We start from the raw sequence: 52,226 nt of genomic DNA on the forward strand, positions 1-52,226 counted from the left end.
CGGGCGACGCTTCGGTTTATCCTTCTCATCGACGTCTGGCAGCTTCATCCGCGCCGTCATCGCGGCGGCGGCGATCTCGCTGGTCTCGAGGGCGAGGTGGAGTTGTTCTGCCGTCTCAGATGACGCGCCGAACCGGTGCGCACGGTGCCCGGCCAGTTGGTGCCGGAGCTTCTCGATCAGGATCGCCTGGGCCTTCACCTCCGCCAGGAGCCGCGCGGTGAAGCTGCGCAGCTCCTCGGGATCTTCCGGCAGGATGGCGGGCTCGTCGAGCATGAGACGAGCTTAACGGGCTGGATTCCGGCTGGGAATCCTCAACGATTAGGGCCAGTCGCTTATCCGGCCGCCAAGGGCTGCCAGGTCCGCTGCGGGGTCCGCCAGTCGATCCCTTCCAGCAGCATCGCCAGCTGCGCGGCCGATAGCGCGATCTTGCCCTCGGTGGTGGAAGGCCAGACGAACCGGCCCCGCTCCAGCCGCTTCATGAACATGCAGGCGCCCTGGCCATCCCACCAGATCACCTTGACCAGATCGCCGCGCCGGCCCCGGAACACAAACAGATGCCCACCGAACGGATCCTGCTTCAGCACCGCCTCGGCCTGTGCCGCCAAGGCCGCAAAGCCCTTGCGCATGTCCGTGACCCCGGCCGCGAGCCACACCCGCGTGTTGGTCGGCACCGGGATCACGCCGTCAGCCCCCGGATCAGCCGCGCCAGAGCCTCGGGATCGTAGCGCCCCGTGACCCGCATCCGCTGCCCGCCGGCGAGTTCGATCTCGATCCGGCCCACCTCGGCGACAGGCGCATCAGGGACAGCCGGGGCTGCCCTGGTATCCTGCACGATCTCGACCGGCAGAAACTTCGCACCCTCGCGAGAGCACGCCTCAGCCTCGGGCGCAAAACGAGGATCGCGCAGCCATTTGAAGATCAGGTTCGCGTTGACCGCGTAACGCCGCGCGACCTGAGCAACCGAAACGCCCGGTGCAGTCGTCTGAAAGCAGATCGTCCGCTTCTCCTCGTCCGTCCAGAGCCGCTTCGTCCGACGCGCCACGCAAGCACCATAGTGTCCACCATCCATAGTGGACACTATCGATCACTCTCTTACCGTGGCAGAGCAGTCACGCCGGACGGATACATCGGTGATGATCTCATAGTCAGACATAAGCACGTGCTTAGGGATATCCCTAAGCCTCCATGGTCATGCCCGAGTGTCCGGTCGAAAAAGGGGCCAGTTCACCCTCGCAACTTTCGCTCTGTGCTGTTTGCACGGCCGGGGCGCGGTGAGCATGATTTCGGGGACGTGGCCGAAGGCCGGATCGACATTCCCGATGCCTTGAACCTGATCGAGCGTGCGGGGTCCAAGGCTGAGATTGTCGGCCTGACGATTGGAGAGTGTCAGGTCTTCTGTGTATGGCTGATTGGGTNCTTCATCAGGTTGATGACGCCAAGATCGGAATGGACATAGGCTCCCTCCATGTCGCACAGAGATCCGACTCTCGCGCCAGTCCCGAGCGCCAAGATCAGAAGATCGCGAATATGTTGGCGCTCGGCCGCATCAATCAGCTTGGCGATTTCGTCGAAGGAAAGATAGCGTCCCTTCTTCGGCCGATCTGCCGGAGCTGTCACTCCGGAAATCCGCGGCATTTCGGGCGGCGCAATGTCCGTAAGACCCATCTGCCGGGCAAGGGAGCAGACTTCAATCACCGGTCGGACGATGTCCACGATCGTGTTGGGGTGGAGCTTGCGATGATCGTCGGCGGTCGCAGCGGCGCGAGCCTTTCCCTTCATTCGGCTATACTCAGCCTTTTGCAGAAGACGCACGAACCGGCGCACTGCCATCGGCATATTCGACATCGAATCGTGCCAGATGTTGGGGCGGTAATAGATGTCGAGGCGGTTCTTCAGCAATCCGAAACGCTCTTTCGAGAGAGTTCCCTCCTTCTCTCGCTCATACGAAAGCCAGACTTCGCGGAACTCTGGATCCTTGGTGATGCGGCGCTTAGGTGCGATAAGCTCCAAGGGCTCAGCAATGGTACGAATGACAGTCTTCGCCTCGGAACGGGCAGCCTTCGGCGTCTCGGCTGCAAGTCGTTTGGAGCGAGTGCGCTGTGCGGGGCGGTCCCACCAACGCAGGTACAGTTTCCCCCTATCTTCACAAATAGAGAAGCGGCCGATACTATCGATCTTTTTCATTTAGTTACCTCAGACGCGTTAGACAACGTCAGCCAATGCGTTGTAATTGCAGTCAGAGTGGATTCCTGCGGCTCGATAGCCAAAGCGGGCTGTCAGCTGTTGCCCTGCCTTCACTTCGCAGCGCGCGAGATAATCCAGCAGATGCTGCTCCCAATACTGGATAGTGGGCGTCTTCATAAAGCCGATCTCCCCTGCCTTGCGGAGTTCGGCCAGTTTACGGCTGGACATATTCAGAATGGCCGCTGCTTCCTTTTCAGACCATAATGCAAACTTGCTGTTTCCCCGCTGTTGCACAGCCGATGGCAGTGAGCACATGAGATTCAGATCGCGCCTTTCGACATCGCCGACCTCCCGATTGTAGAGCGTCGGACCGGTGTCGGGGGTGACTCCGCATTTTTCAGTTTTGTCGATCCCCTGCGGGGCGTGGAAGGTATTGGTCATGTGGCTCATCGGGCCACTCCTTTTCTTGGCACCACGATCGATGTGGCACCGGGGAGATGAGACGCGTGCCAGCGCAGCTTTCGAAATTTCTCGATGGGGTTCACCCATCCGCTCGGACGTGTTGATGCCCTTGCAGGCGGGCCCCTGCTTGCCGCAAGCCCGTGGCGGGCACCCGTCTGCGTCGGCGATGCTCCACCGCGACCTGAGCCAGGCGCCCTCCCCTCCGCCGTTGCCAGCAGATGCCGTGCTGCGGTTGACGCTTCGTCAGTCTCGCCCCGGCTGATCCGCCACGGCGGTCCTCGGCGATCCCGTTGCCGAGCAGCCCAACCAGTTTATGGAGGGTCACCATCGCGGATCGCGGCAGGAGGCCGATCACAGGGGTGCCGCCGTTGCGCAGATTGAACCCGGCATCCGTCGCCGGCACCGTCACGCGGCGCATCAGCACGAAGCGACTGCGGCGACGCAGGCCGGCAGCCTCCCATTCGCTGCGATCGGACAGATCGAGGTCGAGGCCGCGGTTCGACCGGCTACCGGCGCTGGTGCCATAGGCGATCGTGATGAAGCGCTCACCCTCCCGCAGCGTCGTTGCGATGACGAGGCACGGGCGGGTCTTGGCCCTGCCCTCGCCTTCCCCGAGCGGGAAGCGGAACGAAAGGACGGTGCCAGGACGCAGCGAGGCGGCCCAGCCGATGGGATCGGTGGTCATAGATAACTCTTCGATGATGTTGGATGAAGTGCCGGCGCGGCATCGCGCGCCGGCATGGCCTGGTCAGGCGATGCCGCGGCACCGGCCGATATGCCGCTCGGCAGCAAGCAGGTCCGCCACGCGCTCAGATGCCGTGATGCATTCGATGAGCGCTTCCAGCGCCGGGCCGATCGCGGTCGCCGTGTCGGCATCCGCGCGGCCCTTCAGGGCGAGGACGAGGCTGTGCAGGCTGTCGCGGGCGTCTTTCGTGAGCGCCGAGCCCTCCTCGGCAATCTTCCGCAGGTCGGCGATTTCTCGGCGCAACGCGTAGGCAATGTCACCGTCGAGCGCCCCACACCGGGCGAGCGCGTGGCGCGCCGCCGCAATGGCATTCGCGCCGATATCTTCGAGCCGCTCGAAATCGGTGGCCGGCTTCTGCTCGATGAACAACTGGTGGCGGGAAGGGGCGATCATTGCCGACCCTCCTGCGCGCGTTGCGGCTGCGCCGCCGGTGGAGACAGCCGCCAGCCGGTGCGGCGGTCGCCAGTCCGTGCCGCCCGCCGCTCCGCCCGCCGCCACGCGGCGATGTCACGGAGGGCGTGGATCCTGGCGCGTTGCGTGTGCAATCGCTCCAACGCGCGTTCGCAGAGATGGCCCACAACCGGCGGTTCCTGCGTCGCCGTGAGCGCCGGATGGGACGGCGCGATGGAGAACCTGCGCTCCAGATCAAAGCGCACGGGTCGCAGGAGGCCAGACTGGCGCACCTCATCGAGACGGGTGAGGCGCAGCGTACCCGGACGCACCGGTTGGGCATGGTCATCGACGCCCGGTGCGATGGTCAGCACCTGCCAACCGGCAACGGTCTCGACATCGACGATCAGCGCGACTGCCTGGGTATCGCCGGTCAGCGTCCAGCGGATGATGTCGCCGACGGCGATCGTGTTGCGCCAGCCCTGCGGCACCGGCCGCGCGCTGGTCGTCTCTGGGGTCTGGTGGAGCATATCGTCCTCTTGTGCTCAGGGAACGACACCCACCAACGCTCACATCCCAACCTCACCAAGTCGGCCCTGCGCTGGCGGCGTGTCGCCAGACACACGCCGACAACGCGGGGACGGGAACTGGCTGAGGGATAACAATCCTTAGCTGCCTTGGCATTCCCTGCTAAGTTCCCTCCTTGGAGTGTGAGCCAAAGAGGGCACGAGGGCACCTTGAGCATTGTTGCGTTTGGGCCTTAGGGTATGACGCGGGGTTGAGACCCTCTGAGGTGAGGGCGCCAGAACACTTGCCGGATTCCTGAAGCACACATGCCTAACGTCAGTCATTACTTTGCGGACGGCCACACACGCGTCGAGATTGATACCACAATCCTTACCGCAGCAGGCCAACTCAACCTGTGCCTGCTTCAGCTGCCGTCGTCACAGGCCGCCGTTGAAGGCGACGCCAGTCGGCCGATGGCGGTCAAGGCACTACGCGATCTCATCGTTGGTGGTCCGGCCCATCCGCAGCCTGTTTTGCGGCAGTTGATCCCAAGCGGCGAACCGGTGCTCATCGTGGCGCCAGAGTATGCGTTCGGTTCTCCCGACTGGCCGGCAGTCGATGACTTGGTGCGTGGCGCGAACCGGCCTCTCGTGCTGCTTGCCGGTTTCGGGGCGACGCGGGCCCAAGCCGTGCTCGACTGGCAGGCCGCAGCGGTGCCAAGCGGTACGGTGCGTCATCTGAGCTGGCGCGAAGACACTAACCCGGTAAGCCCTGTGATGCGGATCAACGGCGGCTGGTGCTGGATCCACGATCCGGGAGGCACCACCCATTGCATCGTCTACCTAAAGAACTTCCTCCAACAGGGAATCGAGGCCGTCCAGCTCCCTGATCTCCAACAAGGTGAGATCATCCTGCATCTGCGGTACGATGATCTCGATTTGTTCCCGCTAATTTGCGCCGATCTCATCCAGCCAGCCGCGCAGCGCCCCGGCTCACCGCAAGCGCGTGTCCAGGCGATTCTTGCCGACATCGCGGTCGAACGGCCTGCGCTGGTGGTGGGATCACTCCTTCAACCTGGCTTCAACGCCAATTGGGGGATCGCCATCGACGCACTGCTCAACACCGTTCTCGTCGGGCGTCCCGGCGCGGTCGCCCTCTGCAACATTGCCCATGACCAGCCCCGACCCGAGGAAGAGCAGGATAAGTGGCGCAGTCTAACCGGCGTATTCGCGCCTTTCCGGTCGCTCCCCAAGGGACAGGATGATCTGCCGGTGGCACGCGCCCTTAATGCCCAAGGGATCGCCGGCGCCGTCGTCCGCCATACCCACGGCTGCGCGACGGCCGGCGCGGTTGGCTGGTCGCCTTACGACCCCGTTAACGGCACGCAGGTCTGGCGCGGCAATATGTACTGTCGGATCACCGAAGAGGGGCTTGCGTCTCCGATCGCGCCCGCGCCCGCGGCGGAGGCATGTGAAATTTCTCGATTCTTTCGGCGCCATCCGCCCGGCGCGGGAATGGCGCCGCGGCTCGCTGAGGGAATCGCGCTGATCAACGGTCAACTCGACAGCAGGGCGCCGCCATTGCCTGCCACGATCCTCCGCGCCACACTGGATGGAGTCATCATCGACGGTTCCCGCAATCCCGACGCGCTGGCGGAGGCCGAAGTGACGACCGCTTTAAAAGCCGGGCTACACGCACTGGCGACCGTCCGGTCGATCGACGGCGTTTCTTGGCAGACCGGCGCCGGACTGACCGGGCAACTCCAAATCGAGGCGCAGCGTTGTCACCTGCTCATCTGGCGCTCGCCAAACGAGTCGCCTAAATCGATGCAGCGGCATCTCGCCAGCTGGCGGCTGCGCGGAGGTGCACACCCCGATCTTGTCGTGTTCGGCGGGACGCCGGTGGGTGCGCTTGCCGACGGCGAGATTGGTCAGGATCGCCGCGACGACATCAGCCTCGCGCCGCCTGCCGATGCGGCGCTCGCGGCCGGCGGATCGCTCGCCGCGTCGGCCGGGGACATTACCGAGGCGCAGTCGCTCCGCCGAGTTGTAGGGCTCAGCCTATCGCATGTCACGTCGGTCTATGCCGATTATGAGGAAGCCGAGGACGACACGCGGGTAGCGGCGTTGTTCGAGCGCATTGGCAGTTTCCTTGAGGAGAGGAATGGGCAATGACTAAACCGACCGGCGGGGCAGAATTGGCCACAGCCTATGCGGCGCTCGATCCGCTTTGCGCCAAGGTGGGCCTCGTGCGCGCCACACTGTTGCCCCAGATCGACGGCGCTGCAGCTGCTCCCGATGGCATCGCGCTCTGGTCCTCGCCTTACGCCCAGTTGCTGCTTTGGCCCTGTTCGGCAAACGACGCGGCGACATTCGAAACGGCGGCCCATACCGCGCAGCGTTGGTTCGACGAAGTGCTGATCGCCGGCGAGCGCCAAGCGGGCGGACGTCCTATCGACGGATATCTCGTGCTCGCCCTCCCGATGATGCCCGAAGAGGAGGCACGTGAGGATGTACGCCGACTTGAGCTCTCAGCGCAGGTCTGCCGTAAACACCTGATCTGGCCTTCTACCCCTGACGACCCCGACCATGCCACCGTACCTTGGCGTCGCGTTGCCGATATCACTGTCGTTGGGCTCCCTGAAGCCGAGCTCTTGCCCGGTGCCGAATTGCAATGGCCCGCGATCGACGCTGAGGCGAAAGCGCTTTGGGAAGAGCTCGATGCCATCGGCGTGTCCGCGGTCCTCCTGAACGACGGGGCAGCGTGATGCGCGGCGTCCGCTTGAGATCGCTCGGCATTTCCGGTTTCCGCGGGATCAGCGATCCGGTCAGATTCGACCTTAGTGCACCTCTGACGCTCGTCTTCGCGCCCAACGGTACTGGCAAGACGACGATGTGCGAGGCCGCCGAATGGCTGCTCACCAGCCAAGTCGAGCGATTAAAGGCTGGCAAGGACTTCAACGCGCATGTTCTGCGATCGAAGTTTGCCGTCGTGGACCAAGCGCCATCGGTCGAGGCCGACCTGTTCGTGGCGGGGGCCCCGCGCTTCCTCGCGCGCCATGCCGAAGGCGCGCATTCTCACGCGCTCTCGGGTACCATGCGCATCAACGCGACACGGGTGGGCCCACACGAACTGCTCACGCTGCTCGCGCCGGCCGCCGCCGCCGACGAGGCGCATCATTTAACCGCTATCAATCTGCGCCAGCGCTGGCTCAAGGGCACGCGCTTCCTCAGCGCAGAGGCCCTTGCTGCGCTGGTCGACACCGACGAGGAGACCATCGAACGGCGCACCCAGGTCTTCGCCGACTTGCTTGGCATCCGCCATCTCCTCGACGCCGAGCGTCAGTGCGAGAAATATGCCAGCGAACTCAGCTCTCGGCTGCGCCCGCTGGCCCAGTTGAACGAACAGCAGCTCGCAGAAATTCGCGACCTGGAGTTGGCTTTGGAGGGCGCTGTCATGGATGAGAGCGCGCGAACCGTCTCTGCACGGTCTGAAGCCGCCGCCGCTGCGATGCTGCTCGAGCTTGGCCGTGACGGTTTGGACGATGGCGCTTCTCTCGACGATTGGCTTGAAGCGCTGACTGCGACCTATCGGCGCCAGCGCCATGCCCACGACCTGCGCAGCGCGGCGATGCAGCGCGTCGAAGCGCAATGGAGCGCACGGGGGTCGCTCAAGGCGACGGTCGAGGAGAACACTGTACTCGAATCCCGGCTTGCCGCCGAACTCGCCCATATCGAAGAGCGAGGTCGCGCGGCTGCTGCCGCACTCACCGAACGTACATCCGAGCGCGAGGTCGCCGACGAGGCCGCGCGCGCCTTGGCGAGTGCCAAAGACCGGCTTGGCAATCTCAGCTCCTCCCTTCTTGCGGCTCTTCTCGACGCCGGCCTGCTGACCGGTACCCCCCAATCACTCGCCTCTCTTTCGAATCATCTCGTCGAAGCCCGCTGGACCGAGGCCGCGCGCAGGGATCGCCGCCGCCAACTCGCCTCGCTCAAGACTTCACTCGAGCAGTCGGCGGGTGCCATTGAGCGCCTCCGTTTAATTGATGCCGAAATCGACCGGCGGGCGCCCGAGCGCGTCTCTGAGGAAGCAATGGCCATCCTGCGGCGCGGCGCGGCCGATGCTGACGCCGAGGCGCGCGCAGCTCGGACTACGCTTGATGCGTCAGCTGAACCAGTTGCGCGGCTGCAAGCCGCCGCTCGCGACTTTCTGTCGCACGACCATGGCGGCACCAGCCGATGCCCGACCTGCGCGCATGATTGGGACAATCCCGCCGCGCTGAGCGCCGCGATAGAGAATACGTTGGTCGCGGGACCGGCGATCCTTGAGACCATGCGCCGCGTAGCGGATTTCGCATCCGAGACGGCTCAAGCGGCTCGCACCCGTCTCGACGCAGCCATGTCCGTCGCGGCGACCATCGCCGCGCTGGAGAAGGAGCGCGCCGCGCTTGCTGCTTCGGCTGAGGAGCGAGCCCGCGACGCCGCTTGGCTCGGCCTTTCCACTGATCGTACGTTGGAGGAGATCGCGGCAGCAGACGCCCGGCTCAACGTCGCCGATGCCCTCGCGGCGCTGATCGCTGCACGCAATGCACTATCTCCGACCCTGCCTAACAGCCGGGCGCCGCTTCTCCCACCGGAAACCATGGTATCGGGATTACTCGACCAGCTTGCGACCACTTTCGGGATCCGCGAACAGAACATCCACCTCCAGCTTGCTGAGTTGTCTAAAGCGATCGAGACTGCCATCGCAGACCGTGACCAGTTGCGCGCCAGCCATGCGGGCACCCAGCAACGCCTTCGCGAATGCCGCGCGACATTGCGGGATAGGGCCGCGGAGCTCGCGGGCCTGCACACAGCTTGGGACGCAGCGGCACCCGACGCTGAATGGTCCGACAGTGCGCTTGCCACGCTCAAGACGGAGCTCGCCAACGACATCCAGCGCCTCCAATCAGCGGACGCACACATCGAAGCGTCGCGTGCTGCATGGGCTTCCGAGGCAAGACGCGAGCGTCTCGATACCCTGCGAAGTGCCATCTCGCCGTCGCTTGAGCGCCAGAGGCGCATGGCCGCGCGCATCGCCGCCGCCAATCGCGCGCGTGCGATCTTTCAGAAAGCCTATGCGACTACCAGTCGCAAGCAGGCCCAAGACTTGAGCCGGGTAGTAAATCCGCTGTTCGCGCGGATGCATGCTAATCGTGTGTTCGACCGCATCAACCTCGGCGAGGATAGCGACTTCCTGCACTGGCTCGCCGATGCTGGCGGCGAGCAGCTCGATCCAGGTAAAGATTTCAGCCAAGGTCAGCGGCAGGATCTCGCACTCGCGCTGTTCCTTGCACGCGCCCGAAGCTTGGGCGGGACCTTCTTCCTTGACGAACCCGTCATCCATCTCGACGATCTTAACCGCGTCGGGTTGCTCGACATCCTGCGCGCGACGATCCTTGAAAACAGCAAGTCGCTCAATCTGGTCATTACGACTTCGAGCCGAGCGCTCGCGCGCCACCTCATCGAGAAGTTTGCCGCCATTGGTCAGATCGAGACGCCCTCAGGTCTATCGGATCCGTTGCGCGTTATCGAGCTCGACGGCAATGGCCGTAGCGGCGTCTCGCTAAGCACAATCTATCCTCTTGGCTGACGGTGGACTGTGGAGCGGTTTCCCAACACGACTGCTTCCAGCGTGCCGGATCTCCTGCCCTTGAACTGGTCTCGACGTCCCCCAAGGATAGCCGAATGAGCCGCTGGTCGGGCGGATATTTCGATCCAGAGGATACCCACATCGAAGAGATCGTTGAACGCTTCGACCATCTCGCGGAGAAATTGGCTCCGCCGCCAAGCAAACCCAACGCCTCCAAACCCACGACCTAAGAGCGCCCGTCTGCGGCCGACGCCGGATGGTTATATAGAACGCGCGCTTGGCCACGAGGTTCGGCCATGGCGTGGCATCGGTCGCACGCCGATCCGTATGGGCCGCAGCGTGCCAACTATTCCGTGACCGCAGGAGGGACAACTTCTGCCGCCAGGAGCGCCATCGCTTTTGGCTGCACGCTCCTTTGCCGCAGAATCGCGTGGAGGAGAACTGCGCCCGATTCTGCCATCGGAAAGCGTGCGGACCACAGCGGCAAAATTGCTTGCTGGCGGTACGTAGTGCGGTTTGCCTTCCGCTGGCGCCTGAGAAAGGGAGGTCGGGAAACGTTTTGTCGAAGAAGAATTTGGCGACATGTGCGTCTATCTGCGCTATGACCTCGATGAACAATCCGGCCATTTTCATGGGCTGCTATCAGACCGGGTGTTCAAGGAACCGTCCATGCGCTTTGCGGCCGGGAAGTGGCTCTACCGGACGACCCATCACCGCTGCGTTGGCGGGGTGGGCGACGAGAGGCGAGGCTATGAGGTCGCCCAGGATGTTATCGCGGCGTGGTTCAGCCGCGACGAATACCGCCGCATGAACATTGTCCGCGGAGAGCAAAGAGCGAAAGCAACAAGGGACGCCGTCAAGGTTGCCGACGCGATGCTCGATGAGCAGAGCATACGTGCGTTTTTCGGTGATACCGAAGCTGAGCCATTGCCCGATGGCTCGACGCGAGCACGTCGGAAGTGGATCATGAAGAAACAGGCCGCCGAGGCTGCGTCGCGGTCCGGAAGGCTGAGGAAGGGAGCGAAGCAGGATCTCGCCTTGGACCTGCTTGAACTGATCGGCGCCCTTGATCCTCAGGTGCGCCATCGTCATCAGACCCAGCGCGCCCGTGACCAACTTCTCATGCAGTTTCACGAGAGTCATGGCACTCCTGAGGAACTCATCCGGCATGCCAACGATCTGCTCGCCGGTGCCGTCGAAAAAGCCCGGCGAGACATTGGCGCCGCCCGCGAAGAGGCTGCCCAGCAAGCCACTGCGGAGCTTACGGCCAAGGATCTCCAAGCGGCCGAACGGCGAGCCGAAGCGGACTGTCTTGCAACTCTGGCGCGCGAGGAACAGGATCAAAGGGCAGCCCAACAGCGGCGTTTGGAAGATGACGCTGCCGCCCGCAACCGCCAGGCCGAGGATGAGGCCGCGATCCGCAAGCGGCTGGTTGAAGACCGCAAAGCCGAGGCTGAGCGAGCCAGAAAGGCGAGAGCGCTGGCGGAATACGAAGAGGCGCTGCGAGAGCGTGAGACGGAGACCGAGCGCAAAGCCAAGTGGCTCACCGAGACGATCGAGGAACTGCGCGAACTCGGAGTCGCGATCCGCTCCGCAGCGGTCAAGCTTGGGCTTCTGGAGGTCCCATTCGTTCGAGCGGCCATGCAAGCGCTGAGGAAGGTTGATCTGATACGGCAGGGCCGAGAGCGGGAACGATGATAATCTTGCAAGAGTCTTAGGCAACCGGCAGCCTCGCTAAGCCTTCTCGCATCAAGCGTCGCTGACGCAGGTCATCATACCACTTCCGGATCCAGACATGCAGTCAGGTTCCGCAACGCACCTGGCTCTTCATGGGCCTCTGCGACATGTCCGATAAAACGCCTCATCAGGATATTTTTTTCCGTCACACGCACAACGAAGCCATCTTCTGCTCAGCCCGGAATACGCGGTGGCCCAACATAGCCGCCGACGCCGAGGCAGCAGACGAAGTCAAAGCGCTGGAATCTGCGCGGGAGGCCGTCACGCCGATCAGTGGGACGCTTGCGCCAGTTCAAAACAGGGCTTGATGGCCGTCATCGAAAGCAAGAGAGGAACTCTAAGTACCATGATCTACAAAATCACGGAAGACGACAAAACCCAGCGCCTTGAACAGCAAGCCCGGCAGGACATGATTGCGGCGATGACTTGGGGACGAGAGCGAAAGGCCGAGACAAAAACGACAGAATTCGCGGCTGCCGTCTCTCGCATTGAATTGCTCGCAGCGGGAGCCTCGGGTGCTTCGGAAGGCGCCCGTCGCATTTTGCAAGTTTGCTTCAGGGGCAACGACGAGGATATCCTGTGCTATCTTGACCTCGCAAGGTTAGATCACCGGAATCAGGACGCGGCTATGATCCTCCTCCGTGGAGTGGCTGCGTGCGGAATTATGCCTGAGAAGTTACTCTCGCGACCTTTGAACGAATACTGAAGCATGACTGTTCAGAATTGCCAACGGGCCATCGGATTACGATGGCCCGTTATCATGATTTTAAGCTTGTCGTGAAACGTCTAAACGTTCATCGAGTTGGGAGAGAAACGTCGGCCGTTTCAACATGGGCGAGCGTGGCTTCGGCCGGTCGATATAGGTAGTTGTGAAGCGTGCCCTCTCTGATATGCTCAACTGCTTCCTTGATGGCCGGAAACGGCACCATGAACCACTCGCGCGGTTGGACCGGGTTACCAAAACGATCGTCGATCTGGATTTCAAGGCGGGCGTCGGCGAAAAAGCGGTGGAGAAGGTTTTCCAAAGCGCTGCGGCGGATATCGTAGAGCGTGAAGGTCGCGACGACCTCCACCTCAGCCATCAAGAATGTCGGGTCCCGAACGGCGTTGACGAATCGCCGTTCCACTTGCCCACCCGTTACGCCGATCTTGTGGATGACGTCGCGGTGAGCGGCCACATAAGGATGATCAGATAGACTACGGAGCACGTAGATCGCTCCGGTTTCCGTTCCCTCGATGCCATCGTCACCGAACAGCGGCCCGACCCGAGACTCCGTCACACGGCGGCCGTTGTCGTCTTGGGTCAGCGCCTTCTGCAGCGAGCGTTGCAGGAGATTGCTCTCGGTGCCGTTGTCGTAAATTACTCGCAGTCGGCGGTCGCTGTTGCCGGAAGCGTTGATGTAGGCCTCTCCCGCCTCGGCGACATAGGCGAGCAGCCCCTCCAATACGAAGAACCGGCCCTGTTCGATCTCTGCCTTGCGCTCGAACCGGCGCATGCGGCGGGTGCCAGCGGCAAGGTCGCTGCGGACTGCCTCGAACAGCGGCGCGTAGTCGGCGAAGTTGGCGCAGGGCTCGCGCGTGGCGACCTCCTCCGCTGCCTGCCGTTCGGCGGGCGAGCGGACGTGGCGCAATTCGGTTAGTCCATCATTCTGTTCGTCAACGCCAAGCGCCGCCAGCAGTGCTGCGTCGTCTATCGGCTCGTCGGCCGCTGCAGTCAGCAGGCCGCCGGTGTCCAGATCGGTCAGCAATGCGACCGCCTCGGGCAGCGCGCGCAGGCGATCGAGGCGGACGGCGTAGAGGCGTTCGAAGACATCGCCCTCATGGCGCGGCGGGCGGCCGTGTTCGGCGGCGAAGCGCAGGATGTCCTCGAAGCCCGCGATGATGCGCGCCTCTCGGGGCGAGCGTGCCTCGGCCTTCGGCCTGGCCGGTTCAAGCCCGAGATCGGCGAGAATGTCGAGGTCGCTGCGGTCAGACATTCCGAGCGGCCTCGCGCTGCAGGACGGCAATGCCTTCCGCCATGCGGCGCTCGTAGGGGTCGGCGGCGGTCAGCGAGGGCAGGCGGCCCGACTCGCGCTTGAAGCGGATGGCGCGTTCGGCGAGTTCGCGCGCTTCGTCCAAGGGGATGTTCACGCGCTTCTTTGCAATTACCTCGGCGATGCGGCGCAGGTTTTCCTCGTTCATCGCCTTGCCGAGGATGGCGCGGGCGGTCTGGAAGGGGTTGATGCGGTCGATCAGGTCGATCTCCAGCTCGCGCACCTCCAGCACGAACCGCCGCGCGCCGTCCACGAAGGCGGTGTTTGGCCCCTCCTCGCCCGGCTCGTGCGGCGGCGTGCGGCGCTTGATTTCCTGCGTCAGCGCCAATGCGGCCACGGCGTGCTGGCGGACGGCCTCGCGGTCCTCCTCGGTCAGCTCGGGATAGCGGGTGGCGATGATGCGGCCCATGCGGAGCTGGGTCAGCTCCTCGGCCGGGGTTTCCTCATCGAAGACGCCGCGTTCCAGCACGGTGCGGTCCTGCACGAATGCGGCCAGGACCTCGTTCACGTCCTGCGCGCAGATGCGGCGCACCTCGGGGGATTTCGGCTCGACCAGCCCGCCGATCTCCATGTGGAACTGTCCCGCGGCCTCGTTGAAGCCGACCGCGCCGGGCTTGTAGCCGCCCTCGCCGTAGTCGAAGCCGGGCCTCTCGCCCGCGGCCTTCGGCGTGAACTCGAACTTCGGGGCCAGCACCTGCTCCATGAGCAGGCTGGCGGCGATGGCCTTCAGCGTGTCGTTCACCGCCTCGTTCACGATCTGGTCGTCGGCGGCGGGTTCGGCGATCAGGTTGGTGAAACGCGCGCGGGTCTTGCCCGGCGCGTCGCGCGTCGCGCGGCCGATGATCTGGACCACCTCGGTCAGCGAACTGCGATAACCCACGGTCAGCGCGTGCTCGCACCAGATCCAGTCGAAGCCCTCCTTCGCCATGCCGAGCGCAATGATGATGTCCACGTGCTCGCGGTTCTCGGCCTGCGCCGGGTCCTTCAGCGCGGCCAGCACCCGCTCGCGGTGGCGCTCGTCGTCCACCAGGTCGGCCACGCGCAGCACGCGGCCGTCCGGGCGCTGAATCAACTGGAAGCCGGTCGCCTCGTCGGTGCCCTTCCAGACGCCGAGCGCGCCCATGATCTCCTCGGCCTCGCGGATCTTGTCGCCGAGGCTTTCGCGGGCGTTCACGTTGGGGATGTGGACGATGGTCTTCAGGGCCGGGTCCAGCACCGCGGCGATCGCGTCCATGTAGCGGCCGGAGTAGAAGTAATAGCCGATGTCCAGCGACTTCAGCCAGCGGTAGCCGTTCAGTTGCTCGTAATAGGTGTAGGTCACGGTCTCGAACCGCGCCTCGTCCTCGGGCGCCAGCACGGCCACGGCGTCGCCGCGGAAATAGCTGCCGGTCATCGCCACCACATGCACCCGGTCGCGCGCCATGAAGGCCCGCAGCTGCGAGCCGAGGCGGCTGTCGGGGCTGGCGCTGACGTGGTGGAACTCGTCAATCGCGATCAGGCGGTCGTCGAAGGCCTCGACGCCCAGCTCCTCGACGGCGAAGCGGAAGCTGGCGTGGGTGCAGACCAGCACGCGGTCGGGGCTGGCGAGGAACGCGCGCACCGCCGCGACCTTGCCGCGCGCGGCGCCCGCGTCGTCGGCCCCCGGCGCGTTGCACAGGTTCCATTGCGGCGCCACGGTCCAGTCGGCCCAGAAGCCGCCCTCCGTCAGCCGGGTATCGCGGAAGGACGCGCCGATCGAGCGTTCGGGGACCACGACGATGGCCTGCCGCAGGCCCTGGTTCTCCAGCTTGTCCAGCGCCACGAACATCAGCGCCCGCGACTTGCCCGAGGCGGGGGGCGACTTGATCAGCAGGTATTGCTCGCCCCGGCGCGACCAGACGCGGGCCTGCATCGGGCGCATCCCCAACTCGTCCTGCGCCTGCGCGGCCCCGGTCCGGCCAAGGCTGACCGAGACCGAGGGCGCGGCGCTGACGGTGTCCCTGTTGTCCCTCATGCGCGTTTCCCCTCCGCCTTCGTCATCCTGGTATAGAGCGCGAACAGATGCTCCAGCCGCTCGGTATCGTTGCGGAAGCGGCGGCCGATATAGATGCGCTCCAGCACCTCGTCGTTGCGGTCATGCGCGGCGCGCAGGTCGGCGGGCATGTTTTCCGGGTCGTAGAGGTCGGCGATGGTGGCGGGGAAATGCGCCTCGCGGGTCAGCAGGATGTCCTCGGCGCAGGCGGTCAGCGCGGCCTTGTCGGCGGCGGTGAGCTTCGGGACGGGGAAGGTGTTCCAGCCGAGGGTGTTGGAGTAGCGGAAGTCGGTCTTCAGCTTGCCGCAGACGGTGGCGATCCAGACGAGGTGGATGCGCGAGGCGATCAGCGCGAGATTCCAGAGCGGGGCGTCGTAGATAACTGACGCCAGATTAGAGACGACAGTATCGGAGGTCACATAACCACAAGGAAGATATTGGCGGCGCTCGGAAGACACTTTTGGAATGATGATCGCAGGCGTTTCCCGATGCGGCCGATAAACAAACCGATGAGGAAACGGCGCATGGTCATTGGCCTGTTTTCCTCGGCTTCCGAGCCGAAATGCGCGAACCTCGCCCACGCGCCTACAAATCTCTGGAACGGCGAGCGCCTCGCTTCTGTCATCATCATTAATCCAAATGCAATACCTCTCTTCTGCGCGTATGAACTCCCGAGCGCCCATGAACTTGCGGATCCATTTCGCAGCTTTGGGGCAGGAGCGCGCCAACGATTTCGCTTCCTCGGCATTAAGAACAAACTGACCGTCGTCCGACGGCTGATTGCCCGACTGCATAAGTGGAAGATTGGCCAGCGATGAAGTTTGCTTTGTCACAACAACGTTATCGCCGCCCGTGAGATAAGGCGTAATGTTGGCGACTACACGAGCGACTCCCTCCTCATGCAGCGCCGGATCTCCGGCCTTATTCGTAATACCGACAATGACGCAGGTAACGCCGGCGTTGTTTGCGGCGTTGTTCGCCCACACAAAAGAACTATGAGCGAACCCGATTCGAACACCCTCAGAAAACAAGATAGGCCAGAGCATCGCAACCTGCTCACCCTGTGTGATCGAGTTCGTTGCAACGAACGCCGCGTGCCCCGAGGTATGCTTCAGGAAGAAGGCGGCTCGAACGAACCATGCAGCAACATAATCGAGATCCTTATAGGCCTTCAGAAGACCTCTAAATACGAGGGCCATGTCGTCTTTTTGTTCCCGCGTCTGACCGACACTTCCCTGATACGGCGGGTTCCCGCAGATATACGTCTCCCACTCCGGCCCGCCCTCCAGCGCCAGCCGCCCCGTCGGCCCGCCCAGGTCCTCGTCCACCGCCGCCGCCGCCGGGGGGCACACCGCCTCCCACGCAATCCGCAGCGCGTTGCCGGTCACGATGTTGCCGGTCGCGTGCAGCGGCAGGACCAGCGCGCGGGCCTCGGCCTGGCCGATGAAGCGCACGTCGCACTGGAACTCGGCGATCAGCAGCGAGAGGCGCGCGATCTCGGCCGCGAAGCTTTTGATCTCGATGCCGTAGAACTGCGTCAGGGCGATGGCCGAGCGCTCCATCGCCTCGCCGCGGCGGGCCATGATCTCGGCCTCGATCTCGCGCATCTGGATATAGGCGATGACCAGGAAGTTGCCCGACCCGCAGGCCGGGTCGAACACCCGGATGCGCGCCAGCCGCTGGCGCAGGCTGAACAGCATCCGCTTGTTCGTTCCCGCCCGTTCCAGCTGCGCGCGCAGGTCGTCGAGGAACAGCGGGTCCAGCACCTTCCTGATGTTCGGGACGGATGTGTAGTGCATCCCCAGTTGCCCGCGCTCGTCATCATCCGCGACCGCCTGGATCATGGACCCGAAGATGTCCGGATTGATCCGCTTCCAGTCCAGTTCCCCCGCCCGCAGCAGATAGGCGCGCGAGGTGCGGGTGAAGGCGGGGCAGCCGATGTCATCCGCGAAGAGCCCGCCGTTGACATAGGGGAACACGTCCGCCCAGGGCCGCACCCCGCGCGGGCTGCGGCGTGGGTCGAGGGTCATGGCGCGGAACAGTTCCGCCAGCACCTCGGCGGTGTTGGAGCCGTCGGCCTGCGTCATCTGCGTCAGCGTGGCGGTGAACAGCGTCTCGCCGGTGAAGATGCCGGTGTCCTCGGCGAAGAAGCAGAAGATCAGCCGCGCCATGAAGCGGTTGAGATCGCCGCGCTTGGCCGCCGTGCCCCAAGCGGGGTTGTCCTTCAGCAGCTGCAGGTAGAGCCGGTTCAGCCGCCCCGTCGCCTTGATGTCGATCGGGTTGTTCTTGACCTCGGCTACCGTCGAGATGCCGGCGAGCGACAGGAAGAAGCTGAAGTGGTCGCCGAGTTCCGCGAAGGGGACCGACAGCACCTCGCCCGAGGCGATCTCCTCGGCCTCGACCTGCTGCCCGTCGGTGGCAAGGATGAACTTCGCTTTCTGCCGCGCGGTCTGCGGGCTTTCCCGCATATGGGCGAGGCCGGCCAGTGTCTCGCCGGGAGGGGTGGTCAGGATGTGGATGTTGTTGCGCTGCAGGATGCCGCCAGCGTCCGAGTTGTTCGACGCGCCCTGGCGCAGCCGCGCGAGGGTGGTTGCCTTCATACCGAAGGCAGTCAGGAAGGCGAACGGGAACTCTGCAGGGTCAAACGGCTCGGCCGCCAGCGCCGAAACGGCTTCCTCGATTTCGACTGCGTTCATGGTGCCTTCCCCCCACGCCGGCAACGTGCAGAGGATTCGCCCCCCCTGCTTCGTTGCGCGCAGGCAAGCTCTACCGACCGGCGAGCGGGAAATCCATCGGGTGGGAGCGCGCATCGGCGGAGCCGGTTCATGCGGGGATGATCCAGGCCATCGTTGCCATCGTCCGCTGAAAGGTTGATCGACGTTGCGTTGCCGACCGCGAGTTCATGTGTCGTCGGCGGGTCATGAGAAGTTTTTCAGGGATCGCCGGGTGAGTGGGGGATTTCTGCTGGAAAGGGCTCTTAGCGGGGAGACGTTGTCTCCCCGCTTGGGCCTGCGGCAAGGCATAGCCCCCTTGTAGCGGGCACGCATTTGTCTCATCAGGATCAGGAGCGTGACTTGGCTGGCCGGCGCCTCCGCGTGCAGCTTTTCGCTGCCGATACCAGGTCGCACGGGATACGCCCGCTGCGAGCCACGGCTGGGCGCGAGAGATCGTGCTCTCAGCCAGATACGCCGACCGTGGTTTCGTACCCGCTCGAGCGCGTCGCTGCCGCTCCCGATCTGCCTTCCGGCGCTTGCGTTCCCCCGTGGAGAATACTTGCTCAAGGCCCAAGACTCGCGCCTCCTCATCGGAAACGCCCAGAAGACCGGCTATAGTTGCCCCAGAATAGTGATAACGGCCGTCCCGTATCGGCTTCGATGTCATGGGCAGATCGGCCTGGTGGCGTGCCTGCCTGGCAATCGCATTTACCTCGGAGGACGTCAGTCCCGGCACCGCCGTCGCTGCGGTTAGCGAGACTCTGGCCTCGATATCGCCGGGATCCTGTTGGTGGGTCTGGCATGTCGCCCAAAGGTGCAGCCAGATGTTGCGGCGACCCTCTGGAACGGTGCCGCCCCACGCTTCGCAGAGACGCTCGAGATCTCGTTGCACGGCTGAGAACCGGCGGCTCGGGGACAGTCCCGCCGCGCGCTGGCCACCTGCGCCACGCTCGCGCCTTGCTTTCCGTTCATTCAGCACCTGGCGAGTTGGACGGCCCGCTGCCTTATAGATCGCGTCTTCGATGGCCTCGAAGGGAAACCGCCGCAACGACCCCTCCATGATGGTGACCCGGCGCCCGCTCTTGCGGTTGATCGTGCCTGGAAGGCGGAAGACACGAGTGGTATCGCTGCACTTCGGGTCAGCTCCCAAATCTTTGTACAAACTGATGAGCGCGCCGAGCGCCGCTTTCCACCTGCTCCGAGCCTGAGGGGGCAGCGGCTCCAGCATCCAGATCGCCGCCATTCCTCGACCTGTGTGCAGCAGGATGGACGGTTCCGGCAGCCCTCGCGCTTCTGTCTCGATACTGAACTGGAGCGACCACATGTCCCAGTTGGAGGCGATCCCCGAAGGAGCGAGATCTACGTCGAGGTCCAGGTAGACTGCATTGAGAGCCGCAAGATGGGCGTCGCGCCGGGGACCATGAAACCGGTTGAGTGACACATAGGCCGAGTGATCGAGACAGGTTTCCGCGATAAAAGGCGCAGCGGCAAGATCGCAAACGCGGCTGACCGCCTGATCCCGGCCCTGAATGGTCATGATTGTGGGTTTGCCGACCGCCCCGAGTGGATGCAGCAGGCGCACGTAGTCTGTGGTCGAAAGCAAGCGCGCGGCTGGCGCGGCGTCCGAAAAGTGAGATCGATCGAGGCGTTCCATGCCCAGGAACTGGGTCCCTGAACGGAGTGCCGGAAACCGGATCGGCCTGCCCTGTTTGAAACGGCTGCTGCCTGCTAATTTTAGGCGGCACGGTGCAGGTTCTCGTCCCCGCCAGTTCAGTTGACGGGTTCTTTTGCTACTCTTCGGCCCTCAACCCCGACGAGGAATGATTGGGCCACAGAGCGCTGGCCCGGCATCCGCTACTGCGTCTACATCAGTAAATCGCCCACCCTATCGTTTCAGCTTCAGTTTGCGTCAGTTGGACGCGCTGATGCTTCCGTAAGTCTTTGATTTGCCGTACACGATCCGACAGGTCCATGTAGCGGAAAAAATAACCTAATGCCTTGATTAACCAAGACGATAATTCGGCGACTCCCGCGTGATCTGCACGTCGTGCACGTGGCTTTCCTTCAGGCCCGCCCCGGTGATCCGCACGAACTCGCAGCCGCCGCGCATCTGGGCCACGCTGGCGTTGCCGGTATATCCCATTGCGGCGCGCAGGCCGCCGACCAGCTGGTGGATGACGGTCGCGGCCGGACCCTTGTAGCTGACCTGCCCCTCGATCCCCTCGGGGACCAGCTTGTCGGAGGCCGCGTCCTTCTGGAAATAGCGGTCGGCCGATCCGCGCGCCATCGCGCCCAGCGAACCCATGCCGCGATAGGACTTGAACTGGCGGCCCTGGTACAGGATCACCTCGCCCGGGCTTTCGTCGGTGCCCGCGATGGCCGAGCCCACCATCGCGCAGGCGGCGCCTGCGGCGATGGCCTTGGCGAAGTCGCCCGAATACTTGATGCCGCCGTCCGCGATCACCGGCACGTCGCCCGCGCCCGCCACCGCGTCCATGATCGCGGTCAGCTGCGGCACACCCACGCCCGCGACGATGCGGGTGGTGCAGATCGACCCCGGCCCGATGCCGACCTTGATCGCGTCCGCGCCCGCGTCGACCAGCGCGCGGGCGGCGCTGGCGGTCGCCACGTTGCCCGCGCAGACCTGAACGTTCGGGTATCGGTCCTTGATCCGGCGGACGGCGACGGCCACGCCTTCGGAATGGCCGTGCGCGGTGTCGATCACCACAAGATCGACGCCCGCGTCGATCAGCGCCTCGCTGCGGTCGAACCCCTCGTCGCCCACGGTCGATGCGGCGGCGACCCGCAGGCGGCCCAGGTCGTCCTTGCAGGCCAGCGGGTTCAGCACCGAGGTTTCCGTGTCCTTCAGCGTCAGCAGCCCGGTCAGCTTGCCGGCCGCGTCGGTGACCAGCAGCTTTTCGATGCGCCGCGCCTTCATCAGGCTGATCGCCTCGTCCCGGTCGGCGGGTTCGCGCAGGATCGCCAGGTTGTCCGAGGTCATCATCGCCCGCACCGGCGTCCGGTCGTCGCTGGCAAAGCGCATGTCGCGGTTGGTGACGATGCCCAGCACGCGGCCCCGTTCGTCCACGACCGGAAACCCGGTCACGTGATAACGCCCCTGATAGGCCTTGGCGTCGGCCAGGGTCTGGTCGGGCGTCAGGGTGATCGGGTCATAGACGATGCCGCTTTCGAATCGCTTGACGCGGCGCACCTCGTCGGCCTGCTGGGCGGCGGTCAGGTTGCGGTGGATGACCCCCAGCCCGCCCGCCTGCGCCATCGCGATGGCCATGCGGCTTTCGGTGACGGTGTCCATCGCGGACGAGATCAGGGGAATGTTCAGCTGGATCGACCGGGTGAGAAAGGTCGTCACGTCGGCGGTTGACGGCAGCACGCTGGAGGCCGCCGGAACCAGAAGAACGTCGTCGAAGGTCAGCGCCTCGCGAATCTGCATGGGATCATCCTGTCAGAGGTCGTTTGGCAGTTTCCCCTTTCACGCGGCCGCGGGAAAGTCCAGCGGGGGCGTCAGGCGATTGCGGCGTTGGTCCTGACCGGCAGCCGCCCCCGCGCCCAGTCGCGCAGGATCACGACCAGCAGCGGCACGACAACCAGGGTCGCGGCGACCAGCAGCCCGCCCGCGATCAGCCGGTGCGCGTCGGTGGGCACGGCGCGCCACAGCGCCACCCATGCGCCCGCCGTCGCGGCTGCCGGGAACGCAAGCGCGCCCCACAGCGCCGAAAACCCGCCCGGCAGCAGCCAGCGCGCGCAGGCGACCGACACCGCCGCGGCGGCCAGCGCCAGCCAAGCCAGCGCCTGCCCCGCCCCCGTCCAGCCCAGCCCCAGCGCAACCAGCGCGAACAGCGCCGGCGGGGCGGCGTGGATGGCCAGCAGCGGGCGCAGCGCGGCCGGCACCCGTTCCACCAGCGCCTGCCGCGCGCTTGCGGCATAGATCAGCAACGCGGCGGCCAGCGCGGGCCAGAACAGCGCGCGCGCCAGCCCCGGCCAGCCTGCGGCCAGCGCCGCACCAGCCGCCACGATCAACCCGGTCGCGCCAAGGTGCCAGACCGGCGTCACCCGCCGATGCGGTGGCGGCAGCCCGCGCAGGACGCGGACCAGCACCGCCGCACAGACCAGATGCCCGGCCAGCCCAGCACCCACGATCACCCGTCCCGGCGCGGGCGAGAACCCGGCGACCAGCGCGCCCGCCACATAGATCGACAGCACGCCTGCGGCGATCCCGGCGCGGCCGGGCAGGATCGCCAGATCATCTGCCAGCACGCCCGGCCTGCGCGCCAGCTTGCCGCCATAAGCCAGCGCCGCAAAGGCAAAGACTGCGACCGCCGCCCCGGCCAGCAGGTCGGCGGCCCCGCCGGGCAGCGCAAAGGCCGCAATGCCCCCCCGCCACGCCAGCGCCAGGGCCAGCGCGCCCAGGATCGGCAGGAACACGGCCGGGGGCACCCGCCGCCACAGCCCCGGCGGCACCGGGCGCGGCATGGCAAAGCGCAGGCGCTGCCCCTGCGCGCGCGGCGCGGCCGTGCGCAGGATGGGCGGCGGGATTTCGGGGCGCGGGCTCATGCCCGCATCATTGCGCATCGGTCAGGCGGGGCCAAGCGTTGCTGCGGCGACACGCTGGCGCAAAAGGGTTCCCTTGAACGTGGCGTCACGCGACGGCCATGATTGACCGGGGGGTCCGTGCGCTTTCATGCTGACCGGCAAGGGTCCGCCGATTGCGGACCTTGAGGGAGGGACGACATGACCAGACTGACCACGGGCCTCGGGGCCCTGCTGCTGACCACCGCGCCCGCACTGGCCGGCGGCATCGAGCGGGCGCCGCAGTCGATCGCGATCCTGTTCGAGCAGGGAAACTATGTCGAGTTCGGCGCGGGCCGCGTCAGCCCGGACGTGTCGGGGCGCGACGTGGCGCTGTTCGGCGGCGGCGCGACCGGCGAGGTGGCCGAGGACTACAGCTTCTTCGGCTTCGGCTACAAACACCAGTTCAACGACCAGCTGTCGGCGGCGCTGATCGTCGAACAGCCTTACGGTGCGGACATCAACTATCCCGCAGGCGGATCGCTGGCACTGGGCGGCACCTATGCCTATGTGGATTCGACCACCTATACGGCGCTGCTGCGCTATAAGCTGGACAACGGCTTTGGCATCCACGGCGGCGTGCGCGGGTCGCGCGCGGACGGCGAGGTGAACCTGAGCGGTCTGGCTTATGGCGGGCTGTCGGGCTATAACGTGGAACTCGACAGCGAATGGGGCTGGGGCTATGCGGTCGGCGCAAGCTGGGAACGGCCCGACATCGCCGCCCGCGTGTCGCTGACCTTCAACTCGTCCATCGAACACGACTTCGACACCACGGAAACCCTGGGCGGCGCGCCGCTGGCGGCCGAGGAATCGACCACCACGGTCAAGACGCCCCGGTCCTGGAACCTGGAAGGCCAGACCGGCATCGCGCCCGGCACGCTGCTGTTCGGGTCGATCCGCTGGGTGAACTGGTCGGAGTTCCGCGTCGATCCTGAGGTGTTCACCGGCCTTGCCGGCGGCGGCCTGGTCGAGCTGGACGACACCACGACCTATGTCATCGGCGTCGGCCGCAAGTTCACCGACAACTGGTCGGGCGCCGCGTCCTTCACCTATGAGAAGTCGGGCGACGACCTGGTGTCGCCGCTGGCGCCGACCAACGGCCGCAAGGGCATCTCGCTGGCCGCGATCTATACGCAGGACAAGTGGAAGGTCACGACCGGCGTCAGCTATTTCAAGCTGGGCGACGCGGACCCGGAAACCGGCACGCCCGACGTCGCCCGCGCCCTGATGCGCGACAGCGACGCGCTGGGCGTGGGGGTCAAGGTCGGCTACAGCTTCTGACCGCCGGTCCTGCCGGATCGGAAGGCCCCGCCCCCGCGCGGGGCCTTTTGCGTGGGAACGCGCCCCTTTCCTATTCCCCGCCCCCGTCCTACCTAGTCGCCACGCACGACCGAGGGGCAGCATGATCTATCAGACCGGGCAGGACTGGCGCGACGCCGGCCAGAAACGCGTGATGCTGTTCGGCATGTCGGGTCTGGGCAAGACCCACATCGCCACCATGCTGCGCCGGTCGGGCGGGTGGTTCCACTATTCCGTCGATTACCGCATCGGCACCCGCTATCTGGGCGAGCTGATCGCCGACGACTTCAAGCGCCACGCGATGCAGGTGCCGATGCTGCGCGACCTGCTGCTGTCAGATTCCGTGCGCATCGCCAGCAACATCAGCTTTGACAATCTGGCGCCGCTGTCGTGCTGGCTGGGCAAGCCCGGCGATCCCGCGCGGGGCGGGCTGCCCTTTGCCGACTACATGGTCCGTCAGGATCAGCATCGCGCGGCGGAAATCCAGTCGCTGGCCGACGCCGTGCGGTTCATGCAGCGGGCGGTGGACATCTATGACTATCCGCATTTCGTCTGCGACACCTCCGGCTCGATCTGCGAGGTCGTGGACCCCGACGATCCCGCCGATCCGCTGATGACGACGCTGGCCGCCCACCTGCTGCCGGTCTGGATCGAGGGGTCCGACGCCCACACGGCCGAGCTGGTGCGCCGGTTCGACCGCGCGCCCAAGCCGATGTATTACCAACCCGATTTCCTGCACGCCGCATGGGCCGAATACGGCCGCGCCAACCCCGGCCCGGTCGATCCCGACGCGTTCATCCGCTGGACCTATGCCCGCGCGCTGGCCCATCGCCAGCCCCGCTATGCGGCGATGGCCTGCCACCACGGCGTGACCGTCAGCGCCGATCAGGTCGCGCGCCTGCGCGAGCCTGCCGACTTTGTCGAACTGATCGCGTCCGCCATCGACAGAAAGGACGACTGATGCCCATCACCCTGCCCCAGGATCTTCCCGCCTATGACATCCTGTCGCAGGAAGGCGTCATGGTGATGTCGCCGGGGCGCGCGGCGACGCAGGACATCCGCCCGCTGCGGATCGCGCTGCTGAACCTGATGCCCAAGAAGATCCAGACCGAAAACCAGTTCGCCCGGCTGATCGGTGCGACGCCCCTGCAGATCGGCCTGTCGCTGATCCGCATGTCGGACCACGAATCCAAGAACACCGCCGCCGACCACATGGAATCCTTCTACCGCCCCTTTGCCGAGGTCGAGGCGTCGGGCGACCGCTTCGACGGGCTGATCGTGACCGGCGCCCCGATCGAGCATCTGCCGTTCGAGGAGGTGACCTATTGGGACGAACTGCGCCGCGTGTTCGACTGGTCGCGCAGTCACGTCCATTCGACCTTCGGCGTGTGCTGGGGCGGCATGGCGATGGCGCATCATTTCCACGGCCTGCCCAAGCACGACCTGCCCGGCAAGGCCTTCGGCTGCTTCCGTCATCACAATTTTGCCCCCGCCAGCCCCTTCCTGCGCGGGTTTTCCGATGACGTGCTGGTGCCCGTCAGCCGCTGGACCGAGGTGCGGCAGGACGACATCGACGCCCGCCCCGCGCTGGCCACGCTGCTGGCCAGCGACGACGTCGGCCCCTGCCTAGTCGAGGATGCGGGTCATCGCGCGCTGTATATCTTCAACCATCTGGAATACGACAGCGGCACGCTGAAAGAGGAATACGACCGCGACGTCGCCGCGGGCAAGCCGATCAACGTGCCGGCCAACTATTACCCTGACGACGACCCGGCGCGCCCGCCGTCCAACCGCTGGCGCAGCCACGCGCATCTGCTTTACGGCAACTGGATCAACGAGATCTATCAGACGACGCCGTTCGACCTGGCCGAGATCGGGCGCGGGTAACGGCGCGCGGCTTCCGCTTGCCAAGGCGCGTGCCGGACCCGATGCTGGCGGGACCGGAGGCCGCCATGAACCGCACACCCGCCCCGCCCGGCATCGCGCCCGGCATCCCGCTTGTCGGCGCGATCACCGAATATCTGGAACACGGCGCGCCCAAGGCGGTGCTTCGCGCGATCCGGGACGCGGACAAGGACGACATCCTGGACGCCAGCTATCCTTACCGCGAGGAAATGGACGGCGACGACTATGACGACCGGATGCAGGCGCTGCAGGTCGAGCTGGTCAAGATGCTGCGCTGCGTGATCGACACCGGCCGGCGCGTCGTCGTCCTGTTCGAGGGGCGCGACGCCGCCGGCAAGGGCGGCACCATCGCCGCCATCAGCGAGAACCTGAACCCCCGGTCCGCTTATGTCGTGGCCCTGCCCAAGCCCACGGAACGCGAGGCGGGGCAGTGGTATTTCCAGCGCTATGCCGCGCAGCTGCCCGCAGCGGGCGAGATCGCGCTGTTCGACCGCAGCTGGTACAATCGCGGCGTCGTCGAAAAGGTCTTCGGCTTCTCGACCGAGGATCAGCGCCAGCAGTTCTTTCGGCAGTTGCCCGACTTTGAACGGCTGCTGGTCATGGACGGCATCGTGCTGGTCAAGCTGTGGCTGACGGTGGGCCGGGCCGAACAGCTCAAGCGGTTCCTGGACCGGGAACGCGACCCGCTGAAGCAATGGAAGCTGAGCCCGATCGACGTCGAGGGGCTGGCGAAATGGGACGACTTCAGCGCCGCCATTTCCGAAACGCTGACGCTGTCGCACACGCTGGACGCGCCCTGGACGGTGATCCGGTCCGACGACAAGAAACGCGCGCGGCTGGCGGCGATCCAGACCGTGCTGGGCCGCATCGACTATGCCGGCAAGGACGAGGGCGCGATCGGGCGGATCGACGACGCCATCGTGGGCGGGCCGGAGCTGCTGGTGCGCTGACAGGCGGGGCGGCAGCTTGCCGGGCGGGCGACCGGCGGATAAGGGTTTATGAACAACCGTTCATTTCTGGGGGAAGGCCTGATGAATCTGTCGAACGCCCGCGCCATCGTCACCGGCGGCGCATCGGGCCTGGGGGCCGCGACGGCGCAGCATTTCCGCGACCGCGGGGCGCAGGTCGTCGTGCTGGACCGCGACGAGGCGGGGGCCGCCTATGCCGACAGCATCGGCGCGGGCTTTGCCCGCACCGACGTCACCGACGAAGCCAGCGTTGCCGCCGCCATCGCCCACGCCGTCGGCGTGATGGACGGCATCGACCTGTGCGTGAACTGCGCGGGCATCGCCATCGGCGAAAAGACCGTGGGCCGCGAGGGTCCGCACCGCCTGGACAGCTTTCGCCGCACCGTCGACATCAATCTGGTCGGCAGCTTCAACGTGCTGCGGCTGGCCGCGCCCGAGATGGCCCGCAACGGCCGCGACGAGAACGGCGTGATCGTCAACACCGCGTCCATCGCGGCCTTTGACGGTCAGGCCGGACAGGCCGCCTATGCCGCGTCCAAGGCGGGGATCGCGGGCATGACCCTGCCCGTCGCCCGCGACCTGGCCCGCAGCGGCATCCGGGTCTGCGCCATCGCGCCGGGCATCTTCGGCACGCCGATGCTGCGCGGCCTGCCGCAGGACGTGCAGGACAGCCTTGCGGCCGAGGTGACGTTTCCCAAGCGGCTGGGCGACCCGCTGGAATATGCGCGGCTGGCGGCCTTCATCTTTGAATGCGGATACCTGAACGGCGAAACGATCCGGCTGGACGGCGCGTTGCGGATGCGATGACCGCCCGGGCGGCCAGCAGAAAGGCGCGCCATGTCCCATGCGAACCTGCCCGACCCCATCGCGGCCGATCCGGCCGGCGCCGATCCGACCGGGGCTTCCCCGGCACGTGAGCCGGAAGTCTGGGACAGCCTGATCGTCGGCGGCGGCCCCGCCGGGCTGACCGCGGCGATCTATCTGGCGCGGTTCCACCGCCGCGCGCTGGTCGTGGACAAGGGCGACGGCCGGATGCAGCTGATCCCCGTCAGCCACAATCATGCCGGATACCCCGACGGCGTCGCGGGCGGCGCGCTGCTGGAACGGATGCGCGACCAGGCGCGCCAATACGGCGCCACGCTGCGCCGGGGCGAGGTCGCTGGCCTGCGCCCGGACGGCGACGGCTTTGTCGCCGACACCGACGCGGGCCCGGTGCGGGCGCGCACCGTGCTGCTGGCGACGGGCGTGGTCAACCACCGCCCCCCCATCGACGACGATGCGCACATGGACGCGGTGTCGCGCGGGCTGCTGCGGTATTGCCCGATCTGCGACGCGTTCGAACAGACAGGCAAGCGCATCGGCATACTGGGGGGCGACACCCACGGGCTGGCCGAGGCGCTGTTCCTGCGCAGCTATTCGCGCGACATCGTCCTGCTGGGGCTGGCGTCGGTGACGCTGACCCCCGACGAGCAGGCGCAGGCGGACGCCGCCGGGATCAGGGTCGTGACGGTCCCGGTCAGCAGCTTTGATTTCACCGACGAGGTGCGGCTGACGCTGGATGACGGATCGGACGTGATCGTGGACACGCTTTACGCGGGGCTGGGGTCGACCACCCGCAACGACCTGGGCCGGGCGCTGGGGACCGCGCTGTGCGACAACCAATGTTTCCTGACCGACGACCAGCAGCGCACGAACGTGCCCGGCATCTATGCGGCGGGCGACGCGGTCGAGGGGCTGGACCAGATCAGCTATGCGATGGGGACCGCCGCCCGCGCCGCCGTCGCCATCCACAACGACCTGCGCGACAAGGACGGTCAGACGCTGGACTGACGCCGCTCAGCCGTCCAGCAGCCCCGCCGCGACGGCAGCGCCCACCCGCGCCACGGCCTCGGCCAGCCGCCGGTCGATGACGTCCAGATAACGGGTCCAGTCCATCATCCCGGTGACCGGCGCCATCCCGTCGGAAATGCCGCGCAGGCCGATCAGCGGCACCCCGAACATCGCGCAGGCGCGCAGGACGGCGAATGTCTCCATGTCCACCATGTCGCCCGCGACCCCGGCATAGGCCGCCCCCGTCACGACCGATGCGCCCGTGGACAGCGTGCCCGCGGGCAGCGCCGGGTCCGGCACCGTCAGCAGCGGCAGGCAGGCGGGCAGGTCCAGAAAGGGCGTGACGCCGCGCGCGAACCCCAGCGCGCTTGCATCCATGTCGCGGTAATCGGCCGCCGCCACCTGATAGACGCGCCCCTGCTCCAGCCGCTGCGACCCCGCGCTGCCCAGCGACACGACCGCCGCGGGCAGCCGCCCCGCCGCCTGCAGGCGCGCCAGCGCCGCGGTGACGGCCACCGCCGATTCCACCGGCCCGACGCCGGTCATCAGCGGCGCGATGACCGAACGCAGCGCCGGGCCGTACTCCGCCTCGGCCGCCATCACGAACAGCACGGGGCGGCCCCCCAGCCGGTCAAGATGGGGCAGCGCCGCCCCGCCATTGGCCTGCGTCATGGCGTCCATCCCGCTGCCCCGTTCCCCGGTTGCGCCGCGTTCATCATGCCGGGCGACAGTTGCTTGAACCCGAAACGGCCCGCCGCTAGCGTTCCGCAGGCCCCTGACCGGAGATGAGCTGCATGATACCCCCGCGCACGACCGCCCTGGCGTTTGCCCTGGCCACCACCGCCCTTGTCCCTGCGGCCTTTGCGGCCGACGCAGACCTGACGGTGTTCGACTGGGCCGGATTCGAGGAACCGGTCATCTTCCAGAAATACATCGACCAGCATGGCGATTCCCCGACCTTCGCGTTCTATGGCGACGACGACGAGGCCTATCAGAAGCTTGCCTCCGGCTTCAAAGCCGATGTGGCGCATCCGTGCAGCCAGATGGTGTCCAAGTATCGCGACGCCGGCCTGATCGAGCCGTGGGACACCGCGCGCATCCCGGCGGCGGCGGACATCGACCCGCAGTTCCTGGATTCGCCCGTGTTCAAGGACGATCAGGGGCTGTGGTATATCCCGACCGATTTCGGCGCGACGGCCATCGCCTATAACACCGAAACCGTCCCGGCCGAGGATGTGGCCTCGCTGCAGGTGTTCGTGAACCCGGCCTATCAGGGCCGCACCTCGCTGCCCGATTCGGCCGACGACGTCTGGGCGCTTGGCTATCTGGCGACCGGCGTCACGGACTGGACCAAGGTCACCGACGAACAGTTCGCCGCCGCCGCCGACTGGCTGCGCCAGGCCCACCAGAACGTCGCCGCCTATTGGGCGGACCCGGCCGAACAGACGCAGCTGATGGCGTCCGGCGCGGTGGACGTGGCATGGTCGTGGAACGATGGCGTCGTGCTGCTGCAAAAGGAGAACTATCCGGTCGGCTTCCAGCGCGCCCCCAAGGAGGGGTCGTCCGAGTTCTTCTGCGGGTTCATCAACCTGAAAGACGGTCCGGGCAGCGAGGACAAGGTCTATGACTTCATCAACGCCTGGCTGGACCCCAGTTCCGCCAAGGGCCTGCTGGACACGATCGGCTATGGCCACGCAAGCCTGGCCGCGCTTGAGACGGTCAAGGACGATCCGCGCGTGGTGAGCGGCCTGGGCGACACCGGCGCGCCGATCCTGGCGCAGGTGCCCAACGACCCGGCGCAGCGCGAACGCCAGCTGGCCGAGTTCGAGAAGATCAAGGCCGGGTTCTGATCCGCGACGCGGCACATCCACAGGGCGGCCCCGCGGCCGCCCTTTTTCACGACGGGGAGACAGCATGGACCGCGCCGAACAGGACCGCATCGCATTCGACCAGCCGGCGTTCGCCCGGCTGCTGGGATTCCGCCTGATCTCGGCCGACGCGGACGAGATCCTGGCCGAGGTGCCGGTCACGCAGGATCTGGCCAACCGCAACGGCGTGATGCACGGCGGCGCGATCATGGCGATGGCCGACAACATCGGCGGCACGGCCACCATGATCAGCCTGCCCGCCGGCAAGACCACCACGACGATGGAAAGCAAGACGAACTTCCTGCGCGCGATCCCCGTCGGCGACGTGGCAAAGGCCCGCTGCGTGCCGCTGCACAAGGGGCGCACGACGATGGTGTGGCAGACGACGATCACGCGCGGCGACGGCAAGGTGGCCGCGATCGTGACGCAGACGCAGCTTGTCCTTGACTGGCGCGACTGACGCGGCGCCGGTCCGCGCCGTCCTTGCCCCAAGCCGCAGGCGGCCCCACGTTCCTTGTCTTGCTTGCACAAAGGAAACGCGCATGACACCCCTGAACCTGATCCGCTTGTCGGCCGTGGCGCTGTTCCTGTCGGCTTCGCTGGCGTTGGCGCAGACCGCCGCGCCCGCCGCCTATGCGCCGCAGAAGGTCGTCTATCACCTGAACCAGGACGGCGGCGAGGCGGGCGACGGCTATCGCCCGGCGCTGAACAACATCGAGAACCACCTGCAGGCCGTGGGCGACGACAACATCGACCTGCGCGTCGTGATGCACGGCGACGGCATCGGCCTGCTGCAGCACGCGGCGGAAAACCTGCAGCTGCAGGGCCGCGTCGCCGACCTGAAGAACCGCGGCGTGGACTTTCTGGTCTGCGCCAACACCCTGACCGGCCGCAACATCGACCCCGACGATCTGTTCGAGGTGTTCGACGAGGACATCGTGCCCTCGGGCGTGGCCGAGGTCGCCCGCCTGCAGGCCGAAGGCTTTGCCTATCTGCGTCCGTGACGCTTGCAGGGCCGGCGCGTCCCCCCTATATTCGGGATGTTCGGGTTCGCCCGGACTATGGACATAAACGCGCAGGTAATAAGCGGCTCGGACCCGGGGGCGGTACCCGGCGGCTCCACCAGACTTCCCTCATTGGGGGCGAATGGGGCCGAAACAGGATCGACGAACGTCTAAAGCTGTTTGCTTTGTCTCGGTGAGCTACCACCGTTATCGGTGCAAATTGTACAGTTGCCAATGACAACCGTGCTCCGGTGGCTCTGGCTGCGTAAGCAGTTCGAGTTATCGAAAACTAAGTCCTTGCGCTTAGCCGCGTAAGGCGGGGCCCCCAGGCGCCTGGCAACAGAAGCCTGGGACTTACCCCCTATCCCATCGGCCCGCGCGCGACGCTGCGGCGCGCATCCTCGCGCGTGACCCAGATCGCCAGCCCGGTCCAGACGGCGACATAGACCGCGCCCAGAACAAGGATGATCCAGCCCGGGATCGGCCCGATCCGCGCCCGCTCGACAAAATGGGCGGCTGAATCGACCGGCGTCGGGTGGACCATCAGCTTGCCCACATAGGCGATGCCCTGGATCAGCAGGATCCACAGATAATTGCTGCGCACGCGCCGGGCCAGCGCCGTCAGATAGCTGACGTGATAGCGGGGACTGCTATAGTCATCGGCCAGCGTCACGTGCCAGTTGGTGCCGTCCGCCAGGTTGCCGTCGCGCAGCATCGGCACGAACAGATGCTTTTCGATCCACCGCGCCCGCGCCCGCCACACGTTGAAATAGCGGTATCGCCGCGCCTCCAGCGCCAGGAACAGCTGGATCAGGATGCCGACCAGGATCAGCGGCAGGGGCGAGGCATCGGGAGACGAAAACGTGATCGACAGCGCCACGCCCAGCGTCACCACCGACCAGTTCGTCGTCGTGTCCAGCCGCGTGCGCCAGATGGTGGAACGATAGATCTCGCCCCGATACAGATGCGCCAGCGCCCCGATCTCGGCGGTGCTGAAACTGCGGCCCTCGGGCAGACCGTGGTCGGTCATGCTGTTTCCCCCCTGCTCGCGCCCCCGCGTCCCATGTGAGCGCGCGAACCCGCCGCGCGCAAGCGGCGATCCCTTCCACCCGCGCGCCGGCTGTGTCACCAAGGCGCGGTCCGCGTGGCCAGTGACCGGCCAGGGCGGACAGGGGGCCGCTATGCTGACCATCCATCACCTGAACGAAAGCCGCTCTCAGCGCATCATCTGGCTGGCCGAGGAACTGGGCCTGCCCTATCGCGTCACCGCCCACAGCCGCGACCCGCGGAGCCATCTGGCCCCGGACAGCCTGCGCCGCCTGCACCCGCTGGGCAAGGCGCCGATGGTGGAACATCGCGGCCGGATGCTGGCGGAAACCGGCGCCATCGTCGCGCATCTCGCCCGAGGCAGCGCGCTGCTGCCGCCCGAAGGGACCGAGGCCGGGGATGCGGTGCGATACTGGCTGCATTATGCCGAAGGCTCGGCCATGCCGCCGCTGGTGATGAAGCTGGTCCTGTCCACGATCCCGCAGCGCGCGCCCCTGCTGGTGCGGCCCGTCGCCCGCGCGCTGGTCGCAGGCGTCCACAAGGCCTATCTTGGGCCGGAACTGGACCGGCATGCGGATTGGTGGGAACACGCGCTGGCCGCGACCGGCTGGTTCGCGGGGCACGATTTCACCGCCGCCGACGTGATGATGAGCTTTCCGGTCGAGATGGGATCGCTGCGCGCCGACCTGTCGGGGCGGCCCGCCACCCGCGACTGGCTGGCGCGCATCCACGCCCGCCCGGCTTATCGCCGGGCGTTGACTGCGGGCGGACCTTACAGCGGCGCTGCCGCAGGCTGAGATGATGGACCGAATGACGACGACGATGCACGAGACCGCCGAAGACCTGATCGCCCGCATGGGCGCGACCGCGCGGGACGCGGCCGCCCAGCTGGCCTTTGCCAGCGCCGAACGCAAGCACGCGGCGCTGATCTCGGCCGCCGACGCGATCCGCGCGCGCGAGGGCGCGATCATGGACGCCAACGCCGAGGATCTGGCCTTTGCCGAGGAAAAGGGCCTGTCGCCCGCGATGATCGACCGGCTGCGGCTGGACGCGGGCCGCATCCGCGCCATCGCCGACGGGCTGCGCGCGGTCGCCGAACAGCCCGATCCCGTTGGCCGGGTGCTGGCCGAATGGGACCGCCCCGCCGGGCTGCACATCCAGCGCGTCGCGACCCCCATCGGGGTGCTGGGGGTGATCTATGAAAGCCGCCCGAACGTGACCGCCGATGCGGGCGCGCTGGCGCTGAAATCGGGCAACGCGGTGATCCTGCGCGGGGGCACGGATTCGATCCATTCCTCGGGGGCGATCCTCGACTGCATGATCCGGGGGCTGCGCGACGCCGGCCTGCCCCAAGGCGCGATCCAGATGGTGCCGACCCGCGACCGGGCGGCTGTGTCCGCCATGCTGCGCGCGCAGGGGCTGATCGACGTCATCATCCCGCGCGGCGGCAAGGGGCTGGTCGGGCTGGTCCAGGCCGAGGCGCGGGTGCCGGTCTTTGCCCATCTGGAAGGCATCTGCCACGTCTATGCCGACGCGGATGCCGATCTGGTCAAGGCGCGCCGGGTGGTGCTGAACGCCAAGACCCGGCGCACCGGCATCTGCGGGGCGGCGGAATGCCTGCTGATCGACCGCGCGTTCCACGCCCGGCACGGCGACGTGCTGGTCCGCGACCTGCTGGACGCGGGCGTCGAGGTGCGCGCCGAGGGCGAGCTGGCCCAGATCGCGGGCACCGTTCCCGCCCGCCCCGACGATTTCGGGCACGAGTTCCTGGACAGCATCATCGCCGCCCGGCTGGTGGACGGCGTGGACGGGGCCATCGACCACATCCGGCGCCACGGGTCCGGCCACACCGAGGCCATCCTGACCGAGAACGACGCGACAGCGGCACGGTTCTTCCAGCGTCTGGACAGCGCGATCCTGATGCGCAACGCCTCGACCCAGTTCGCCGACGGGGGCGAGTTCGGGATGGGCGCGGAAATCGGCATCGCCACCGGCAAGCTGCACGCGCGCGGCCCGGTCGGCGCGGAGCAGCTGACCAGCTTCAAGTATCTGGTGACAGGCGACGGGGCGATCCGGGGCTGAGCGCAGGGCCTGAACGGAGAGTCGGTCTGTCCGGGCCTGAACGGAAAACGGTTGCCGGTCCGGGCCGAGTCCTAACGCCGGGCGTGAACGAGGAGCCGGCCGCCTGAACGGGCAGGCCGCCGCCCGCCACCACGCCACGGCCCTCGGGATCAGAATGCGATCTCGGCCCCGATTTCGTCCAGTTCCCATGTCAGGTGGCGGCCGCTTTCGGCCGCCGCCAGACCCAGCAGGGGAAAATGCACCTCGGACGGTTCGGGTGCGGGGCGGTGGCCGCCCGCGCGCCCGTCCAGCCAGCCCCACAGGGGCAGGTCGACGCGGGTCCGCGCAGCCTCGCCCACCAGCCGCCAGCCGGGGCCGGCGCGGCAGACCAGCAGCCGCCCGCCCCACGGCATGGCGCTGCCCATGCACATCGCGGCCAGCGACAGCAGCCGCGCATCGGCCCGCGACATGTCGCCCGTGCCATCCACCTCGACCGTCAGGCGGCCGCCGCGGGCATAGGCGGACAAAAGCCCCGCCAGCTCGCCGATGCCCATGCGCTGGTCGGCGGGGGCGTGGCCAAAGGCCACGCGGAACAGCTTGATGCGCGCCCGCGCCGCCTCGACGCTTTCGCCGATCAGCGACAGTTCCGGCGATTTGGCGATGCCGGGGAAATCGCCCGACATCTCAAGCAGCTCGACCCCGTTGCCGATCGCCCCCAGCGGAGAGATCAGGTCGTGGCACAGCCGCGACCCGACCAGCGCGGCCAGGTTCAGCCCGCGCGCGGGGCTGTCCATCCAGCCCATATCCGCGTCGTCGGGAATTGCCGCGGGCTTCATCGTCCGCTATCCTGCATGACCGCCCGCGCCGGACCGCCGGCCCGGAAACCGGGGTTGTCAGCCGTGGTGAACGAGATCCTTGAACCGGGAATGCTGGTGCGCCACCCGGCGGCGCCGGACTGGGGCACAGGCCAGGTCCAGTCCCGCATCGGCGACCGCATCACCATCAATTTCACCCATGCCGGCAAACAGGTCGTGGACGGCAGCCGCGTTCGTCTGGCACTTGTCATGGATGATCCCGGATAGGTCGCGGCTGTTCACGTTAATTCAACCCAAGCGCGAGTCAAGCGGAAATCCGCCGACGCGGCGTCGTTGCATCCCGCCCGTCCACACCCTAAGGACGCGCGACGACCCCAGAAAGGCGCAGCCCGGATCCCATGACCCTTGATCCCGCCTGGTTCGATATCCGCGTCGCCACCTCCGACATCGACCTGACGGCGGCGCAGCGCCTGCGCTATCGCGTCTTTGTCCAGGAGCTGGGCGGGGACGGGCCGCTGGTCGATCACGATAACCAGCTGGAACGGGACGAGTTTGATCCCGTCGTCGATCATCTGGTGCTGGTCGACACCCGCCGCGATCCGGCGGCGCTGGACCATGTCGTCGGCGTCTATCGGCTGCTGCCGGGCACCCGCGCCGCCGGGTTCGGCCGGTTCTATTGCGACGACGAATACGACCTGGGCCCGCTGCGGCGATCGGGCCGCAACCTGCTGGAGCTGGGCCGGTCCTGCGTCGATCCGGCCTATCGCGGCGGGTCCGGGATGTTCCTGCTGTGGAACGCGCTGGCCGATTACGTGCTGGACCACGGGATCGAGATCCTGTTCGGCGTCGCCAGCTTTCACGGCACCGACATCGACGCGCTGGCCCCGGCCCTGTCGTGGCTGCACCATCACCATCTGGCGCCGCCCGACCTGCGGCCGGTGGCGCGCGCGGCGGGGTATCAGCGCATGGACCTGATTGCGCCGGACGCGCTGCAGCGGCGCAGCGCCATGATCGCCATGCCCGCGCTGATCAAGGCCTATCTGCGGCTGGGCGGCGTCGTGGGCGAGGGCGCCTTCGTGGACCGCGCGTTCAACACCACCGACGTCTTCCTGCTGATGGACACCGCCGCGATGTCCGACCGGCACCGCAAGTTCTATCAGGACCGCTGGCAGGCCCAATGACGGACAAGCCGGCAGCCGGCGGCGCGGCCGCGCCGCCCGAGACGACGCCGACCTGGCGGGGCGGGCCGTCCCCTGCCCTGCCGCGCCCCTCGGCCTTGGGCTGGCTGCTGGTCGCCACGCGCGGGCTGTCGGTGCTGACGGTCATGGCGATCGGCGTCGCGCTGATCCTGCCCCTGCGCGGGGCCGAGCGTCTGGCCGCCGGCCCCCGCCGCCCCGTGACCGGTCCCTGGGTGCAGGGCGTCTGCCGCCTGTCGCTGTGGGTGATGGGCATCGGCTGGACCCGTCGCGGCGCGCCGCTGGCCGGGCCGGGGGCCGTCGTCGCCAACCATTCCAGCTGGCTGGACATCCTGGTCCTGAACGCCGCGCTGCCGGTGTTCTTCGTCAGCAAGGCCGAGGTGGCGGGTTGGCCCGGCATCAACATCCTGACCCGCGTCACCGACACCCATTTCGTCACCCGCGATCCGCGCCACGCCCGCGCCCAGGCGGCCGAGTTCGCCGAACGCACCGCTGCCGGCCACCGGCTGCTGTTCTTTCCCGAAGGCACCAGCAGCGACGGCCGCCGCGTCCTGCCGTTCAAGCCGACGCTGTTCCAGGCGTTCCTTGATCCGGCGCTGCCTGCGGGGCTGGCGATCCAGCCGGTCACGGCGCGCTATGACGCGCCCAAGGCGCGCGATCCACGGTTTTATGGGTGGTGGGGCGACATGGCGCTGGGGCCGCATCTGCTGGCGGTGCTGGCCCAGCCACGGCAGGGGTCGGTCACGGTGACGCTGCACCCGCCGCTGGCGGTCGCGGGGCAGACCCGCAAGACGCTGTCCGCCGCGGCCGAGGCGGCGGTCCGCAGCGCGTCATAGCGGCCAGAACAGCGGGATCACCAGGCACGCCGCGATGCCGGTCACGATGTCCAGCGGAATCCCCAGCCGCAGGAAGTCGCTGAACTTATAGCCGCCCGGCCCATAGACCATCATGTGCGTCTGATAGCCGATCGGCGTCGCGAACGCGACCGAGGCCGAGAACATCACCGCCACGACATAGGCGCGCGGGTCGTGGCCCAGCTGCAGCGCAAGCTCGATGGCGATGGGGGTCAGGATGACGGCGACGGCGTTGTTCGACAGCACCTCGGTCATGGCAAGGCCCAGGAAATAGACGGCGACCAGCGTCCAGAACGGCGACAGGTCGCGCAAGAGCGGCTCGACCGCACCCACGATCAGCTCGACCGCGCCGGTGTGTTCCAGCGCCGCGCCGACCACCAGCATGGAAAAGATCATCGCCAGCAGCCGCGCGTCCACGAACCCGAACGCCTCGTCCGCGTCCACGCAGCGCGTGACCAGGATCAGCGCCGCCGCCATCATCGACAGCGCCATGATCGGGGCCACATCGAACGCCGCCAGCACCACGACGGACAGCAGCGCGATGACCGCAATGGGCGCATGGCGGCGGCGGAACGGCTTGGTCGTCGGATGCGACACGTCCACCAGGTCCATGTCGGCGGCCAGCCGGGCGATGTCCTCGGGCGCGCCTTCCAGCAGCAGCGTGTCGCCGACGCGGATTTCCAGGTCGTCCAGCTGGCGGCCGATGTTCTGGTTCCGCCGGTGCGCGGCGATGGGATAGACGCCGTAACGGCGGCGCAGGCGCAGGTCGCCCAGCCGCCGCCCGATCATCCGCGCGCCGGGCGAGATCAGCACCTCGACCGTTTCGGTCTGCACCGACGACAGCTTGTCCAGCGCGCGCAGATCCTTGTTCTGCTGCATTTCCAGCAGGTCGGCCATGTTCGACCGCAGCACGACGCGGTCCCCCGCCTCAAGCACGACATTGGCCATGTCGCGGCGCAGCGAGGCGTCGCCGCGCAGCACGTCGATGACGCGCACCGCCTCGCGCTTGAACATGGGCACTTCGTTGACGTTCATGTCGACGATGCCGCTGTCCTCGGGGATGGCGACCTCGGTGAAGTATTTCATCTCGGGCCGGTTCGACAGGAACGACGCCATCGAGGTCCGCTCGGGCAGCAGGCGGTTGGCGAACAGCGCCATGAACACCGCCCCCGCCAGCGTCACCGCGATGCCCACCGGCGCGATGTCGAAGATGCCGAAGGGTTCCATCCCGCGGTCCTGCACCACCCCGTCCACCAGCAGGTTGGTCGAGGTGCCGATCAGCGTGATCATGCCCCCCATGACGGTGAAATACGAAAGCGGCATCAGCAGCTTGGACGGCGCGATACGGGCGCGGTGCGCCACCTGGATGACGATGGGGATCATCACCGCGACGACCGGCGTGTTGTTCATGATCGCCGAGGCCACGATGACAAAGGCGAACATCGCGCAGATCGTCAGGATCGGCTGGGTGCCGGCGTGGCGCGCGACCGTCTGGCTCAGCTGGTCCAGCGCGCCGGTCCGCATCAGCCCGCCCATGATGATGAACATGAAGGCGATGGTCCAGGGGGCCGAGTTCGACAGCACCCCCACCGCGTCGTCCAGCGGCACGAGGCCCAGCACCATCATCACCGCCGCGGTGCCGAAGGCCACCACCTCGGGCGGGTTCTTCTCGCGCAGGAACATGACGAACATGACGGCGATGATGATCAGCGTGGCGATGGCCGCAGGCTGGCCGCTTAGGCTGAAACCGAACATCAGGGCATGCGCTTTCGCTGGCACCGGACCAAATCCGGCCCGCGGCGTTTGCCCGATTCCCCGTTCCCGCGCAAGTTAATCAACCGCAGCGGGCGGGTCCGCCGTCAGCCCGCGGGGTGCGTCTGCGCCAGCCGGCCGCCATCGCGGACAGGCTCGACCGCGGTCGCCATGCCGGTGCGGTCGTCCGTCACGACCAGCACGCCCGACAGCGTGGCCTCGCCCTCGGCGGGGGTAAAGCGGTCGCGGGGCATGCCGGTCAGGAACCGGCGCAGCGGCTCGGCCTTGTCCATGCCGATGACGCTGTCATAGTCGCCGCACATCCCCGCGTCGGACTGATAGGCGGTGCCGCGCGGCAGCACCTGCGCGTCGGCGGTCGGCACATGCGTGTGGGTGCCCACGACCAGGCTGGCGCGGCCGTCGCACCAGTGGCCCATCGCCATCTTTTCGCTGGTCGCCTCGGCGTGCATGTCCAGCACCGCGGCCTGAACCAGCCCGCCCGGCGGATGCGCGCGCAGCACGGCATCGACGGCGCTGAACGGATCGTCGAAGGGCCGCTTCATGAAGACCTGCCCCAGCACCTGCGTCACCAGCACCTTGCGCCCGCGCGGGTCGGCAAAGACCCGCGCGCCGCGCCCCGGCGCCTCGCGCGCAAAGTTCAGCGGGCGCAGCACGCGCGGTTCGGTTTCGATGAACTGGACCATGTCCTTTTGGTCGAACGCGTGGTCGCCCAGGGTCACGCAGTCGGCCCCGGCATCAAGGATCAGCCTGGCATGCGCCCCGGTCAGCCCCATGCCGCCGCTGGCGTTCTCGCCGTTGACGATGGTGAAATCGGCCCGCAGCCGCGCCTTCAGCGCGCCCAGCCGTTCGGTGATGGCGCGCCGGCCCGCGCGCCCCATGACGTCGCCCAGAAACAAGATCCGCATGACGCGGGGTTACGGCTTTGCGCCCGCCGCCTCAACCCCGCAGTTCGCAAGCCGCGCGAAATCCCCCGCGCCCTTTCCCTTTTCGCCCCGAACCCCTAGGTTCCGCCGAAAGCCGGGGGTATCGCCAGATGTCGTTTTTCAGCAAGCTGCGTGACCGGCTGACCCGGTCGTCGTCCCAAATCGGCGCCGGGCTGGACGAGATCGTGGCCGATGCGCCGCCCGCCGCCGAACCTTCCGCGCCCGCTGCCCAGCCGTCAGCCCCGGCCGCCGCCCAGTGGCCCGCCGCGTCCCAGCCGCAGCCCCAGCCCGGCCTGATGGGCCGCCTGTTTGCCCGCGACGCCGCCCCCGCCGAACCACGGCGCGAGTTGGACGACGCCATGCTGGAAGAGTTGGAGGACATGCTGATCGCCGCCGACATGGGCACCGACACGGCGCTGCGCGTCACCGCCAACATCGCCGAGGGCCGCATGGGCCGCCGCATCGGCGCGAGCGAGCTGAAACAGGCGCTGGCCGACGAGATCGCGCGCATCATGACCCCGGTCGCCCGCCCGCTGCCGCTGTATCCGAAAAAACCGCAGGTCGTGCTGGTCGTGGGCGTCAACGGGTCGGGCAAGACGACGACCATCGGCAAGCTGGCCAGCCAGTTCCGCGCCGCCGGAAAGACGGTCGTGATCGCCGCGGGCGACACCTTCCGCGCCGCGGCTGTGGAACAGCTGCAGGTCTGGGGACAGCGCGCGGGCGTGCCGGTGATGGTCGCGCCGCAGGGGTCGGACCCCGCCAGCCTTGCCTATGACGCGATGGTGCGGGCCGAGGCCGAGGGCGCGGACCTCTTGATGATCGACACCGCCGGTCGCCTGCAGAACCGCGCCGACCTGATGGAGGAACTGGCCAAGATCGTCCGGGTCATCCGCAAGAAAGACCCGTCCGCGCCGCACAACACCCTGCTGGTGCTGGACGCCACCACCGGCCAGAACGCGCTGAGCCAGGTCGAGACGTTCCGCAAGCTGGCCGATGTGTCGGGTCTGGTGATGACGAAACTGGACGGCACCGCGCGCGGCGGCGTGCTGGTGGCGCTGGCCGACCGCTTCGGCCTGCCGATCCATGCGATCGGCGTGGGCGAGCAGATCGACGACCTGGACGCCTTTGACGCGGGCGAGTTTGCCCGCGCGCTTGTGGGTCTGTAACCGCGGGCGGCACCATGCGGCCGGGAATGGCCGGACCCGCCGCGCGCCGGAAGGGCCACGTTCCGCAACCGCGACGCAGGGGCGGAACCAGCCGCCGCCTGCGCGCCGGCTGTTCCGGCGATCACCGCTGGCTGTTGTCCTCGCCCAGCTTCACGGGCGAGCCATCCTCTTCCTCGAACAACTGCGTGGCATTTGCTGCATCGGCCGAAAGCCACAGCTTGCCGCCATCCGCCGAGGTCACGGCCGACAGCTGCACATAATGATGGTGCTTGTCGTCCTGCCCATGCTCTTCGTCCTTGCGGACCATCTTGATGCGGTCGCCCTTGACCCCATCGACCTTGCCGACATAGACGCCGTCGGCGCCGACGATGTCCATGTGTTCCCTGATCTCGCTCGCTTCGACCATGATGGTCCTCCTTTTCCGGCTGTGACGCGGGCCAACGCGCGAGAACGGGAAACGGTCCCTTTCAGTCGAAGGGGGTGGTCAGTTCGGCCGCCCCGGTCTGCTTGTCGTAGATGCAGATCGACCGCTCGACCCGGTCCCCGGCCTGCACGGTGACGAGGGCTGCGGCAAAGCGTTCGGACCCGAAGGGATTGACCTCGATGGTGGCCGCAGCGCCGTCCGGCAGCAGCGCGCGGCATCGGGCGGCGACATCGGCGCGCATCTCGGCCCATGCTTCTTCCGTCGAGGCATGGGCCGACGTGGCAAGCAGCAGCGCAGGCAGGATGAGGTGGCGCATGGCGGCTCCTTTCCGGGAACCGAACGCGGCCGGACGCAGAGCGGTTGCCGCCTAGCCCTGGGCAGCGCCCAGCCGCGCCAGAAAGCCGCGCATCTCGGGCCGCTGGGCGGCCGGGCGGGCAGCGAACAGCGTCGCCTGGCTGGCGTGGATCAGCGCGTCGGGCAGGATCTTCAGGTGGTTGGCGCGCAGCGTCTCGCCGGAACTGGTGATGTCGGCGATGGCTTCGGCGGTCAGGTTGGCCACCGTGCCCTCGGTCGCGCCCTGGCTGTCAACCAGCTGGTAATCGGCGACCTCGTGCGCGGACAGGAAGGCACGGACCAGCCGGTGATATTTCGTGGCGATCCGCAGCCGGAACCCGTGCGCGGCGCGGAAATCCCGCGCGATGGTGGCGAAATCGTCCAAGCCCTCGCAGTCGCGCCAGCAGGCGGGGACGGCCAGCACCAGGTCGGCGTGGCCAAAGCCCATCGGCGCGACCTCGACCACGTCGGACCGCCAGCCGGCCAGCTTTTCGCGCACCAGATCGGACCCGGTGACGCCCAGATGGATGCGCCCGGCGGCCAGCTCGCGCGGGATCTCGCCCGCCGACAGCAGGACCAGCTGCACGCCCTCGGCCCCCTCGACCCGGCCCGCGTATTCGCGGTCGGACCCGCTGCGGGCCAGCCGCACGCCGCGGGCGGCGAACCAGTCGAAGGTCTGTTCCATCAGCCGCCCCTTGGACGGCACCCCCAGCTTCAGCATAGCTCGGCCACCAGTCCGGGGCGGATGATGCCCCCCACCGCGGGGATCGCGGCCCCCTGCCCCAGCACCGCCGTCAGCGCGTCATAGCGCCCGCCCGACGCGACCGGCGGCCAGTCGGGATGCGAGGGCGAGGTAAAGGAAAACGTCATGCCGTCGTAATATTCCATCGTGCGCCGCCCGTGGCTGGCGTCAAAGCGGACGCTGCCCGGGTCGATGCCCCGCCGGGATATGGCGTCCAGCCGCCCGGCCAGCCGTTCCACCGCCTCGGCGATGGCGGGCATGTGGTCGGCCAGCACGCGCAGCTCGTCCAGCGCGGCGGGCGCGGGACCGGCGACAGCGAACAGGCGGTGCAGCCGTTCGCGCCAGATCGCGGGCAGCACCGGCTCGGCCCGGTCGGACTGCAGCCGGGCGATGCGGTCCTGCATCGCCTGCGCCGACCGCAGGCCGGTCCACGGCGCGTCATTGACGGCAAAGCTGCGCGGCGGCACGGGATGCGAGAAGCGGTCCAGCATCCGTTCGAACCGGGCGGGCCGCCAGATGTGATGGGTCAGCGCCGCGCGGCGCACGTCCGACAGCGGCAGCCCCGCGACCGCGTCCAGCAGCAGGTCCATGTCGCCCATCGTCGCCTCCAGCGCCAGCGGCGCAAGGGTGGCGTGGAACAGCGCAAAGACCTCGGCGTCGGCGTCGGGGTCGCGCGAGAACATCTCGAACCCGGCCTGCAGGTATTCGTTGTCGCGGGGGTTCGCGGGCCGGGTGTCGCCGTGGTCCTGCTTGCGGAAGACCTCGCCCAGATAGCAATAGCGCGCGGGCTCCGCCCCGCCGGCCATGTGCATCTGCACGACCGGCACGGTGAAATCGGGGCGCAGCACCACCTCTCCGCGCACCGGGTCGGCGGTGACATAGGCGCGGGCGCGGATGTCCTCGCCATACAGGTCCAGCAGCGTGCCCGAGGGCAGCAGGATGTCGGGCGCGACCTCGATGGCTCCGGCGGCGCGAAAGGCGTCGAGGATGCGGCGGCCGGCGTCCTGCTTGGCGGTGCGGGGGATCATCGGGCCAGAATATCCCTGACGGCCTGCACCAGCCCATCGCGCGGGCATTCCACCTGCGCGGGCTGTGATTTCCATTCCTCGACCGAGGCTTGCGCGGCGATCTTTGCGCCAAGGATGAGGTCTTTCACCTGCACCACGCCGCGCGCGGCCTCGTCACCCCCTTGGATCACGGCGACGGGCGCGCCGCGTTTGTCGGCGTATTTCAGCTGGTTGCCGAAGTTCTTGGGGTTGCCCAGATAGACCTCGGCCCGGATGCCAGCGGCGCGCAGCTCCGCCGCCATCGCCTGATAATCGGCCATGCGGTCGCGGTCCATGACCGTCACCACGACCGGCCCGGCGGCGTCCGCCCCGGCCAGTCCCTTCTCCCGCAGCGCCGCCAGCAGCCGGTCCACGCCGATCGAGACGCCCGTCGCGGGCACCTTCTGCCCGGTGAAGCGTTCGACCAGATCGTCATAGCGCCCGCCGCCCGCGACCGAGCCGAACTGCCGCTTGCGGCCCTTGTCGTCGAGGATCTCGAAGGTCAGCTCCGCCTCGAACACCGGGCCGGTGTAATAGCCAAGGCCGCGCACGACAGACGGGTCGATCACCACGCGATCCGCGCCCATGCCCGTCGCGTCCAGCATCGCGGCGATCTCGGCCAGTTCGTCCACGCCCTCGGCCCCGATGGCCGACGCGCCCACAGCGACGCGCAGGTTGGCCAGCGTCGCCGCATTGTCCCCACCCTTCGAGGTCAGGAACGCGATCACCGGCCCGGCCTGCGCCGCATCCAGCCCAACGCCCTCGATCTCGGCCCCCGAGGCGTCGGTGCGCCCCGTCGTCAGCAGCGCGCGCACGCCCGCCTCTCCGACCTTGTCGAACTTGTCGATCTGGCGCAGCACATCCGCCGCCTGATGCGGGTCGGTGACGCCCATCGCGTCCAGCACGCCGTTCAGAACCTTGCGGTTGTTCACCCGCACCAGATAGTCGCCGCGCGCGATTCCCGCCGCCTCCAGCGCGTCGGCCAGCATGGCGATGATCTCGGCGTCCGCCGCGACGGATGCCGCGCCCACGGTGTCGGCATCGCATTGATAGAACTGGCGGAACCGCCCCGGCCCCGGCTTTTCGTTGCGCCAGACCGGCCCCATCGCATAGCGGCGATAAGGCGCGGGCAGGTCGTTGCGATACTGCGCCGCGACGCGCGCCAGGGGCGCCGTCAGGTCATAGCGCAGCGCCAGCCAGTCGCCGGACCCGCCGCCGGGCACCGCTTCCTCTTGCCACGCAAAGACGCCCGCATTGGGGCGGTCCACGTCGGGCAGGAACTTGCCCAGCGCCTCGACCGTCTCGACGCCCGAGGTTTCCAGCGCGTCGAAGCCGTGCAGCCGATAGACCTCCGCGATCTTTTCCAGCATGCGGTTGCGTTCGGTCACCTCGGCCCCGAAATAGTCGCGAAAGCCCTTGGGCGTCTCGGCGCGCGGGCGGCGCGGTTTCATGTCCTTGGCCATCGTGGGATATCCTGTCGGGTCGCCGGGACCGATTAGCGGAGTGAGGCAGGATGGACAAGTTGCAGGCGGTCGAGGAGCGGGTCGCCCATCTGATCCGCAGCGTTGACGAGCTTTCCGAGGTGGTCGCCCGGCAGGACGCCGAGATCCGGCGCCTGTCGCGTCATCTGGGCCAGCTGATCGAACGCGAGATCGACCGCGAGGCGGCCGAGGGGTCGATCCCGCTGGCCGACCAGCGCCCGCCGCACTGGTAGGTCAGCGCGCGGCCGGTCCCAGCCGGGTCGCGCCGGCAGGCGGCACGGGTTCGGACGACGCCGCCCCGCGCGCCGCGTCGTCACGCGCTGCCGCCAACGGGGGCCGCTGCACGAACGCAGGCAGTTCGGGTTCGTCAAAGCGGTCATCGCGCGCGGCGGTCCCCGCCGTGCGCGGCGCAGGTGACGCGGGGGCGGCATGGGCGGCCGCAGTGGCGGCGGGCGCGGTCCCGTCCACATCAGGCAGGGGGGCTGCGTCGGGCCAGTGCGCGGGCGGTTCGCTGTCGGGGCGCGGGGACTGGCCTGCAGGGGACTGGCCTGCCGCAGTCGAACCTGTCGGGGTCTGGCCTGCGGAGACCGGCACCACTGCGGCAGCCTGCGGACGCGGCGGCGCGTCATGCGTTGCCGTCACCGGATGATGCGGCTGCACGCCCGTCAGCGCGCGGCGGAACACCAGCACGTTGTGATAGACGGTCGTGCGGCTGGTCAGGCCGCTGCGTTCCTCGCAGGGCAGGGTTTCGGCGCGGACATATTCCCAGCCGTTCGCCGCCATCCGGTTCATCTCGGTCAGCAGCGCATAGCTGAAGCGTTCGGCCCCGGTCTTTGCCCCCCGGACCTTTTCGCCGCGCCCCGGCGCGGGGATCACCGTGTATTCGAAACTCTGCATCGTCGTCCCCTGCCCTTCATGCATGCCCCGCGAAACGCGAAAGCGGCGCTTGGGTTCACAGACCTAGCTTTTTCGCCACCAGTTCGGTAACCGCCGCCGGGTTCGCCTTGCCGCCGGTCGCCTTCAGCACCTGCCCGGTGAACCAGCCCGCCAGCTTGGGATTGGCCTTGGCCTTTTCCACCTGCGCGGGGTTCGCCGCGATGATCTCGTCCACCGCCGCCTCGATCGCGCCCAGGTCGGTGACCTGCTTCATCCCCCGCGCAGCCGCGATCTCGGCGGGCTCGCCGCCGTCGGTCCAGACGATCTCGAACAGATCCTTGGCCATCTTGCCGGAAATCTCGCCCGAGGCGATCAGGTCCAGCACGCCACCCAGTTGCGCGGCAGAAACCGGGCTTTCGCCGATGGTCAGCCCCTGCTTGTTCAGCCGGCCAAACAGTTCGTTGATGACCCAGTTCGCGGCCTGCTTGCCGTCGCGGCCCTTGGCCACGGCCTCGAAGAAATCGGCGTTCTCGACCTCGGCCGTCAGCACGCCCGCGTCGTATTCCGACAGGCCAAGCCCCGTCACGAAGCGCGCCTTCTTCTCGTCCGGCAGTTCGGGCATCCCGGCCGCGATGTCGTCCACCCAAGCCTGCTCGATTTCCAGCGGCAGCAGGTCGGGATCGGGGAAGTAACGGTAATCGTGCGCCTCTTCCTTGGACCGCATCGACCGGGTTTCCCCCTTGTCGGGATCGTAGAGGCGGGTTTCCTGCACGATCTTGCCGCCATCCTCGATGATGGCGATCTGGCGACGCGCCTCATACTCGATGGCGGCCTGGATGAAGCGCAGCGAGTTCATGTTCTTGATCTCGCAGCGGGTGCCCAGCACCGAGAAGTCACCCGTCTCGATGAAGCGTTCGTAATCGCCGGGCTTGCAGACCGACACGTTCACGTCGGCGCGCAGATTGCCGTTCTGCATGTTGCCGTCGCAGGTGCCCAGATAGCGCATGATCTGGCGCAGCTTGGCGACATAGGCCGCCGCCTCCTCGGGGCCGCGGATGTCGGGGCGGCTCACGATCTCCATCAGGGCGACGCCGGTGCGGTTGAGGTCCACGAAGGACAGCGCCGGGTCCATGTCGTGGATCGACTTGCCGGCGTCCTGTTCCAGATGGATGCGTTCGATCCTGACGCGGCGGGCCACGCCGGGGGCCATGTCCACGATGATCTCGCCCTCGCCCACGATGGGGTGGTAGAGCTGAGAAATCTGATAGCCCTGCGGCAGGTCGGGATAGAAATAGTTCTTGCGGTCAAAGGCGCTGACCAGATTGATCGCGGCCTTCAGCCCCAGCCCGGTGCGGACCGCCTGTTCCACGCAGTATTCGTTGATGACCGGCAGCATCCCCGGCATCGCCGCATCGACAAAGGCGACGTTCGAGTTGGGTTCCGCCCCGAAGGCGGTCGAGGCGCCGGAAAACAGCTTGGCGTTCGACGCGACCTGCGCGTGGACCTCAAGCCCGATGACCAGTTCCCAATCGCCTTTCGCCCCGGCGATGACCTTGGGTTCGGGCGCGGTATAGGTCAGGTGGTCCAGCATCAAAGCCTCCGGCAAGCGTCGCGTGGTTTTAGGGCCGCGCGCCGCGCGGGGCAAGGGTCGGGCGCGGCCTGCCCACGGGACGGTCGCGCCATTGTGCCTTCACCCGCGCCCCGCGCGCGTCTATGTCGTTCAAAAGACAACAAGGGAAACGCGATGCGCGGGACGATCACGGCGGCACTGGCGGCGATGGCACTGGCCGGCTGCGGCGTGTCCGAGGCGGCGCGGCAGGCCACCACCGCCCCCACCATCGCGGGCGCCGAAAGCCGCCCGCTGTCGGACCGGCTGACCGCCGCGCTGCCGTGGGGCAACGCGCCCGCGGCGCAGGCGGCGGCCAGCAACGGCAGCGATGCGTGGACGCAGGCCGCGTTGCAGGCGCTGAATGACGAAGGCGTCACGCTGCTGTCCACCGTGCCCTCCGACGTGATGCAGTTCTGCCCCGGTTATGCCGCGCAAACGCGCGAGAACCGGGCCGCCTTCTGGGCCGGGCTGCTGTCGGCAGTGGCGCGCCACGACGCGGGCACCAAGGCGGCCGGCGGGAACCGCCGGTCGGGGCAGTCGGGCGGTTGCGGCGCCGGCTTGCTGGACGGGGCCGACGGGCTGCAATGCGCGGTCCGCAACGTGGCCCGCCAGGTGGCCCGCGACGGCGCCATCGCCGGGGGCAGCGGCGGCTGGCGCGGGGCGGCGCGCGACTGGCTGCCGCTGCGCTCGCAGGGCAGCCGCGACCAGATCGCCGGATGGACCCGCAAGCAGAGCTATTGCAAGTGACGGCCCCGCGCCGCCCCGCCTGACGCGGGACGCCTGCGGCGCAGGATCACCGTCCGCCCGGACGGCTGTTGCGGGCGGGCGTCAGCCCGTGTTCGGGCATGTCGTCGTCATCTGCCGCGACGGGGGGCGAGACGGGGGGCGCGGCGGGTCCGTTGGCGAACCTGTCCATCAGCGCGTTTTCCATCGCCGCGTTCAGCGCCCGCGATCGTTCCAGATAAAGCGGGTTCTGGTCGATCGGCACGCCCCGCTGCCAGACCTTGGCCAGATCGCGCAACGACATCCGGTCGTGGCGGTAATAGATCTTTTCCAGCTCGGCCGCCTCGTATTCCGACAGGCCCGCGTTTTCCAGCACATAGCGGCCCGCGCGCAGCGAGCTGTCGAACATCTCGCGCACGATGTGATCCGCCTTGGCCTCATACAGCTCATAGACGGTGCTGCGGTCGCGGGCGCGCGCGACGATGACCAGATCGGGGCGCTGCGCGCGGGCATAGCGCACCAGCCGCAGGTTCGACGCCGGATCGTCCAGCGCCGCGACCAGGATGCGCGCCCGCGCCAGCCCTGCGGCGGCCAGGATCTCGGGGCGGGTCGGGTCGCCGAAATAGCCCTTGAACCCGAACTGGCGCATCAGCTGGATGGTCTTCAGATCGTGGTCCAGCACCGTGGTCTTGAACCCCGACATCGTGACCAGCCGGTTCACCACCTGCCCGAACCGGCCCACGCCCGCGATGATGATCGGCTGCTGCTCGGTGATGTCGTCGGGCGCGCCCGCCTCGCGGTCGTCGCCAAGCCAGCGCGTCACCCGGTCGTGCAGGATGAACAGCAGGGGCGTCGCCAGCATCGACAGCGCCGTGACCAGCAGGACGCCCTGCGCCACCCGGTCGGTCAGGATCGACAGCGAGATCGCATAGGCCGTCAGCACGAACCCGAACTCGCCCGCCTGGGCAAGCGACAGGGTGAACAGGCTGCGGTCCCGCCGCCCCATTCCGGCCAGCCGGGCGATCACGGCCAGCACCCCCGCCTTGGTCGCGATCAGCACGGCGGTGATCGCCAGGATCGTGACCGGACGTTCGAACAGCAGGCCGAAATGCATCCCCGACCCGACGGTGATGAAGAACAGGCCCAGCAGCAGCCCCTTGAACGGCGCGATCTGTGCCTCAAGCTCGTGCCGGAACTCGGACCCGGCCAGCATCACGCCCGCGAGGAACGTCCCCAGCGCCGGGCTGAGGCCGACCAGCGTCATCAGCGAGGCGATGCCCACCACGATCAGCAGCGCCAGCGCCGTGTTCATCTCAAGCAGGCGCGCGCCCTGGACAAAGCGGAACACCGGGCGGATGGCGAAATGCCCCACCGCCACGACGATGGCGACCGCGCCCAGCGTCACCAGCGCGCCGGCCCAGCCGGGCAGCCCGGCCATGAACTCGGCCCCCGGCGTGTCGTGGACGACGTGGCGCGCGCCGCTGGCAGCCAGCAGCGGCATCAGCGCCAGCATCGGAATCACGGCGATGTCCTGGGTCAGCAGCACCGCGAACGCACTGCGCCCGCCGCCGGTCTGCATCAGCGATTTCTCGGACAGCGTCTGCAGCACGATCGCCGTGGAACTGAGCGACAGGATCATCCCCAGCGTCAGCGCGACCTGCCAGCTTTGCCCCAGCACCAGCGCCACCGCGCTGAGCAGCGCGACCGTGGCCGCGATCTGCAGCCCGCCCAGGCCCAGCAGGCGCTGACGCATGTCCCACAGGCTGCGCGGCTCAAGCTCCAGCCCGATCAGGAACAGCATCATCACGACGCCAAACTCGGCGAAATGCTGAAGATCGGCGACCTGCCCGTCGCTGCCCGCCAGCCCCAGCACCGGGCCGATCACGATGCCGGCGATCAGATAGCCCAGCACCGATCCCAGCCCCAGCCGGGCCGAGACCGGCACCGCCGCCACCATCGTCGCCAGATAGACCGTGGCGATCAGCAGGAAGCTGCCCAACGTCCCCCCGGTCGGCTCAACGCCCGTTCAGAATGGCAAGGTTGTATTGGCGGCCACCCTTGACATAGCTGACCCGCCCGTTCCCGATCGAGTTGATCGCGCCGCCGTCGATCTTGTCGCCCAGCCGGACGGTCACGATCTTGCCGTTGCGCAGCCGGATCAGCCCGCGGCTGGCGCGGCCCGCGCCGATCACGCCGATCACCTGCGTCTTGGCCAGATCCATGCCGCCGACGGTCGCGGCCTTGGCCACGGTGCCGGCGGTGGTGCCCTTGGCGGCGGTCACGGCAATTTCCGGCTCGTCGTCGTTTTCGGGCGGGCGGTATTCGCCGCGCTTGGCGATGGCGGCCTTTTCCTCGGCCGCGGCCTGGGCGCGGGCGCGGGCCTCGGCCGCGGCGCGGGCCTGCAGTTCGGCCTGCGCGTCGGCCGACGCCTGCGCACGGGCGCGCGCCTCGGCCTGGGCCTGCAGCTGTTCGTCCAGCCGCAGCCGTTCGGTCGCGTCGGCACCGTCGGGGCGGGACGGCGCCACCAGCGCCGCGATCTCGGCCACGGGTTCTGCGGGCCTGTCGGCGGGCGCGGGCCGCGCGGCGGTTGCGGCGGCGACCGCCTCGGCCACGGCGTCGCGCGACGGGCCGGACCCGCGCGCGGGCTTGCGCATCGGCAGGGGCGACGCGGTCAGCGCCGACAGGGCGACCCCGCCCGGCGCGGCGGCGGATTGGCCCACCGCCTCGGCAATGGCGCTGTCCACGGCCGAGGGGCCGGGCGCGGCCGATCCCGCGCGCGAGGGGCGCTGGACCGGACGCCCGGACGGCGCGGCGGTGGTCAGCCTGCGCGCAGGCTCGGCTTTTGCGGTCTTCGGCGCGGCGGGCTTGTGGGCGGCGGGGCGATCCTGCGGCCGGTCGCCGCTGGCGGCGGGGGCCGCGGCCTCGTGCAGCGCGGCGTCGATCGCCGTCCTTGACGCGCCCGGCGCCTGCGGACGTCGGGTCGGCCGCGCCTCGGCAAAGCGGACGGCATCGGCCGCGCGGGGCGGGGCAAGGCGGTCCAGATGCGGATGCGCGGCGTAAAGCCCCGTCAGCAGCCGGTCGGCCATGACGCGTTCCGCCCCCGTCATCTCGGCCGCGGTCAGGTCTTCGTTGGCGGACCCTTCCTCAAGCGTGGCCGGACGGGCGGGGGGACGCGCGACCGGCGCGCTGGCGGTGCCCGTGCGGGCCGGCGCGGCCGTGGAGGCCGGGGCGGCGGCGGTGGACCGCCGCGCGACGGGGCGCGCCGCCGGGCGGGCGGCGCTG

General features: G+C 67.7%; 49 protein-coding genes, 1 other RNA gene and 1 pseudogene. 24 read left to right on the forward strand and 27 right to left on the reverse strand.

Annotation, left to right across the window (positions count from 1 at the left end):
- The 7 genes from EPA64_RS16520 to EPA64_RS15210 form a co-directional block, all read right to left on the reverse strand.
- On the reverse strand, positions 1 to 273 hold a 273-nt coding region (locus EPA64_RS16520; protein WP_220443769.1), incomplete at its 3' end, for a transposase.
- Positions 274 to 332: 59 nt separating this feature from the next.
- Positions 333 to 680 (reverse strand): IS66 family insertion sequence element accessory protein TnpB, encoded by a 348-nt coding sequence (tnpB, locus tag EPA64_RS15175; RefSeq protein WP_134727152.1) that lies wholly within the window; start codon positions 678 to 680, stop codon positions 333 to 335.
- Positions 677 to 1,042 (reverse strand): IS66-like element accessory protein TnpA, encoded by a 366-nt coding sequence (gene tnpA, locus EPA64_RS15180; protein WP_246026790.1) that lies wholly within the window; start codon positions 1,040 to 1,042, stop codon positions 677 to 679. Before tnpA ends, tnpB begins: the two co-directional genes overlap by 4 nt.
- A 1,160-nt stretch (positions 1,043 to 2,202) precedes the next feature.
- On the reverse strand, positions 2,203 to 2,634 hold the full coding sequence (locus tag EPA64_RS15195; protein ID WP_134727155.1) for a MerR family transcriptional regulator: 432 nt from the start codon (positions 2,632 to 2,634) through the stop codon (positions 2,203 to 2,205).
- A gap of 91 nt (positions 2,635 to 2,725) precedes the next feature.
- Entirely contained in the window at positions 2,726 to 3,331 is a 606-nt protein-coding gene (locus tag EPA64_RS15200; protein WP_134727156.1) for a hypothetical protein, read from the reverse strand.
- A gap of 63 nt (positions 3,332 to 3,394) precedes the next feature.
- Complete coding sequence (locus tag EPA64_RS15205) at positions 3,395 to 3,784, reverse strand: hypothetical protein (protein ID WP_134727157.1); 390 nt, start codon at positions 3,782 to 3,784, stop codon at positions 3,395 to 3,397.
- On the reverse strand, positions 3,781 to 4,311 hold the full coding sequence (locus EPA64_RS15210) for a hypothetical protein (RefSeq protein ID WP_134727158.1): 531 nt from the start codon (positions 4,309 to 4,311) through the stop codon (positions 3,781 to 3,783). The genes EPA64_RS15205 and EPA64_RS15210 overlap by 4 nt, the downstream gene beginning before the upstream one ends.
- Before the next feature lie 303 nt (positions 4,312 to 4,614).
- On the opposite strand from EPA64_RS15210, the gene EPA64_RS15215 reads away from it, so the two are divergent.
- The 6 genes from EPA64_RS15215 (at position 4,615) to EPA64_RS15235 (ending at position 12,362) form a co-directional block, all read left to right on the forward strand.
- Positions 4,615 to 6,462 (forward strand): ABC-three component system protein, encoded by a 1,848-nt coding sequence (locus EPA64_RS15215; protein ID WP_134727159.1) that lies wholly within the window; start codon positions 4,615 to 4,617, stop codon positions 6,460 to 6,462.
- Complete coding sequence (locus tag EPA64_RS15220; RefSeq protein WP_134727160.1) at positions 6,459 to 7,055, forward strand: hypothetical protein; 597 nt, start codon at positions 6,459 to 6,461, stop codon at positions 7,053 to 7,055. Before EPA64_RS15215 ends, EPA64_RS15220 begins: the two co-directional genes overlap by 4 nt.
- A gap of 14 nt (positions 7,056 to 7,069) precedes the next feature.
- Positions 7,070 to 9,919 carry an ATP-binding protein gene (locus EPA64_RS15225; protein ID WP_167626682.1) on the forward strand — a complete coding sequence of 950 codons (2,850 nt, stop codon included), beginning with the start codon at positions 7,070 to 7,072 and terminating at the stop codon, positions 9,917 to 9,919.
- 95 nt (positions 9,920 to 10,014) lie between these two features.
- The gene (locus EPA64_RS16960; protein WP_281278590.1) at positions 10,015 to 10,149 is read left to right on the forward strand and encodes a hypothetical protein; all 135 of its coding nucleotides are present in this window, start codon (positions 10,015 to 10,017) and stop codon (positions 10,147 to 10,149) included.
- Between the two features lie 352 nt (positions 10,150 to 10,501).
- Complete coding sequence (locus tag EPA64_RS15230; protein WP_134727162.1) at positions 10,502 to 11,617, forward strand: hypothetical protein; 1,116 nt, start codon at positions 10,502 to 10,504, stop codon at positions 11,615 to 11,617.
- Between the two features lie 385 nt (positions 11,618 to 12,002).
- Complete coding sequence (locus EPA64_RS15235; RefSeq protein ID WP_134727163.1) at positions 12,003 to 12,362, forward strand: hypothetical protein; 360 nt, start codon at positions 12,003 to 12,005, stop codon at positions 12,360 to 12,362.
- An 88-nt stretch (positions 12,363 to 12,450) separates the two neighbouring features.
- Here EPA64_RS15235 and EPA64_RS15240 read toward each other — a convergent pair whose 3' ends face one another.
- From EPA64_RS15240 to EPA64_RS15265, 6 genes are all read right to left on the reverse strand, one after another.
- On the reverse strand, positions 12,451 to 13,632 hold the full coding sequence (locus EPA64_RS15240; RefSeq protein WP_134727164.1) for a GIY-YIG nuclease family protein: 1,182 nt from the start codon (positions 13,630 to 13,632) through the stop codon (positions 12,451 to 12,453).
- Entirely contained in the window at positions 13,625 to 15,682 is a 2,058-nt protein-coding gene (locus tag EPA64_RS15245; protein WP_134727165.1) for a DEAD/DEAH box helicase, read from the reverse strand. The genes EPA64_RS15240 and EPA64_RS15245 overlap by 8 nt, the downstream gene beginning before the upstream one ends.
- Positions 15,679 to 18,396 (reverse strand): class I SAM-dependent DNA methyltransferase, encoded by a 2,718-nt coding sequence (locus EPA64_RS15250; protein WP_134727166.1) that lies wholly within the window; start codon positions 18,394 to 18,396, stop codon positions 15,679 to 15,681. Before EPA64_RS15250 ends, EPA64_RS15245 begins: the two co-directional genes overlap by 4 nt.
- 127 nt (positions 18,397 to 18,523) lie before the next feature.
- A complete protein-coding gene (locus EPA64_RS15255; RefSeq protein ID WP_134727167.1) occupies positions 18,524 to 20,068 on the reverse strand; it encodes a hypothetical protein in 1,545 nt (514 codons plus the stop codon).
- A 348-nt stretch (positions 20,069 to 20,416) separates the two neighbouring features.
- On the reverse strand, positions 20,417 to 21,865 hold the full coding sequence (gene guaB / locus EPA64_RS15260) for an IMP dehydrogenase (RefSeq protein ID WP_134727168.1): 1,449 nt from the start codon (positions 21,863 to 21,865) through the stop codon (positions 20,417 to 20,419).
- Between the two features lie 71 nt (positions 21,866 to 21,936).
- A complete protein-coding gene (locus EPA64_RS15265; RefSeq protein WP_167626683.1) occupies positions 21,937 to 22,986 on the reverse strand; it encodes an SLAC1 family transporter in 1,050 nt (349 codons plus the stop codon).
- Positions 22,987 to 23,163: 177 nt separating this feature from the next.
- Here EPA64_RS15265 and EPA64_RS15270 point away from each other — a divergent pair, with 177 nt between their 5' ends.
- From EPA64_RS15270 to EPA64_RS15295, 6 genes are all read left to right on the forward strand, one after another.
- Positions 23,164 to 24,282, forward strand: a complete 1,119-nt coding sequence (locus EPA64_RS15270; protein WP_134727170.1) for an OmpP1/FadL family transporter — start codon at positions 23,164 to 23,166, stop codon at positions 24,280 to 24,282.
- A 121-nt stretch (positions 24,283 to 24,403) separates the two neighbouring features.
- Complete coding sequence (locus EPA64_RS15275) at positions 24,404 to 25,261, forward strand: ATPase (RefSeq protein WP_134727171.1); 858 nt, start codon at positions 24,404 to 24,406, stop codon at positions 25,259 to 25,261.
- A complete protein-coding gene (locus EPA64_RS15280) occupies positions 25,261 to 26,187 on the forward strand; it encodes a homoserine O-succinyltransferase (RefSeq protein ID WP_134727172.1) in 927 nt (308 codons plus the stop codon). Before EPA64_RS15275 ends, EPA64_RS15280 begins: the two co-directional genes overlap by 1 nt.
- Positions 26,188 to 26,252: 65 nt before the next feature.
- Complete coding sequence (gene ppk2 / locus EPA64_RS15285; RefSeq protein ID WP_134727192.1) at positions 26,253 to 27,155, forward strand: polyphosphate kinase 2; 903 nt, start codon at positions 26,253 to 26,255, stop codon at positions 27,153 to 27,155.
- Positions 27,156 to 27,236: 81 nt separating this feature from the next.
- Complete coding sequence (locus EPA64_RS15290) at positions 27,237 to 27,980, forward strand: SDR family NAD(P)-dependent oxidoreductase (protein WP_134727173.1); 744 nt, start codon at positions 27,237 to 27,239, stop codon at positions 27,978 to 27,980.
- Positions 27,981 to 28,010: 30 nt separating this feature from the next.
- Positions 28,011 to 29,003 (forward strand): NAD(P)/FAD-dependent oxidoreductase, encoded by a 993-nt coding sequence (locus tag EPA64_RS15295; protein ID WP_134727174.1) that lies wholly within the window; start codon positions 28,011 to 28,013, stop codon positions 29,001 to 29,003.
- Positions 29,004 to 29,009: 6 nt separating this feature from the next.
- Here the strand turns inward: EPA64_RS15295 and EPA64_RS15300 are convergent, their stop codons facing one another.
- The gene (locus tag EPA64_RS15300) at positions 29,010 to 29,684 is read right to left on the reverse strand and encodes a 5'-methylthioadenosine/S-adenosylhomocysteine nucleosidase (RefSeq protein WP_246026791.1); all 675 of its coding nucleotides are present in this window, start codon (positions 29,682 to 29,684) and stop codon (positions 29,010 to 29,012) included.
- Positions 29,685 to 29,797: 113 nt separating this feature from the next.
- On the opposite strand from EPA64_RS15300, the gene EPA64_RS15305 reads away from it, so the two are divergent.
- From EPA64_RS15305 to ssrA, 4 genes are all read left to right on the forward strand, one after another.
- Entirely contained in the window at positions 29,798 to 30,853 is a 1,056-nt protein-coding gene (locus EPA64_RS15305) for an ABC transporter substrate-binding protein (protein ID WP_134727194.1), read from the forward strand.
- Between the two features lie 64 nt (positions 30,854 to 30,917).
- Complete coding sequence (locus EPA64_RS15310) at positions 30,918 to 31,331, forward strand: PaaI family thioesterase (RefSeq protein ID WP_134727175.1); 414 nt, start codon at positions 30,918 to 30,920, stop codon at positions 31,329 to 31,331.
- 82 nt (positions 31,332 to 31,413) lie between these two features.
- Entirely contained in the window at positions 31,414 to 31,875 is a 462-nt protein-coding gene (locus EPA64_RS15315) for a DsrE family protein (protein ID WP_167626684.1), read from the forward strand.
- Positions 31,875 to 32,230: a transfer-messenger RNA gene (gene ssrA / locus EPA64_RS15320) on the forward strand. The genes EPA64_RS15315 and ssrA overlap by 1 nt, the downstream gene beginning before the upstream one ends.
- Before the next feature lie 6 nt (positions 32,231 to 32,236).
- Here the strand turns inward: ssrA and EPA64_RS15325 are convergent.
- Entirely contained in the window at positions 32,237 to 32,905 is a 669-nt protein-coding gene (locus EPA64_RS15325) for a DUF2270 domain-containing protein (RefSeq protein ID WP_134727176.1), read from the reverse strand.
- A 151-nt stretch (positions 32,906 to 33,056) separates the two neighbouring features.
- Between EPA64_RS15325 and EPA64_RS15330 the strand changes: the two genes are divergently transcribed.
- Positions 33,057 to 33,719, forward strand: coding sequence for a glutathione S-transferase (locus tag EPA64_RS15330; protein ID WP_134727177.1), 663 nt, complete (start codon positions 33,057 to 33,059; stop codon positions 33,717 to 33,719).
- Between the two features lie 25 nt (positions 33,720 to 33,744).
- Positions 33,745 to 35,004, forward strand: coding sequence for a glutamate-5-semialdehyde dehydrogenase (locus tag EPA64_RS15335; protein ID WP_425467052.1), 1,260 nt, complete (start codon positions 33,745 to 33,747; stop codon positions 35,002 to 35,004).
- 149 nt (positions 35,005 to 35,153) lie between these two features.
- On the opposite strand, the gene EPA64_RS15340 is transcribed toward EPA64_RS15335, so the two are convergent.
- The gene (locus tag EPA64_RS15340) at positions 35,154 to 35,819 is read right to left on the reverse strand and encodes a histidine phosphotransferase family protein (protein WP_246026792.1); all 666 of its coding nucleotides are present in this window, start codon (positions 35,817 to 35,819) and stop codon (positions 35,154 to 35,156) included.
- A 66-nt stretch (positions 35,820 to 35,885) separates the two neighbouring features.
- Here EPA64_RS15340 and EPA64_RS15345 point away from each other — a divergent pair, with 66 nt between their 5' ends.
- The 3 genes from EPA64_RS15345 (at position 35,886) to olsA (ending at position 37,830) form a co-directional block, all read left to right on the forward strand.
- Entirely contained in the window at positions 35,886 to 36,065 is a 180-nt protein-coding gene (locus EPA64_RS15345) for a DUF3553 domain-containing protein (RefSeq protein WP_134727197.1), read from the forward strand.
- A gap of 131 nt (positions 36,066 to 36,196) precedes the next feature.
- Positions 36,197 to 36,979, forward strand: a complete 783-nt coding sequence (gene olsB / locus EPA64_RS15350; protein WP_134727178.1) for an L-ornithine N(alpha)-acyltransferase — start codon at positions 36,197 to 36,199, stop codon at positions 36,977 to 36,979.
- The gene (olsA, locus tag EPA64_RS15355; RefSeq protein ID WP_134727179.1) at positions 36,976 to 37,830 is read left to right on the forward strand and encodes a lyso-ornithine lipid O-acyltransferase; all 855 of its coding nucleotides are present in this window, start codon (positions 36,976 to 36,978) and stop codon (positions 37,828 to 37,830) included. The genes olsB and olsA overlap by 4 nt, the downstream gene beginning before the upstream one ends.
- Here the strand turns inward: olsA and EPA64_RS15360 are convergent.
- Together EPA64_RS15360 and EPA64_RS15365 are read right to left on the reverse strand one after the other, a co-directional pair.
- Complete coding sequence (locus EPA64_RS15360) at positions 37,825 to 39,603, reverse strand: SLC13 family permease (protein ID WP_134727180.1); 1,779 nt, start codon at positions 39,601 to 39,603, stop codon at positions 37,825 to 37,827. The genes olsA and EPA64_RS15360 overlap by 6 nt on opposite strands.
- 104 nt (positions 39,604 to 39,707) lie before the next feature.
- Positions 39,708 to 40,526: a TIGR00282 family metallophosphoesterase gene (locus EPA64_RS15365; RefSeq protein WP_134727181.1), complete on the reverse strand. Its 819-nt coding sequence runs from the start codon at positions 40,524 to 40,526 to the stop codon at positions 39,708 to 39,710.
- Positions 40,527 to 40,654: 128 nt separating this feature from the next.
- Here EPA64_RS15365 and ftsY point away from each other — a divergent pair, with 128 nt between their 5' ends.
- Complete coding sequence (gene ftsY / locus EPA64_RS15370; protein ID WP_134727182.1) at positions 40,655 to 41,710, forward strand: signal recognition particle-docking protein FtsY; 1,056 nt, start codon at positions 40,655 to 40,657, stop codon at positions 41,708 to 41,710.
- A gap of 121 nt (positions 41,711 to 41,831) precedes the next feature.
- On the opposite strand, the gene EPA64_RS15375 is transcribed toward ftsY, so the two are convergent.
- The 5 genes from EPA64_RS15375 to hisS all read right to left on the reverse strand — a co-directional run bounded on the left by EPA64_RS15375 (position 41,832) and on the right by hisS (position 45,718).
- Positions 41,832 to 42,116, reverse strand: a complete 285-nt coding sequence (locus tag EPA64_RS15375) for a DUF2171 domain-containing protein (protein ID WP_134727183.1) — start codon at positions 42,114 to 42,116, stop codon at positions 41,832 to 41,834.
- 61 nt (positions 42,117 to 42,177) lie between these two features.
- Positions 42,178 to 42,450: a hypothetical protein gene (locus EPA64_RS15380; protein ID WP_134727184.1), complete on the reverse strand. Its 273-nt coding sequence runs from the start codon at positions 42,448 to 42,450 to the stop codon at positions 42,178 to 42,180.
- A 51-nt stretch (positions 42,451 to 42,501) separates the two neighbouring features.
- On the reverse strand, positions 42,502 to 43,188 hold the full coding sequence (gene hisG / locus EPA64_RS15385; protein WP_134727185.1) for an ATP phosphoribosyltransferase: 687 nt from the start codon (positions 43,186 to 43,188) through the stop codon (positions 42,502 to 42,504).
- Positions 43,182 to 44,237: an ATP phosphoribosyltransferase regulatory subunit gene (locus EPA64_RS15390; RefSeq protein WP_134727186.1), complete on the reverse strand. Its 1,056-nt coding sequence runs from the start codon at positions 44,235 to 44,237 to the stop codon at positions 43,182 to 43,184. Before EPA64_RS15390 ends, hisG begins: the two co-directional genes overlap by 7 nt.
- On the reverse strand, positions 44,234 to 45,718 hold the full coding sequence (gene hisS / locus EPA64_RS15395) for a histidine--tRNA ligase (protein ID WP_134727187.1): 1,485 nt from the start codon (positions 45,716 to 45,718) through the stop codon (positions 44,234 to 44,236). The genes EPA64_RS15390 and hisS overlap by 4 nt, the downstream gene beginning before the upstream one ends.
- A 50-nt stretch (positions 45,719 to 45,768) precedes the next feature.
- On the opposite strand from hisS, the gene EPA64_RS15400 reads away from it, so the two are divergent.
- Entirely contained in the window at positions 45,769 to 45,969 is a 201-nt protein-coding gene (locus EPA64_RS15400) for a SlyX family protein (RefSeq protein ID WP_134727188.1), read from the forward strand.
- A 1-nt stretch (position 45,970) separates the two neighbouring features.
- Here the strand turns inward: EPA64_RS15400 and EPA64_RS16845 are convergent, their stop codons facing one another.
- Together EPA64_RS16845 and gatB are read right to left on the reverse strand one after the other, a co-directional pair.
- Positions 45,971 to 46,633, reverse strand: coding sequence for a DUF4177 domain-containing protein (locus EPA64_RS16845; RefSeq protein ID WP_246026793.1), 663 nt, complete (start codon positions 46,631 to 46,633; stop codon positions 45,971 to 45,973).
- A gap of 55 nt (positions 46,634 to 46,688) precedes the next feature.
- Positions 46,689 to 48,203 carry an Asp-tRNA(Asn)/Glu-tRNA(Gln) amidotransferase subunit GatB gene (gene gatB / locus EPA64_RS15410; RefSeq protein WP_134727189.1) on the reverse strand — a complete coding sequence of 505 codons (1,515 nt, stop codon included), beginning with the start codon at positions 48,201 to 48,203 and terminating at the stop codon, positions 46,689 to 46,691.
- 153 nt (positions 48,204 to 48,356) lie between these two features.
- On the opposite strand from gatB, the gene EPA64_RS15415 reads away from it, so the two are divergent.
- On the forward strand, positions 48,357 to 48,968 hold the full coding sequence (locus EPA64_RS15415) for a lytic transglycosylase (protein ID WP_134727190.1): 612 nt from the start codon (positions 48,357 to 48,359) through the stop codon (positions 48,966 to 48,968).
- A 46-nt stretch (positions 48,969 to 49,014) separates the two neighbouring features.
- On the opposite strand, the gene EPA64_RS15420 is transcribed toward EPA64_RS15415, so the two are convergent.
- Positions 49,015 to 50,943 carry a cation:proton antiporter domain-containing protein gene (locus tag EPA64_RS15420; RefSeq protein WP_134727191.1) on the reverse strand — a complete coding sequence of 643 codons (1,929 nt, stop codon included), beginning with the start codon at positions 50,941 to 50,943 and terminating at the stop codon, positions 49,015 to 49,017.
- 16 nt (positions 50,944 to 50,959) lie between these two features.
- Positions 50,960 to 52,226: pseudogene (locus EPA64_RS16370) on the reverse strand (hypothetical protein); the annotation flags it as partial.

The sequence above is a fragment of the Paracoccus luteus genome, from assembly GCF_004522155.1.
Lineage (GTDB): Bacteria > Pseudomonadota > Alphaproteobacteria > Rhodobacterales > Rhodobacteraceae > Paracoccus > Paracoccus luteus.

Bases quoted from the DNA above. Each gene is read 5' to 3' on its own strand.
- gatB (WP_134727189.1), bottom strand. From the start codon at position 48,203: ATGCTGGACCACCTGACCTATACCGCGCCCGAACCCAAGGTCATCGCC.
- EPA64_RS15275 (WP_134727171.1), top strand. From the start codon at position 24,404: ATGATCTATCAGACCGGGCAGGACTGGCGCGACGCCGGCCAGAAACGC.
- EPA64_RS15400 (WP_134727188.1), top strand. From the start codon at position 45,769: ATGGACAAGTTGCAGGCGGTCGAGGAGCGGGTCGCCCATCTGATCCGC.
- EPA64_RS15365 (WP_134727181.1), bottom strand. From the start codon at position 40,526: ATGCGGATCTTGTTTCTGGGCGACGTCATGGGGCGCGCGGGCCGGCGC.
- EPA64_RS15340 (WP_246026792.1), bottom strand. From the start codon at position 35,819: ATGAAGCCCGCGGCAATTCCCGACGACGCGGATATGGGCTGGATGGAC.
- hisS (WP_134727187.1), bottom strand. From the start codon at position 45,718: ATGGCCAAGGACATGAAACCGCGCCGCCCGCGCGCCGAGACGCCCAAG.
- EPA64_RS15290 (WP_134727173.1), top strand. From the start codon at position 27,237: ATGAATCTGTCGAACGCCCGCGCCATCGTCACCGGCGGCGCATCGGGC.
- EPA64_RS16960 (WP_281278590.1), top strand. From the start codon at position 10,015: ATGAGCCGCTGGTCGGGCGGATATTTCGATCCAGAGGATACCCACATC.
- EPA64_RS15390 (WP_134727186.1), bottom strand. From the start codon at position 44,237: ATGATCCCCCGCACCGCCAAGCAGGACGCCGGCCGCCGCATCCTCGAC.
- guaB (WP_134727168.1), bottom strand. From the start codon at position 21,865: ATGCAGATTCGCGAGGCGCTGACCTTCGACGACGTTCTTCTGGTTCCG.
- EPA64_RS15195 (WP_134727155.1), bottom strand. From the start codon at position 2,634: ATGAGCCACATGACCAATACCTTCCACGCCCCGCAGGGGATCGACAAA.
- EPA64_RS15360 (WP_134727180.1), bottom strand. From the start codon at position 39,603: ATGTTCGGTTTCAGCCTAAGCGGCCAGCCTGCGGCCATCGCCACGCTG.
- ftsY (WP_134727182.1), top strand. From the start codon at position 40,655: ATGTCGTTTTTCAGCAAGCTGCGTGACCGGCTGACCCGGTCGTCGTCC.
- hisG (WP_134727185.1), bottom strand. From the start codon at position 43,188: ATGCTGAAGCTGGGGGTGCCGTCCAAGGGGCGGCTGATGGAACAGACC.
- EPA64_RS15305 (WP_134727194.1), top strand. From the start codon at position 29,798: ATGATACCCCCGCGCACGACCGCCCTGGCGTTTGCCCTGGCCACCACC.
- olsB (WP_134727178.1), top strand. From the start codon at position 36,197: ATGACCCTTGATCCCGCCTGGTTCGATATCCGCGTCGCCACCTCCGAC.
- olsA (WP_134727179.1), top strand. From the start codon at position 36,976: ATGACGGACAAGCCGGCAGCCGGCGGCGCGGCCGCGCCGCCCGAGACG.
- EPA64_RS15310 (WP_134727175.1), top strand. From the start codon at position 30,918: ATGGACCGCGCCGAACAGGACCGCATCGCATTCGACCAGCCGGCGTTC.
- EPA64_RS15265 (WP_167626683.1), bottom strand. From the start codon at position 22,986: ATGAGCCCGCGCCCCGAAATCCCGCCGCCCATCCTGCGCACGGCCGCG.
- EPA64_RS15375 (WP_134727183.1), bottom strand. From the start codon at position 42,116: ATGGTCGAAGCGAGCGAGATCAGGGAACACATGGACATCGTCGGCGCC.
- EPA64_RS16845 (WP_246026793.1), bottom strand. From the start codon at position 46,633: ATGCAGAGTTTCGAATACACGGTGATCCCCGCGCCGGGGCGCGGCGAA.
- EPA64_RS15220 (WP_134727160.1), top strand. From the start codon at position 6,459: ATGACTAAACCGACCGGCGGGGCAGAATTGGCCACAGCCTATGCGGCG.
- EPA64_RS15240 (WP_134727164.1), bottom strand. From the start codon at position 13,632: ATGTCTGACCGCAGCGACCTCGACATTCTCGCCGATCTCGGGCTTGAA.
- EPA64_RS15280 (WP_134727172.1), top strand. From the start codon at position 25,261: ATGCCCATCACCCTGCCCCAGGATCTTCCCGCCTATGACATCCTGTCG.
- EPA64_RS15205 (WP_134727157.1), bottom strand. From the start codon at position 3,784: ATGATCGCCCCTTCCCGCCACCAGTTGTTCATCGAGCAGAAGCCGGCC.
- EPA64_RS15300 (WP_246026791.1), bottom strand. From the start codon at position 29,684: ATGGACGCCATGACGCAGGCCAATGGCGGGGCGGCGCTGCCCCATCTT.
- EPA64_RS15315 (WP_167626684.1), top strand. From the start codon at position 31,414: ATGACACCCCTGAACCTGATCCGCTTGTCGGCCGTGGCGCTGTTCCTG.
- EPA64_RS15330 (WP_134727177.1), top strand. From the start codon at position 33,057: ATGCTGACCATCCATCACCTGAACGAAAGCCGCTCTCAGCGCATCATC.
- EPA64_RS15250 (WP_134727166.1), bottom strand. From the start codon at position 18,396: ATGAACGCAGTCGAAATCGAGGAAGCCGTTTCGGCGCTGGCGGCCGAG.
- ppk2 (WP_134727192.1), top strand. From the start codon at position 26,253: ATGAACCGCACACCCGCCCCGCCCGGCATCGCGCCCGGCATCCCGCTT.
- EPA64_RS15325 (WP_134727176.1), bottom strand. From the start codon at position 32,905: ATGACCGACCACGGTCTGCCCGAGGGCCGCAGTTTCAGCACCGCCGAG.
- EPA64_RS15245 (WP_134727165.1), bottom strand. From the start codon at position 15,682: ATGAGGGACAACAGGGACACCGTCAGCGCCGCGCCCTCGGTCTCGGTC.
- EPA64_RS15270 (WP_134727170.1), top strand. From the start codon at position 23,164: ATGACCAGACTGACCACGGGCCTCGGGGCCCTGCTGCTGACCACCGCG.
- EPA64_RS15200 (WP_134727156.1), bottom strand. From the start codon at position 3,331: ATGACCACCGATCCCATCGGCTGGGCCGCCTCGCTGCGTCCTGGCACC.
- EPA64_RS15230 (WP_134727162.1), top strand. From the start codon at position 10,502: ATGTGCGTCTATCTGCGCTATGACCTCGATGAACAATCCGGCCATTTT.
- EPA64_RS15235 (WP_134727163.1), top strand. From the start codon at position 12,003: ATGATCTACAAAATCACGGAAGACGACAAAACCCAGCGCCTTGAACAG.
- EPA64_RS15255 (WP_134727167.1), bottom strand. From the start codon at position 20,068: ATGGAACGCCTCGATCGATCTCACTTTTCGGACGCCGCGCCAGCCGCG.
- EPA64_RS15215 (WP_134727159.1), top strand. From the start codon at position 4,615: ATGCCTAACGTCAGTCATTACTTTGCGGACGGCCACACACGCGTCGAG.
- EPA64_RS15380 (WP_134727184.1), bottom strand. From the start codon at position 42,450: ATGCGCCACCTCATCCTGCCTGCGCTGCTGCTTGCCACGTCGGCCCAT.
- EPA64_RS15210 (WP_134727158.1), bottom strand. From the start codon at position 4,311: ATGCTCCACCAGACCCCAGAGACGACCAGCGCGCGGCCGGTGCCGCAG.
- EPA64_RS15295 (WP_134727174.1), top strand. From the start codon at position 28,011: ATGTCCCATGCGAACCTGCCCGACCCCATCGCGGCCGATCCGGCCGGC.
- EPA64_RS15335 (WP_425467052.1), top strand. From the start codon at position 33,745: ATGCACGAGACCGCCGAAGACCTGATCGCCCGCATGGGCGCGACCGCG.
- EPA64_RS15415 (WP_134727190.1), top strand. From the start codon at position 48,357: ATGCGCGGGACGATCACGGCGGCACTGGCGGCGATGGCACTGGCCGGC.